Raw genomic sequence first — 51,415 nt, 5'->3', positions numbered from 1 at the left:
GCCGTATCGCGCGGGTCTCTCGGTGCACCGTCCCTGACACCTGGACCCGGCCACCGATTTCCTGACATGCTACGGTCCCCATCACCTTTCAGCTCTGGGTAAGTCATTTGACCCAGGAATACTCTCCGAATTCCTCCCGGCTCAACCGGGGATACATCAAGGCGCCTCCATGGCGCACTCACACCACACGTACTTGCCCCGGTGGCCGCCTCTGGTCAGCGGCTGCCACCCCCACAGGTCGGCACAGGCCCGAACGAGAGCGAGCCCGCGCCCCTCCTCCAGCTCGGTGAGCTGCTCCAACTTCCCCGGCGGTTCGGGCGGTTCGGGGTCGGCATCCCACGCCCCGATCCGCAGCACGCCGGCCGACCAGGAAACACGTAGCGCAGCAGGCCCCTTGGTGTGCCGTACGGAGTTGGTAATCAGCTCCGTTGCGAGCAACTCGGCGGTGTCGACGAGGCGGATCAGGCCGTGCATCGTGAGGATCAGACGGAGAGTGCGGCGGCTGACGGTGACGGCTCGGGGGTCGTTCGGGATGTACAAGGTGTACTCCCAGGGTTCGTTTTCGGGCATGGCTGAACTCCTGTCAGAGAAAGGGAAGGCTGGCGGGATCTGTGGCGGTGACGGGCGGTGGCAGTGCCGCAGCCGTCGTGGCAGGACGGGGCGGTGCGCTTCCGGGGGTCCCGGCGTTCCGCAGCGTGTGCGTCGCGTCACTGACGGTAGGACCTCAATTTAGGACTTTGCAAGCCGCTGCCGTAATCTTGCCCTCGAACGAGTCGCTGCCTCCAGGCAGTTGATGGCGAGGAGGAAACCATGCCGCGTCGGCCGCAGCCGACCGCACGACAGGCACGTCTTGGTGCTGAACTGCGCAAACTGCGGGAGGCCGCAGGGCTCAAGGCACGTGAAGCCGCCGCGCTGCTCGGAGCCGACTCCGTCCAGATGAGCCAGATCGAGTCCGGCATCGCGGGAGTGAGCGCGACCCGCGTTCGCAGTCTCGCTGCTCACTACGCCTGCACTAACGAGGAGTTGATCGCGGCACTGGTCACGATGGCCACCAACCGGACGCGCGGCTGGTGGGAGGAGTACCGGGGGCTGCTACCGACGTCTTTTCTGGACCTGTCCGAGCTGGAGCATCACGCCACCTACCGCTGGGACGTGGACTTTCTGCACGTCCCCGGCCTGCTCCAGACAGAGGACTACGCCCGCGGGATCCTCGGATACAGAGTGCCGGAACTCCCGGAGAACGAGCTCGACTTGCGCGTCCGACACCGGTTGGATCGCCGCGTTATCCTCGAAGGCCCCCAGCCGACCCCCTACGAGGCCGTGATACACGAGTCGGCACTACGCATCCGGGTCGGTGACCGCGTCGCATCTCGGGTTCAGCTCGTACACATCCTGGAGTTCTCGGAAGCAGATCACATCACCGTGCGCGTTATTCCGTTCGACCTGGATGGTTTCGCCGGCGCCGACAGCGCGATGGTGTACGCGGGTGGCACCGTGCCCAAGCTGGACACGGTCGTACGCGACGGCCCTCAGGGCGCGGGCTTCATCGACTCCGAAGCCCAACTCGGCACGTTTCGAACACTTTTCCGTAGGATGGAGGCCGCATCGCTCGACCCCCAACGGTCGCGCGACTTCATCCACAGGCTGGCGAAGGAACTGTGAGGCGAACCGTGACCACCCCCGTCAACTGGCAGAAATCCTCCTTCTCCGGCAGCGGGGACGGCAACGCCTGCGTCGAGATAGCAAACCTGCACACCCGAGTCGCGATACGGGACTCGAAGGACCCGACCCAAGGCACTGTCTCCTTCCCCCCCGGAGCCTTCTCTGCGTTCATCAAGGCCCTGAAGACAGAGAGTTGACGCTCAGCGGCCTGAATGCGACGGCGATCACGACTCCCAGAACGGAGCGCCGACCCGGATACGGATCTGCCTGTCGCGGTCGACGTGTATCGCGACGATTCCCTCGACGATCTCCCCGACCTCGGGCAACGGAACGGCAGGGGCTGCGAGGTCATTGATGGTGCCGTCCGGGTTGTACGACAAGAGATCGATGAATCCGTTGCACCCGGGAGCGGCGTCGAGTTCCACAAAGACACCGAAGGGGAACCGTGCCTTGACTCTGCCGTGGGCGTCGGACCCCACTGGGTATCTACGCTTCGCCGCTTCCCAGGTTTCTTCTGCCGTCACTTGTACCGCGCTCTCGGATAGTGAGTCTTTTTTCAACCTGCCGAGGAACACTCCCGTTAGAGCCTCGGGGCCAGCTCACCATTGAGCCGCACCTACGGTACCCGCCGCGGTGAACGCAAACTCCCGCCGCACGGCGTCCAACACCCGCATCGACCGCACGATCTCCGGCGATGCCACTTCCGACGGGCACATGAAGGCCAGCCCGGTCACCGCCGTGCCGAGATGCTGCTCGCCGCTGCTCGAACGCGGCGTCCACGGCCGCGAGATCCTCGATACCCGAAAGACCTTGCCGCTTCCAGTCGAATTCGGACGTCCCGCCCGGCCTACGTCCGTCACCCGTCGCACTCCGAATGCCATACCGGACTTTCCTGGTCACACCCCTCGCCAGGTTCCACTGGTCACTCCGAAGGACGCTACGAAATCGTCCACGATTCCTCCGGAGAATGGATCGACGGCGGGATCCTCGGGTGTGAGCAGGCTGACGGCGTAGTACGCGGACAACAGGAGCCTCGTGCCTTCGAGGTTCTCCTCGGATTCCGGGGAGCCCAGGCGGACTCCGGACACGGTCGTCGCGTACAGCGACTGCGCGTGGAGTCGATAGAAGACGGCATACGGTCCTTGCCGTGTGGCGTCGAGCGAGTAGCCGTTGTCTTCCCAGAAGTCCTCCACGCCAGTCTTCCGCTGCGCCGGGCGGAAGCGGCTCCCCGTACAGGAACAGTCCTGGCCACCGCCGCTGTGCCTGATGGGCGAAGCCCCGCATTGCCTCCGGAAATGACGCGTCCACGATGTAATCAGTCGAATGACCGGTGAGATCCATGAGAGTTCCTCGCAAGGAGCAAGACGAGCGGGTTGACCACATAGCGGTGATGGCTGTAGTGGAGCCCTGTCTCGGCGTCGAAGTACAGAGTGTGCCGGGAACGCCAGGCTGCATTCCCCATCTCGTCGGTCACGCCTCGTCGTCCCACCGCTCCCCCGAACGGGTGCGCTGCACGAGGGGACGGTCACTACCCGGCTCCAGTCCCAGGTCGTGGTGCAGATCTCGCCCATCCCGGGGGCGCTCGATCGGCTCTCCTCCGCCAGCGGGGTACCGTCCCAGGCGAAATCGGCGCGCTCGACCACCCTTTCGCCATCCGCGGAGAGGAGTTCCTTGGCGATGCGCCTACCCAGCGGGTCGTAACGGTAGCGCCAGCGGCTTCCGTCCGGGGTGGTAACCGTCCGCAGACGGTCCTCCGCGTCCCAGGTGAACAGCCAGGTGCGCGACCCACCGGACAGCAGAACGCGCGTATGCCGCACCACCCGACCCGGTGCGTCGTGCTCGTACCTGGACCGTCCGGCGCACTGTGACCACCCCTGACAACTGGCAGAAGTCGTCCTTCTCCGGCGGGACGGCAACAACTGCGTAGAGATCGCGCACTTCCGGAACGGCACGAACCTGAGCGTGTCCCTGATGGCGTCCTCGGCGAAGCCGCCGGTGCCCTCGGCGCGCAGCGCCGCGTACAGCTCCGGGGTCGTTCGCCGTCGAGCTGGGCCGCGACGCCCGCCGAGCTCGAACGAGGCGTCCACCTCGGTGGGGCCGTCGAGTCCGTGGGCAGCGCATGAGCCCCCGGCTCACTCCTTGAGCGTCCAGACATGCGAGTCGGCGGGGGGAGCCGGCCGCACTGCCCACTCGGAAAGATTCTCTCCGGGAGCGCCGTACGGCAACTGACCCTCTCTCGGCTCGAAGTAGAGACCATAGGCCCAGTACTTCGCCGGTTCGTGGCACATGAGGTCGGGATAGGGTTCGATCTCCTCCCCCTCGTACGTCGCGTTGATCCTGGCCACCGCTTCGGCTCGGGAGATTCCGAACCGGCCGACCATCTCCTCGGCGATCTGCCGGAAGTAGTCGAGCATTCCCTCATCAAGTTCGATGAGGAATTCCTCAGTCCTCACGATGGACCCACTCTCCGTACGAATGAATTGTCAAACAATTGGGCTGCGCGATCGGTGAAGATCGCCATTTGATGCCCGTTGAACACGCCGGGTTTCCCGTCGAGGAACGCGGGGACGTTTCTCAGCATCGGACCTTCGACCATGTCATAGCCGTGCATGTCCCCGCCGCTTCGATGATGCCGGATGAAGTCGGCAAGTTCATCACTGGGGCCGTCGAAGATCTTGCTGTTCAGCTTGTCCAACTCGCTCTTGGGTACCCGGAAGTGCAGAACCGCGGGAACATCGTCGTACCTCTTCCCCAGCCTCTTCGCCCAGTCGATGGCCTGCTGCGGACTGTTGGTCACGTAGAAACCGTACGCGCCGAAGTCCATCTCCCGGGGCTTGAACTGGGGATCGATCCCGCGGGCGAGGATGTTGTCCGCACCGGCCCCGGTCGTCCCGTGGAAGAGGTCCACCATGCAGGGCGCTTTGAGCCCCAACGGGTCCTTCCACTGCAGCGGATTCTTCACATACGCATAGTGGTTGGGCCCCGGCGTCCGGCCCAGAGGATCGGGACTCAGATAGCGTGCCGTACCGGGCTCGTAATAACGGTGAACGTTGTAATGCAGCCCGGTTTCGTCATCGAAGTACTGGCCCGGGAAGCGCAGCGGGCAATCGACGCGCGGTGCGTCGGCCCGCTCCGTGGGAACGCCCCAGAGCGTGGACGACTGCGTCCAGACGACCTCTCCGCAGGGGTCGACGAGTTCCGTCGGCGTCCCGATGAGGTCGGTGACAATGGCGTAGAAGCGTTCGTCGATCTCGTGCTGCGCGGTGTCCGGCCCGACCGGGCCGGTGTCGCGCACACGCTGGCCGATCGGGACCGGCCCGTCCCCCCAGTCCCACGACATGCTGAGGGTTCCGTCCGTCTGCTCGGCGAGATTGTCGCCGTCCCAGAAGAAGGAGATCTGCTCGACGACGGTCGCACCGTCGTCCCCCAGCAACTGCTTGGCGACGCGTCGCCCCACTGGGTCGTACACGTAGTGCCAGTGACGGCCGTCAGGGGTGAGGACGTCGGTGAGTTGGTCCTCGGTGTTCCAGGCGTAGCGCCAGACGCGCGTGCCGCCGGACAGCAGCTTCGTGGTCCGCTGCACGACGCGGCCCTGCCCGTCGTGGCGGTAGCGGGTCCGGCCCGCCCGCTCGATCAGGGTGCCCGAGTAGGTACGCTCGCCGGGGCCGGTCTCCTCGTCGTACACCGGTGCTGACGTGCTGAATTCGGTGAGGTTGCCGAGGGCGTCGAACCGGTAGCTCTCGTCCCGGCCGTCGCTGCCGCCTCGCGCGGCCGTCACCCTCCCGGCCGGGTCGAACGTGAAGGTCCGCTCACCGAGACGTGAGTCCGTCACCGACGAGAGCATGCCGTCGGGGCGGTGATCGAACGCGCGCCGGCGCACGTCGCCCGACCCCGTCTGGAGCCGCTGTGTGGTACGCAGCCGCTCGGCGTCCCACTCGTGGGTCAGGCGCGCGGCGTCCCCGAGCACCCGCTCGACCTCGCGGCCGGCGACGTCGTACTGAAACGTGACGTCATGCTGCCCGGACCGCTGCACGACGGAGCGCCGCTCGGCGTCGTAGATCCATCGGGTGAGCGCGCCGCTCGGTGTGCGCCGTGCGACGCGGCGACCGATGAGGTCGTACTCGGACCGCACCTCCCGCCCGTTCCACGACTCCGCCAGGACCCGGCCCATGGCGTCGTGCTCCGCGCGGAGTTCGACATCGGCGCCGCGCGCCCGTACGAGCCTGCCGAGCATGTCGTACTCATACGTCGTGGCGGTCCCGTCGGCCTCCATCGCGATGACGTTGCCGATGGCGTCGTACCGGAACCCGGTGACCTGACCCGCGCCGTTGGTCCGCTCGACCAGCTGCCCGGCGGCGTCATAACGGTACGTAAGGGTCCGGCCGTCGAAGTCCGTTTCGGATGTCACCCGTCCTACGCCGTCATAGGTGTAACTCCACTCCCGGCCCTGTGCGTTGGTGACGCTCCTCAGTCTCAGCTCGGTGTCGTACCGGAAGCGTTCCAGCGTCCCGTCCTCGCTCTGGCGCAAGGTGCAGAGATCGAAGTGGGTGTTCTCGAAGCGCGTGTGGCGGCCGTTCGACGAACGGTATTCCAGAGGGTTGCCCTCGGCGTCGTACGACCAGTGTTCCGTGGTCCCGTTCGGCAAGTGGCGCCAGGAGATCCGGCCCTCCGGGGTCCAGCCGATCCGGGTGACCGCCCCGAAGGGGTCGGCGAGTTCGACGATCCGACCGAACGCGTCACGTACAAGCGAGTTCCGCGCTCCCAATGCGTCGACGATGCCGACCACCAGCCCCGCGGCGTCGTTGGCCAGCGTCTGCCGGCGGTTGCCGAGGGCGTCGGTGATGCCGATGAGACCACCGTGCTCGTCGAATGTGAAGGCCGTCGTGGCGCCGAGGGGATCGGCGACCGCCACCCGGTTGCCGCGCTCGTCGTAATCCGACTTCCATGTGCTGCCGTCCGGCTGGGTGACCTTCGTGATCTGTCCGTACTCGTTGTACTCCTTGGCCACGACGCCGCCGTCCGGACGCACGACCTCCGTGATGTTGCCGGTGTCGTCGTGGTGGAAATGGGTGGTACGCCCCAGAGGGTCGGTCAGGGCCACCAGATGGCCGAACTCGTCCCAGTCGCGGGTGGTGGTGTGCCCCAGCGGATCGGTCTCGATGACAGGGAGGAAGTCCTCGTCGAAGGTGTAGGTGATCTGCTGCCCGAGGGAGTCCGTCGCGACAGTGGTGCGTGTCTCGTCGTCGTAGGCATAGCGGTACGCAAGAACGCCGCTGTCGCTGCCCGTACGGACACAGCGGCCGGCTTCGTCGTAGGCGTAGCGGTACCAGTCGCCGGTCCTGCTCTGCCATCCGGTGACCCGCTGCCGGTCGTCGTAGCTGTAGCGCTGAGGAACCGAGGAGGAGTCGACGACGCCGATCAGACGGCCCTGTGCGTCGTACTCGTATGTCATGAGGCAGGGCTGATCCGGAGCGCTGAGCAGCGTCAGGGACGCCACACGGCCGGACGAGGCGGTGACTCCGAGCCGGTAGCCGCCTTGATGGATCACCTCGCACGGGGAGCCGTCCTCCGCGTGACGGATGTCGATCGTGTTGCCGTTGCGGTCCTGGAGACCGACCAGCGGGAGTTCCGTGGTGCGGCCGCCCGGCACTCGGCGGAAAACGAGCGTCGTGCCGCTCTGGGGCTGGTGGACGGTGGCTTCTCCGTCTGGCGTGCCGTCCCAGCGCAGAGGCCAGTTGGGGCCGAAGACCGGCCGCATCGGCTCGCCCGCCTCCGGAACCGCGTAGTGCAGCACTGTGCCGTCGGTGCCGATGAACCGGACGCCGTCGTCATCGATCAGGAGCCGCTGGTCGAGGGTGGACGTCCAACCGGCACCGAACCAGCGTCCGGACTCCACCCCTGTGCGGTGACTGCGCTCGATGACGAGCGGCAGGACGCCCGGCAGGGTGAAGTCGGTGATCGACATCACCATCTGGCCGGTGGCCATGTCAATTGGGTCGCCGCAGGTGAAGAGGTTCTTCATCTGGCGGCCCAGGTTCTTCATGCCCGGGCCGAGCCCCTTGAGCCCCATGGCCATGCCCTTGAGGCCGGTCTTGCCGAAAGCCTTCAGCCCCTTGGCCAGACCGCCGAGCGTGGTCAGCCCCTTCATGCCCGGGATGCAGTCCAGCGCCGCGAACCCCACATCCCATAGCGACGCCTGGCCCTTGGAATATTTGTAGAGCGTGTCGGCGAGCACGACGAGCGCGGCCACCAGCACGATCGCCCCGAGGATCGGCCCCCCGACAATCATCGCGACAATCCCGAGGACGGCCACGACCACCTTGCAGACGGTGACGATCGTGTCCCAGTTGTCCTCAAACCAGTCCCCGACATCCTCCCACCACGACCGGTTCTGAATGCCCGCATCCGAGGCCTCATCGATCTTCGACTTCGCCTCCCGCGCCGCCTCCTCACGCATCGTCCGCGCATCCGCCGCCATCTTCTTCGCCGCGTCCAACGCATCCTGCGCACCCGTGACGTCCGACTGCGCCTTGGTATGGGCGCTTTGGGCGTGCTGGACATCCCGGGTGGCGGCCCGCACCTTCGCCTCATCCGGCTTCTCTGTGCTGCTCTTACTGCCAGTCGGATCGTCCTTGTACTTGTCGGCTTCCTTGCCAGCCCGCGTCACCCACGAGTCCGCCGACGACAACCGCGACTGGGCGGAGGAAAGGTCATCCCGTGCTTCCCTGCCCTTGGCGAGTGCCTTGTCCGCGAGCGCCTGGGCGCGTTCCAGCTTCGGCCAGTACGCCGCCAGCGCATCACCGCACAACTCGTACGACTTCTTCAGCTTCTTCAGATTCTTCGGAACCCCGGAGAACTGCTCCTTGAACACCGCCGCCGACTTGCCCGCCCACTCCAGCCCCACATCGTCCTCGGCCATGCCCTTCACCAGACGCAACGCCTCAGACACGTCATCCGCGAAATCGTGCAACACCCGCGCCAGATACCGCACCCGGACCGGATCACCCGGCGTCGGATCCTTCTCCAGATCCAGCACATGCCAATCCCGCGGCCGGTAGCCCGCCATCCTTCGTCCCCGTCCCCCGTCACCCACGGATCACAAACAACCGTATGCACACGTGAACTTACAAGGCACAACCGTTCGGGGGAAACATCAACCAGCGAACCGGAACGTCGGCGTCGAGCAGCCCGTCTGCATCGGCGTCTGCATCGGCCTCAGCCGATGCAGACGGTTCCGATGTGAGTCTGCCGAAGGACCTGGACACGAAGCGGTACTCGGACGTCACATGGGAGGTGGATACGGTGCCCTACGGCATTCGGGTCCAGGCGCCGTACTGCAACGCCCCCAGAGCCTGACCGCCCTGTTCCGTCAGGGCCTTCGCCAAGAAGTCCGACAGGGTGTCGTCGGCGACGAGGCCCGCGGGCAGGGACAGGCCCGCCATCGCCAGCGCCGGTTCGAGGCTGCGCAGCGTGTACGCCAGCCACGGGACCATCGGCGAGTCCCCGCCCACCACGACCGAGGCATGGCACTCGACCATCGGGCCGGGCAGTCCGGCATCGAGGAAGGTGCGGTTCAGCTGGCGCCCGAAGTCCGGCGGTGTTCCGTTGGCCCGGAACGCCTTGGCGAGCAGCGCGTAGCTGTCGTCCCACAGAGGACTCGGCGGCCAACTGGGGTTCTGCACAGTGAAGTCGATCTCGTGGAACACCAGAATCCCGCCCGGCCGCAGGAGCCGGGCGAACCGTCGGAGCGTGGCGGCAGGGTCCTTCTGGTACAGCAGGACGAAGCGGCCCACCACGGCGTCGAAACGCTCTGTGGAGTCGAAGTCGTCGAGCTCGGTGACCGCGAAGTCGATGTTCCCGTCGAAGCCTTCGTTCCGCACCCTGCGGCGGGCCTTCTCCGTGACCACCGGATCGCGGTCGACGCCCAGGACCCGGCCACGCGGCCCCACGATCGCGGCGGCCAGCATCGAGACATCACCCACGCCTGAACCAAGGTCCAGGACGGACATGCCGGGCTTCAGACCGCCCAAGCGCAGGAACTGCTCGGTCGAAGGGCGCAGAATCCGTGCCTGCAACACAAGGCGCCGGTGCTCCAAGTCGGAGCTTCCGAGTACGTAATCGGGATTCGCGCCGAGCGCGGCCCCTGTTTCCGGCGTGGCGATTTGGTTCATCGTCTTTCCGCTCTCTGTCAGATCTCCGGACTTCATCTCCCGGAAGTAGGCCAAGCTTTACGCTGAGTTATGAACTTTGATCACCGCGTTTTGTGGAAAGTCCGTGGAGCCGGGGCAATTTCGAAGTCATCTTCGCCAAGACGGTTGGGGGCGAGGAGGAAGCCATGCCACGCGGGCCTGAGTGAAGCGCGCCTACGCCGGATCGCAGCTCACTACCACGGCACGTACCGGAACGACGTGGAGTTCCTGCATATCCCTGGCCTCATGCAGACAGAGGACTATGCCCGCGCTGCCCGACGAGGACCTGGAGTTGCGTGTCCGCCACCGGAGCCGGCCCCGAAGTCCTAGCCCAGACACCAGGGAACAAGTAACCCGCCGGTAGCTTTGGCTGCTCGGGCATGCGCGGCCGTGGCGACTTGTTCATCATGTTCGCGCAGCATGCGCAGGACGGTGGCGGGCGAGGGGTGCTGACCCTTCTTCGCACCCTTGGAGATGACGAGCCGGGCCGCGAAGTCGCGCAGGCTCAACCCCTCGTCACATAGGCGCAGGGCGGTGAACAGCATGTCGTCGTCGGTGACGCCCGCGCCGCCAATGGTCTTGCCGCGCTTGCGGGCGGACTCGTGGCCTTCGAGGGTGCGGTCCCGGATCATGCGGGTCGTCCGCGGTGAGCCCGAGCGCGGCGACGATCGCGGCGCGCTCGTCCGGGGGCGGGGGCTGCGAGCTGGTCCGGCGTGCGGCGGGTGAGAGGCGGATCGCGACGGTGTCGAACGTGCGCCCGCCGGTGTGTTGGCGGTCGTTCAGCTCGCCCAGCGCGGTGCGGGTCAACCGGACGGCCTGCGCGGCAACGGTGCCGTGGCCGCAGCCGGACAGTTCGGCGGTGGCGGTGGCGGTGAAGAACCGGACCGGCCAGCCACCGTCCGGCGTCCGCCCCGGGCCGAGGAACGCCGCGTGCGAGGTGCCGGCCGCAGCAGCGACAGCACGCCGGTCCGCGTCCGTCGCCGCCGGGTCGTCGTCGGTGACGGACGTGGGGCTACCGCCCCGGCCGTCGCGCCGCACGCACGCATCAACCACCGTGACATCCCGCCAGGACATCGGCCCACCTTTGACGCTCAACGAACAGGCAACCGCCAACGGCGTCCGCCGCTAGCCGGACCTGGCCTTAAGCGGCCGACCGAACGCGTCCCGGAGCGTACCGGCCTGCCTCAGCCGGTGCCGTCCTGCACCGGATAGTGGATGACGACCAAACCGCCGGTGGCGTAGTTGACGACATCGGCGGCCACCCGCTGGCCTTCCGGCGACGCCCGCGCCGCGGCCATGGCGGCGGCGTCAGCGAAGTCGGCTTCGAAGACCGCGAAATACGGCGCTTCTCCCTCGGTCGCCGCCACGTCGAAGCTGTAGCGCCACGCAAGCGGGCCGGGCCAATTCTTGACCAGCGGAAGGTGGTTGTTCACGTAGTAGTCGCGGAAGTGGTCAGGGTCGACGGGCTTGGAATACAGGACCAACGACCTATGCATGACGACCTCCGTCCAGGTCGCGCCAGAATCCATGGTCGAGCACACCGGGCTCGGTGGCCGCGGCCTTCGCGAGAACCGTGAGGGCGGACTCGAAATCGGCGGTGTGCGTGAGTGCGATGGGTAGTACTGCGGTCAGTTGAATCGTCATATGCGCAGGTTAAAGCTTGATGTGCGGTCGAGGGAAAGACCGGTACGGGATAGACTCAGAACGGATCGTTATCAATCGGCAGGAGGGGCACGTGGCGCCGGATACGGTGAGCCTGCGCTACTTCCTGGTGCTGGCGCAGGAGTTGAACTTCACCCGCGCGGCCGCACGGATCGGTATCGCACAGCCCGCACTCAGCGCCCGGATGCGCCGACTGGAGGCGGAACTCGGTACGGCCCTGCTGGTCCGCAACACGCGTAGCGTCGTATTGACCACGGCCGGTGCGGCTTTGGCGGAGTCCGCGCCGCCCGCACTGGCGGCGCTGGACCGGGCATGGGACACCGCCCGGAGCGCGGCCGCCGGTGAACTGGGCACGCTGCGCATCGGATACAGCCTCAGCACCGGGGCCGAGACGGCACCAGCCCTGGTGGACAGGCTGATTCGCGGCAACAGCGGACTCGAGGTCGGCGCGGTCCCGATGGCGACACCGGAGATCTCCCCCGCGGTCGCCGACGGCCGCATCGATGCCGGGATCACCCGCGGTGAACAGCCGGGCCGTGGCGTGCGCCGGCTCCTGCTGCGGCGTCAGCGCATCGGGGTCCAGCTGGCGCAGCACCATCCGCTGGCCGAACACCCGGAGATCGAGATCGCCGACGCGGCCGCGTATCCGCTGCGACTCCCGGACCGTGCGGCCAACCCCGTGATCCACGATCAGCTGTCCGCACTGTTCCGAGACACCCGACCACACCCCCGATTCCACACGCCCGCGGTCTCTTTCGACATGTCTCAGCGCGACCTGCGCGACGGGGTCACCCTCGCCCCGGCCGGAGAAGCCGCGGTCACGGCATCACTGGCCGGTCTCACCTGGCGACCACTGCGGGGCGCGCCCAGCCTGACGATCCACCTGGTCCTCCCACGCGAGCAGTCGCCACTACACCGCCGCATCCGGGCCGTCGCCAAAACCCTGGCGCACGAGCTGCACTGGCTGCCGGACTGACGCGCAAGAAGCGACGCAGGCGCGCGTCAGGTCGAAGGCGCGCCACGCGGCCTCGTTCATCCGGGGGTCGGTGCGGTCGGCGAAGTCCTTCAACGTGGCTCCGTGGTCGATCGAGCGGAGGGGGTAGTGCGGGGGTGGGCACGGCAGTGGGCAGCCCCAGGTCGAGGCGCTTGTCCATGTCGAGGCGGAACGTTCCGTACGGGTTGACGTTGGACCAGAACAGGGCGGTCAGGCCTCGCCGGCGAGCGTCGGCGGCCGAAACCCCAGGGCCTCGCGGATCTGCTTGCGGTGCCGCTTCGCGCCCGCCAGGTCGTACTCCGCCGGCGAGGACAGATCGTCCCGCGCCTCCCTGCCCTTGACCAGCGCCTGTCAAGCGCCGCGTCATCCTCCGACGTGCCCTTGACCAGACGCAACGCCTCGGACACGTCATCCGCGAAATCGTGCAACACCCGCGCCAGATGCCGCACCCGGTCCGGATCCCCCGGCGTTGGATCCTTCTCCAGATCCAGCACACATGCCAATCCCGCAGCCGTCGCCCTCCGGCCCTCCGGCTATCCGGCTATCCGGCTATCCGGCTATCCGGTGAAGGCCGGCCCGGCCCGACTACCCAGTGAACCGAAACGTCGAAGTAATCGCATCGAAGATGTCGAAGAACGAGTCGGCCAGATCCAGCACCTGACTGCTCCCCGCCACCAGCGCCACCTTCCCCGCCTGCCCGGGCACCGGAATGAACGTCTGCATCAGCACAGCCCGCACGGTCCGGTTCAGGCTGTCGTCCGGTACGGCGATGTCCTCGATGCCGTACGTCCGCGCCGCCTGGCCCACGCCGGGGATGTCGACGGTCGTCACCTTGCGCCAGGCGTCGCCCTCCTTCTTCGCCTCCTTCGCCGCGAGGGTGCCTGCCATCGCCGCCGGGTCGGTCGACAGGGGTTCGCCGTCGCGGGTGCGGCCGCCGACCAGGGAGACCGTCACCGAGCCGGTGATCGGTGTGTCGCCGCCGAAGCTCTCCGCCATGCAACCGCAGTACAGCGCACCGGACTTCCACGCGTCCGCCGCCGCCTTGCGCAGGAAGGCGATGTACGTGTCCCGGTACTGGGCCAACTCCGGGCGCTGACGTACCCGTTCGGTGACCATCCGCCGGATGGAGTCGTCCCGCGACTCGGGGCGGACGTCGAACTCCCACCACGATTCCGGCACCTTGATCAGAAAGCCGCCGCGCTCGACCGTGAGCGCCTCCATGTAGCGGGCCATGACACCGCCTCCCCCGTTTGTTTCATTCGACCACTCGTTGCGCAGTCGTCTCGTTGTACGGTTCCGCAAAGACTACGAGGCCGACTGGGGGACAGACACATGGGCAAGGGCAAGAGCGACCTCGCACTGCCGCTGAGCGAGCTGGAGACCTACGGGAGCCGGCTGCGCTCCCTCAAGACTCGCCTGAACCACACCAAGAAGCTCTTCGAGTCCTACAAGGACGACATCGGCGACGGCGGCGTCAACGACGCCCTCGGCGACTTCGAGGCCAACTGGGAGGACGGCCGCGAGGACATCACCCAGCAGCTGGACGCGCTGGCCGGCATGTCCGACGCGGTCGTCCGCGAGTTCAAGAAGCTGGAACTCGATCTGGAGAAGAAGGTCAAGGACGGGGTGAAGACCGAGGAGCAGGGCGGCAAGTAGTCCCGCCCCGCGTCACTCCGCACGGTGGAGGCGGCCTCACCCCACCTCGTTCTCCGCCACCGCTTCCCCATGCACGACCACATCGCCCCCGTAGAACATCCCGACGAACACCGGCGCGTACGTCAGCTGGACCTCGACCTCCACCTGGTCGGCGTTCGCCGCCACGCAGTGGGTCGCCGCGATGTCCGCGCCGGTCATGTCCATCTCGCGGGCGAAGGCCTTCACCCGGGCGTTGCAGTTCTCGTAGTTGATCGGTGCGGGGCCGCCCTCGTTGTCGTAGAGGGAGTCGAGGTTGATGTCCTGGGCGGCGTAGCGGGCCGCCTGTTCGGCGATGTCGGCGGCGCGCTCCCGCTTGGAGATGGACATGCCGCCGTCGATGACGAAGGCCGACAGCGACAGGAACACGACCGCGAAGATGATGACCGCGCCGGCGCCCGAGCCCCGGTCGTCCATCTCCGCGTGGCGGGCGGCCCACCAGGACCGTACGAGATCCTTCACGCCGTCCTCCGGAACGGGTCCAGGGGCGAACTGAAGCTCGCCGTCAGCCGCGTCGGGACGTCCAGGCCGAGCATCGCCAGGCCCCGCACCTGGCAGCTGACCTCGACCGTGAAGATGGTGTCGGGCGCGAAGCCGGGGCTGGTCTGCGTCACCGAGACCGGGCCCGAGCAGATGTCCGTGAGGTCCGCCTCCGCTGCCTTGCGTGCCTCGGCCATCGCCGTCGCGTGGTCCTTCTGGATGGAGCCCGCGCGCGCCGCGTCCCGCGCCGCGCCGTCGAGCGCGCCGCGTCCGTCGACCAGCTGCCCGAACGCCACCAGGACCAGGATGAACAGGATCATCACCGGGGCGAGGATCACCACCTCGATGGTGGACAGGCCCCGGTCGTCGTCTCTCGGTTTCCGGCCGTCCGAAAACCCCTTCAGGCAGGAGTACGGCATCTAGTTCTCGTCCTCCCGCACAAACCGCTCCACCGGCCCCGACGACTGCGCGTGCACCGTGAAGTCCAGCCCGGGGAACACCGTCGGCACCCGTGCCGTGATCTCCACGCCCACCGTGTTCTGCTCCGGTTGCAGCATCTTCACTTCGGGCTTCAGCACCAGCTGCGGGCCCAACTGGCTGATGTAGCTGTCCACCACGTCCTGTGCCTCGCCCCGCCACGCCCCCGGCTGTGCGTCGGCCGTGGCGCGGGCCTTGCGGGCGCCCGCCTGGGCCGCCGCCTGGGCCACGTGGTCCGCGAAGAAGTACAGCGCGAACTGCACCGTCGCGAAGATCATGAAGAACAGGACCGGGGTGAGGAAGACGAACTCGATCGCGGTCATGCCGGAGTCGCCGCGGGCGGAAGCGGCATCCGCCCGACGGCGTATCCAGCGACCTACGCGTGCCGACATCCCCGTCATCCCCGTTGAACCAGTTCCGGTACGAGTGCAAATACGAGTACGAGTACGAGTGCAAGTACGAGTACGAGTGCTCAGCAGGTGCCGCTCTGGTTGGCACCCTCGATGCACTTGCCCACCTTCTTCGCGCCCGTGTCCAGCGCCTGGTTGATGATCGCGGCCACCACGCCGACGATCGCCACGACGACCGCCGAGATGATGACCCACTCGACCGCGGACGCGCCGCGGTCCAGTTCGCCGGAGCGGGCGCGCTGGACGCGGCCCTGGAGGAAGGTGATCACGAAGTCCACGCCGGGGTTCCCGGTGCTGACGTTCCATCCGGTCATTGTGAGTTGTCCTCTCGAATCAGTTCTGGAAGCGATTCAGTTGTCGATCAATCAGCAATCAATTGGCTCGGTCTCCACGCTGAGTCACACCTGGAACACCCGCATCGCCGCCGGAAAGATCAGGAACACCAGGAAGCCGGCGCACAGCAGCAACTGCGCCACGAGCATCGACTGGGACTTCTCGCCCGCGCTGCCCTCGATCTCGGCCAGCTCGCGGTGCCGCATGGTCTCGGCGCGGGAGGCGAGCGACTCGCGCACCTTCGCGCCGTCGTCCGCGACCAGCGCGAGGGAGGCGGAGAGGTCCTTCAGCTCCTCCACGCCGAGCTCCTCGCCCAGCGAGCCGAGCGCCTGCCACTGGCTGATGCCGGTGATACGGGCGTCCGCGAGGGCGTTGCGGATGCGCTGCGTCGCCCAGCCGTCGGAGATCTCCGCCGCGGCCATCAGCGCCTCGGGCAGACCCCGGCCGCCGGCCAGGCTCATCGACACCAGGTCCAGGTAGGCCCCGATGACCCGCCTGAGGTCGCGCCGCTTGGCGGCCGCGTCCCGCCGTACCTCCAAGTCGGGGAGGAAGAAGAAGAGGGCCGCGAACGCCAGCGCCAGCCACACCGGGACGATCGGGCTGCTGTCGAAGCCCAGCGTCCACACGATCGCGAACAGGAGCGGGCCGAAGAACAGTCCGGCGGTCGCCAGCAGCACCTTCGTCGCCAGGAACTTCTCCCAGCTGCGCTCCAGCACCGCGAGGTCCGCGCGCAGCGAGCGCTGCTCCCAGCCCTGCTGGAGGTAGAACTCGGAGACGCGCAGGCCGACTTGGGCGCGCAGCGAGCCGATGCGGCCCTTGTCCGCGGCCGTTCGCGCCGACTCGTACGCCGCTCCGCGCGCCCGCATGGCGTCGATCCGCGCGACCTGCGCGACCGCGCTGCGCTTCGACGGCATCAGGGCCCGTACGAGGGCGAAGATGCCGAGGCCGATCACCGCCCCGACGACGACCGGCATGGTCAGGTCGTTCATCGCCGGACCCCCTCTTCATGGTGAGGTCCCTGCTGAGGCCCCTGGTGAGATCCCTGTTGCTGCGACGGGGACGGCGTGCGGGGACGTACGAACTGCACCGACGACTCGTCGTGCACCAGGAAGCGTTCGGGCGTCTCGATCGTGGACAGCTTGCGCAGCCACCAGAAGCCGAGCGCGAACAGGCCGCAGACGATCGCGAGGACGACCTGGCCGACCGCGGTGCCGTACGGCGCCACGAAGTCCCGGTTGAAGATCGACAGGCCCAGGACGAAGGCGACCGAGACCGCTACGACGATCTGGACCGAGCGGCGCGTCGAGGCGCGCTGGGCCATCACGCGCTGCCGCATGTCGACCTCCTCGCGCGCCGACTTGGCCAACGCGCCCAGGACTTGGCGCAGACCCGGACCGCGCAGGCGGGCGTTGAGGATCAGCGCCGCGACGATGATGTCGGCGGAGGCGTCGTCGATCTCGTCGGCGAGCTGCTGGAGCGCGTCGGGCAGCGGGGTGCGGGAGCGCAGGCGGTCGACCAGCGCGTCCAGGTGCGGGCGCAGCACGGGGGCGGCGGCGCGCGCCGACGCCGGGATCGCCTGCTCCAGGCCCACCGCGCCGGCGATGGTGTCGCGCAGCGACTCCGTCCAGGAGGCGAGGGCCTCCACGCGTCGCATGGCGGCTCGTTCCTCGCCCGCGCCGCCGAAGAGGCGGTCCCAGAAGAAGACGAGGATGCCGGCGGCGATGCCGGCGACCGCCCAGCGCGTCAGCAGCAGGACGGCGAGGCCGATGATGGCCGCGAGCGAACCGCGCCGGCCGACGAACCGCATCAGCTCGTTCCAGCGCTCGTTGGCCTTCTGCTTCTCGTGCTCCGGCTTGACGGGCAGTCCGCGTACGGCGACCAGGAACAGCGCGAGGCCGCCGCCGACGGCGATACCGCACCCGAGCGAGTACAGGACGGTGGTCGAGAAGAGACCGCCCATCGAACCGAGCGAGCCGAGTGCCGCGAGTCTCATGGTCATCACCCCCAGGTTCCGGTGGGCCGGTAGCCGTGCGCCATCAGGTCCTCCACGCACGCGAGCGGCGCGTGCGGGACGATCCGGCCGTCGGGGGCCTCGGCGAACACCTCACTGGACAGGACACGTCCGTCGACGCCGTTCACCTCGCGGACGGAGGTGACCATGCGCTGGAGGCGGCCGCCGGTCTGGTAGTTGTTGCGCCGCTGGATGAAGACGACGAAGTTCACGGCGCCCGCGATGAGCATCTGGCTGGCCTCGATGGGCAGCCGCTCGTTCGCCTGCAACGCGTACGTGGAAATACGGTTGAAGACCTCGCTGGAGCTGTTGGCGTGGATCGTGGAGAGCGAGCCGTCGTTGCCCTGCGACATCGCGTTGAGCATGGTGACGATCTCGTCGCCGAGCACCTCACCGACGATGACGCGGGAGGGGTTCATACGCAGGGAACGGCGGACCAGTTCGGCCATGGTGATGGAGCCCTGCCCCTCGGAGTTGGGCAGCCGCTCCTCGAACGCGACGACGTTCGGGTGGAGGTCGGGAAAGGTGTCGAGCCCGAGCTCCAGCGCCCGCTCGACGGTGATGAGACGCTCGTGCGGCGGGATCTCATTGGCGAGGGCCCGCAGCAGCGTCGTCTTACCGGCGTTGGTAGCCCCCGCGATCATGATGTTCTTGCGGGCGCGGACCGCGCAGGCCATGAAGTGCGCGACCTCTGGGGCCACCGTGCCGTTCCCGACGAGGTCGGAGATGAACACCTTGCCCATGCGGGCGCGACGGATGGAGAGAGAGGGCCGCCGGGCCACGTCCATGACGGCCGACAGTCGCGAGCCGTCCGGCAGTCGCAGGTCGAGCTGAGGGTTGGCGGAGTCGAAGGGGCGCGAGGACAGACCCGAGTAGGCGCCGAGGATCTGGATGAGCTCGATGAGCTCCTCGTCGGTCTCGGCGACGGGGTCGCCCTTCTCCTCCCGGCCGTCGGCGTACCCGACGAACACCTGGTCGCAGCCGTTGATGTCGATGTTCTCGACCTCGGGGTTGTCCAGGAGCGGTTGCAGCCTGCCGACCCCGAACAGCGCGGCGTGCACGGCGGCGGCGTACTGCTCCTCGGTCTCCGCGTCGAGGGGCGTACGGCCGGCGTTGATCTCTGTCCTGGCGTATTCCTCCAGGATCTGGGCTATGACCGCGCGGGCGTACTGCCGCTCGTCCTCGCTGGACATCGGCGTGACGCCGTTGACCTGGTCGAGGCGGCGCTGCTCGGCGATACGGTCACCGGCGTCCTGCCGGAACCGCTTGACCAACGAGTGGTCGACAGCGGTCATCGGCCGGCCCCCGCATGGCCGTCCATCTGGCCGTGCTGGGCCTGCGTCGGTACGGTCCAGGCGGCGCCGAACTGCTGGTAGAGGTCCGCGGTGACCTTGCGGGCGGAGCGGATCAGCAGCGACTTGTCGAGCCGCCCGCGCTTGCGGCCGGCCAACTGGTCGGCCCCGGCGGGGTCTTCGGCGATCGTGCCGACGACCCGGGCACCGGTCTGCGCGTGCACGAGCATGTCGTTGACCTGGCCGGCGAGCTTGGCGGCGTTGTTCGTGTCGGCGATCAGGACGACACCGATCAGCGGGGTGCCGAGGCTCGCGGCGCCGCGCGAGCCGCCGTGCAGCTTGTTGGACAGGGCGGTGGCCCGGTCACGGACGCGGGCGATGGCCTCCGGCTCGGTGCGGCTGATCAGGAGCACGAGGGCGGCGTGCGGGAAGAGTTCCGCCGCCGGGGTGTCCCCCGCGATACGGCCGCAGTCGGCGATGACGTCGGCGGCGGCGTGCGGGGAGTCGGCGAGCGTGGAGAAGGCGTGCCCGAGGGTGGGCCAGAGCCCGGCGAGCCCGGCGGCCTGCTCGGCGTTGCCGAGCCCGACGAGCACTTCGAGCCCGCCGCTCAACGGCTGGACATGGTCCCAGAGTTGGTCGGGAACCAGCCCGCGCCGAGCGGTGGCCGCGATGGACAGCATGCCGGTGTTCGGGTTCAGCGGCCCGCCGTGCGCGGCGGCGCTGCGGTAGACGAGGTCACCGCCGGCCGGGTCGGTCTCGGCCAGCAGCACACGCCGCGGCCAGACCGCCGCGAGGGCGACGGCCGCGGTGGTGACGCCGGGGGAACCCTTGTCGGCGGCGAGGGCGATGAGGGCCATGGGGTGGGTGCCGCCTTCTAGTTGCCGGAACCGGAGACGTGCACGACGGCGACCGCACCGGCGGCCGCGGCCTTGGCGACGGCAGCGGCGTCGGCCTGGTCGACGAGCAGCGTGATCGAGAGGTTGCCGGTGCTGACGGTGGCGTCGCTGTCCGCGGCCACCGTGTTGACCTTGGCATTCCCGACGAGGAGACCGTCGGACGACGTGGACGTCGAGTCGGAGCCGCTGGAGCTGTCCGAGTTCGAACCGGTGGTGCTGGTGTCGACGTTGTAGACGGCCACGGTGTCACCGGGCTTGATGTCCGACGGGTACTGGCCCTCCTTGAGGGCGGCACCGACGGAGGCCTTGCCGGCGGGCAGGCTGGCACCCTCGGCGAACATCTGGCCCATCACGACCGTGTCCGGGTAGATCGTGGACTTGGCCTTGAGGGACTTGAGGGTGGACAGCTGCGACCACTCGACGTAGTTGATGCTGTCGTCCTTGGCGACCATGACAGAGGTCACGTCACTGTCCTTGACGGACTCCCCGGCGGGGATCTCCTTGGTCACCTGGACGACCTCGATCCGATCCCCGGCCTGAAGCACGAGCATCGTCGCGCCCAGCGCACCCACCAGGATCAGCAGCACCGCGAGAGCGGCGAGTGCCGGTTTGCGCTCGCGAGGCGGTGCGGGAAGCCGGTCACCGACCGTGGGCTGAACCGGAGCCGCGGAACGGTGGTTGCCCGCCCCCGTACGCTCTTGGATCTTCACGCAACCGCTCCCCGTACACCCAAGAAGGTCTGTCGAATTCTCTAACAAATTCTCTAACAAATAAGGACACTTCACCCGCGCCCACCCGAGTACTGACGAGCGGGACGTACCCGCCCGACCTGGGCAAATATCCAGCGCTGAGGTGAGTGTCAAGCCATGGCACCGTATCAGCCGCACATAAGGCCCTCAAGGCGCGTCCGACCCCCTGAGGCTCACCGCGCCCACCGTTACCCACCTGCAACTAAGGGCGCGCTCACCCCTGTTGCAGGCGGCTTCGAGAAGGGCATCGCGCTGTGCGGGAGCGAATCCGTTGCCAGCCTGACATCTTGCCGCCTCCGCGACGGGCCTTCGTTACTTCTCGGCCATCAGGCCTGCACGAATCGCTCACGCCCCCATGGAACCGCCGTGCCATGATCTTTGCTCGCCGCGAGGAGAACCGCGGCCGACCTTTGGATACGGGCACATACACGGGGGCGGGTTTCCGCGGTGACGAGCACACGGGTGGAGCTTCTTCCGGTGGGTGGGGCGACGTTGGCGTCCGATGCCCGGGTCCTGGAGACCGTCCGGGCGATCGGGGCGCGCACCGGGGTCGACTACACGGACGACGCGGCGGTGAGCGCGCTGCTCGTGGAGCGGCGGCGGGCAGTAGATGCGGTGCAACGCGAACCACTGACGTGGCTGGGCGCACTGTTCTTCACCGTCGGTGTGATCTGGCCCTTCGTGGGCCCGGAGGTGCCCGCGCTGGCCGGACGACGCGAACTGGCGCTGGGCCCCGCGGTACCGCTGATCGCCCTCGGCGTAGCCCTCATCGTCCGTATGCGCATCCGCTGGAAGCGTCGGCTGATGCACAGGGAACTTGTCGGCTACCGCGAGGTGCTGGGCGTGGCCCGCGCGCACGGCCTCCCGCTGACGCACGTACCGGTGTGGCTCGAGGGCCGGGCGTCGGGCGGGGGCGGGAAGGGGGCGGCGCCGATTCCGTCGTATCCGCTGGTGGATCCACCGGCATCGGGCCGCCAAGTCCGCGAGACCCCTGATGCAGCGGTGGCCGTACCGCCGAAGCCCGCCGCCGTCACCGCATACGAGGAGACCATCCACGACGGCGGCTGGCACACCGAGACCGGCTGTCTGCTGCTGTTGGCCGGCGTGATCGGCCCGGCCTGGGCGGTGACGGAGGACGTCCCCCTCGCCGGCCTCCTCGTCGCCCTCCGCGATCATCGTCTGGCGGGCGGGCAGCCGTCAGGGCAGCGAGAAGGAAGCGCTGCGCGCCGAGGCGATGGCGTACGTCAGGGCCGTCGCTCAGGCGCAGGCGGCGGGGGCGCGGGTGCCGGAACTGTCGCCCGTACTACGGAACTTGCTGGACGAGCAGGACAGCTCGCTGCACCACAAATAAGCGTCACCTCGGAACCACCCAAGGAGAGACCCCCATGAAGCGTGCCGCACTGGCCACCGCCTCCGCGCTGTCCCTGACCGCCGTACTGACCGCCGTACTGACCGCCTGCTCCGCTGGCGACTCGGATGCGGGCGCCAAGGCCGCGAACTCGCCTTCGTCGCCCCGGGCGAAGCAGGCGAGCCCTGAGGAACGGTTGGCCAAGCTCCTGGTCACGAAGGCCGACGCCAACTACACGGTCACGAAGCCCGTGAAGGGCGACGCCCTGGCCGCGAGCCAGGAGGAGATGCGGGTCGACAAGGCCGCCTGCACGCCGTTGGCGTACGCGACGAACGAACTCCCCATCGGCGAACCGGAGGCCTCGCTGACGCGCGTGGCCAAGAACTCCTCCTCCATGAGTACCTACATCACGCTCGCCACGTACGCGGACGGCAAGGCGGCGACGGCGATGAAGGAACTCTCCCAGGCGACAGCCGCCTGTACCGGAGGCTTCACCGCGAAGTCGGACAGCGGCTCCAACAAGTACGACTCGGTGACCGTCGAGACCGCCCCCTCGGGCGGCGACGAGTCGGTCGCCGCCGCCTCCACCTTCCAGTTCCGGTACCCCCAGACCATCCGCACCCAGACCTTCCGTTTCGGCGACACGATCGCCAACTACTTCACGCTGGACGTCAGCGCGTTCGTGCAGTCCCCCCGCCCGGGCAACGCCAAGATCCCGGCCGACCTGGTCAAGGCGCAGAACGCGAAGCTGGGATGAGCGAGACCGAGCGGGCTGATGTGAGCGAGACCGAACAGGCCGCCTGGCCCGAGCGAACCCCCCTTGGCGCCGCCTGGCGAGGCGCGGTCGTCCTCGTCTTCACCGTCACCGGCATCCCGGCCGCCGCCTGGCTGGCCACGAAGCTCACGCCGTACGAACCCCGGTTCGGGAGCGGTCCGCCCATCGTCCTGGGAATGATCGTGGTGGCGCTGTTCCTCAACTTGCTGCGCGCGAGGGACTGGTTGGTGCTGGCGCCGCTGTGGAGCATCCTGACGGCGGGCTTCGCGGGCAGCTACGTACTGGACAAGGGGTACGTCTCCCTGCACCGCCCGTATCTCACGGCCTCGGCTTGGCCGACGGTCAGTATGTCGCTGGTGGGCGTCGGGTTCGCGGCCGCTGTCGTGTCGGTCGTATGGGGCACGGTCAGTGGTTACCGACGTCCTCGGCCGTTCAAGCCCAAGAAGGAGGCGTGAGCAGCCAGGGAGTCATGCCCTGAGGTAGAGCTGCTCGGCTTCCAGGATCAGGCCGCCCAGCGCGTTGTCATAGGGCCAGGAATCGGCGATAACACGGCCGACTCCTCGTAGGCGCTGCTCCTTCGGGGGAAGGTGCGGGGCGGAGAGTTGCTGCGCCATCTGCGTCAACTGCTCCCGAATCGAGGCGAGTTGCCCGGGGCTGCTCATGCGCCCCTGCCCTGCGGCGTGCCGTTCCAGCTCTTCGTCGATTCCGGACAGGGCCCGCTCGATTACGGCACGGGCCTTTTGCGCGGTTGATTCGGACACTATGGCTCCAGCGAATCCCGGTCAGGGTTCAATACCTATGTCTGAGGCCTCGCCACGCCTCAGAACTTCCCTAACGGTTCACGGCCTGGATCTCCTTGACCGTCACGTCCTGTTCGAACGTCGACAGCCCGTCCGGCAGCGCCGGCTGCCGCGCCGGTCCGTCCGGGTCGGCCGAGTCGGTCCAGGTCACCTTCCAGGTGATCGACGCCTTGAAGGGGTACGTGCCGCCGCCGGACGAGCGACGGTAGGTGACGTTGCAGCCCGCGTCCTTGCTGTCGACCGTGTAGCCGTCGCCGCCCTTTACCAGGTCGTATGTGCAGGTCTGCGGGTCGGCGTCCGCTGTGCCGGCGTCGACCTTGAGCGCGACGGGGGTGGCGACGGTGGTCGCGGCCATCTGGACGCCCTTGTAGTTGATGTCGGCGGTCGTCCACACCCGGTCGAACTCGCCCTCGAACTTCACCCGCGTACCGAGGTTCACGATGAGCCGGTCCGCGCTCGGGCTCAGCACCACGGGCGGCGTGGGCAACTTGGTGGAGTTGTAGGCCAGTTCGGAGAGGATCTCCGGGGTCAGCTTGTTCGGGTCGGGCTGCGGATCGGCCGGCGGGACCCAGATCTCCCAGTTGCCCGTGGTGACGGGGCAGGCGGTGCTGTAGTCGTCGTTACGGAACTTCACCTGCCACCACAGGCCCTTGTCACCCTCGTGGTACTTCTCCTTGTCCCGCTTCCTGGCGTAACTCGCGGCGGGCTCACCTGCCCCGCCGTACGCGTCCTTGATGAACTTCTCGTACTCCTCGGCCGTGTACATGGGCTCGTACCAGCAGACCGGGGGCTTCCAGTTCGCGTTCGAGGACGTGGCGGTGGCGGTGGAGCCGCCGGTGCCGGGGCTGCTCTGGTTGATGCGGATGTGGGCGCCGATGGTGCCGTTGGTGGAGTTGGCGCCGGAGTTGGTGGGTGGCTGGTCGGGTTGGGTGGTGGTCCCCTCGTCGCCACCAACCGTGGGATCCCCGGCGTACGCCGGGGATGCCGACCCGAGCGCCACCACAAGGCCCGCAGCCGCGACCGTACGAACGACGAGAGGAACGGCACTTCCCCCTAGCCCTGCACGCACGAGGCGTCCCCCTTCTTCCAATTCTGCTGCGTGACCTGCCAGTCACCGCGAGAGTCCTTCGCCGCCTGAAGCGTGTAGGGCCGCCGCCGTCTTGCCGTTGGCGACGTCCGTGACCTCGAAGCCGAAGAACCGGTAGTCGCCGGTGATGGTGAGCCCGTCCTTCTTGATGGTCGCGACCCGGTCGGTCCAGTAGGTCAGGGCGGACGACGCGAAGTAGCGACTCATGTTGGCGGTCTGTCCTTCTCCCTCGGCAAAGGCCTCGAGCCCGCGCCTGGGCGGAGTACGCCACGTCCCGCAGGATCACGTCCTTCGTCGCGTCCCCGGTCGACTCGTTCTCCACCGTCGCCTTGACGTCCGAGGGAAAGGCGAAGCTCGGCGCGTCCTTCTCGGCCGCCGCGGAGGCGGACGGCGTGGCGGAACCGGAATCCCCCGAATCCGCTCCGGCAATCTTGTCGCTGCCCGAGTCGTCGCTCGAATCACTGCTGCAACCGGTCACGGAAAAGGCGACAGCAGCAATAAGCCCGGCCGCGGCCGCCTTCCGTCGCATGGTCAGCATGAGCGTCCGTCCTCAGAGGTAGATGATCGGCGTGCCCACGGATGGTCCTATGAGGGCCAGGTGTTGGACCAAGAGCCCCAAGAGACTGGTGCAGCCCTGTGAAGTTCGTGAAGTCGACTTCACACGTGCGACCAACGCCGCGCCAACTGGAGACCTCAGCCCCCGGACGTCACCGTGACCGTACGAGCGAGGCCGTCCGTCAGCGCGCACAGCGCGTCCGTGTGCGCGAGCGCACGCCATGAGGTGAGCAGCACCAGCCCCCACTTCTCATCCGGGCAGATCCCGTACGCACAGGTCTCCATGACGGTGCCGGTGCCGTCCCGGCCGGCCTCCTGGACGTAGGCGTGCCGTACGCGGACCGCCGGCCCGACGGGAAGCGTGTGGAGCTCGGCCTCGGGCGGGCGGAAGGAGATGTCCGTCGGGGTGGCCAGGTAGCGGTGGAGCAGGTCGACGGTCACCGTGGGGTACGACTCGTCGGCGACCAGCGCCGAGAGCTCGATGCGGGCCAGCTCGCCGAGCCGCGGCTCGGGGACGTACGACAGCGCGGTGACCGGTCCGCGCCCGCGTGAGTCCGCGGCGGCGTCGCGCAGTTCGGCGGCGAGGGCCTGGACCAGCCGCTCGTCCCGCTCTTCGGCACCCACGCGGCGCCGGGCCGCGTCCGCCGCCCAGGAGTCCAGGTCGACCAGTTCGCGCACGGGCAGGGATATGGCGTCGTCCGGCGCCTGGATGTGAACCGTGGACGCGGAGAACTCGGGCATCGGCTTCAGGCCATCCATTGCAGCGTGCGGGCGATCGAATCGAAGAGGCTCACCAGCGCGTCCGCCAGCGGCTCCACGGGCGTCATCGGAGTGGAGAACGACAGCAGCAGCCGCTGCTCGCTGTGCGGTACGGCCAGGTAGACGTCGAGATGGGTGACGGTGAGGCTGTTGCCGTCCGGGTCACCGGGTGCGGGTCTGCGGCGGTGGAGGTGGCGTACGGCCGGACCCGCGGGCAGGTCGACCAAGGTCACGTCGGCCCCCCGAGCGCCCAGGGACAGGGCGATGTCGGACAGGTCCCCGGCCGCGGTTCCCGGCGGGGGCTGGAGCACGGTGACGACCAGCCCGGCGGACACCGGCACCTGCCCGATGACCTGGTTGACGAGATACATCTCGACGCCGCCGTTGGCGTGGGCGGCCGCCGCCTGCTCCCGCAGCCGATCGGCGAGCGCGGCCTTCAACTGCGGGGTGGCCTGCGTCCGGCGCAGCCCGCGGTTGACCAGCTTGTCGATGCGGTGGGTCCAGCGGTCGGGGTCGAGGACTATGCGTTCCCAGCCCTCCGGTACCGCTATCCGGTAGTCGGAGGGGGGTGCGCGGTGTGCTTCCGTGGCGTCGGTGGCGGGGCCGGTGTGAGAGGAAGCGCCGGAAGGGGTGTTGTCGGGGGTGTTGAGGGGCGCGTGGGAGGGGGTACTCATGCCGCCGTTCCGCTTGCTCGGCCCATCCGGTTCCGCCGCGGGCGCACCCTGCCGATGACGGCGGCGGTCACTGGGGCCAGGACCAGGACAGCGCCGGCCCCCAGGCAGACGTATCCGTCAATCGTGCCGCCGATGTCCGACTTGTGCCCGAGAACGGGTTGGTAGTGGCCTGCCGGGTCGACCACCGCGGTGGCTTCGTCACCGATCAGGTCCGCACACCACTTGTCGTTCTTGAAGACCGTCCGGACAGATCCGTCAGGGAGCTTGACGCGGCACTCCGTGACGCGTTTTCCGTGCGACTCCGTATAACTGGGCTCCGCGTAGGTCACCTGGGTTTCCTGCCCGCGAAGGTGCAGGTACCACTCGTTGGCGGCGTAGGTACCGTCCCAGATCAGCACCATGTAGGCGGCGCCGACGAGGCAGCGCGCGGCAAGCCCCCCGCGGGACAGACGGGTCTTGAACATCGCCCAGGCCACGGGCAGTGCGCAGGCCCACCCCACGAACAGCGCGGAACGACCGATGAGGTACGTGGACAGGAGGCAGACCACGACAGCGGCGACGGAGACCAGAAGCAGACGCATCCACGGCCACACGGCCGCGCGGGCTGCCGGCCCGTCGTCGCCACCGAAGTCCCGCCATCCCGATGAAGGAACAAACTCGGAGATGATGTGCCGCACCCGCCGCTCACCGCCGTCCTCGGCGGCGATCCGGCGCAGCTCCGGCAGCCCCATCCCGACCTCCTCCAGCGCGCGTTGCGCGCTCTTCGGCAGCTGGGTGAACTGCTCATCGACGGTCCGACCGTCTCTAGGTGCCACGTGCTTCCATCTCTCCTCACCCTTGCGGGTCTCGCGGTGGCCCGTCCCTGGCCGGACGTCAAGCCCCGGCGGGAGTCCAATGCCAGTTGTAGAAGGGGATTCCATTGGCGCCGACGCCGGGAATGTCCTTGAGGCCGCCGAGCAGATCGGGGCCTGTCACTCTCGATTCCCATTCCTCGACGGGGGCCAGGTTCGAGATGCCCGCAGCCAGCGGCAGCGTCTGGCTCGCCCAGTAGAGCCGATTGGCCGATGTCGCCATCCCCTTGAACGCGGAGTCCGAAATGGTCTTCATAATGGGCAGATCACCGGCTTTGGCGAGGAGATCGTCCTCACCGGGCAACTTCCCCGCGGCGACGCGAATGTCGTCGAGATACGCCTTGGCGTTGAAGGACTCCTTGACGATCGACCGCATCTTCGGCAGGAGGCTGCTCGGGCCCTTCGCCAGCGCTTCGCCGATCTTGCCTGCCCTGACACCCGAGAGGTCTTCCGCAAGTCCGCCGGCCAATTCTCTGCTCAGCCCGATCTCCCGGGCGGCCTGGAAGTCCTTCAGAGCCGACGACCCCCTTGCGGCGATGGCCGCCTCCTTGGCAGTCGTCCCAAGGAGGCGCCCAGCGCCGAAGGACAGCACACCAATCGCGTCGATGGCGACGTCCAGCCAGGTGCCCTTGCCGTCCAGGGCGGAGACGGTGTCACAGACCAGAGCGACCACGGAGGCCACCAGGGCCAGCGCGGCGAGCACCTCGCCAAGGACAGGCACCCAGCTGAGTACGAGAGCCAGCACACCCAGGACACCGGCGGCCACCCCTGCCCAGTGCCCGACGTCGGCAACCCAGTCCTTCCAGTGGTCCCACCAGTGGTGCTCGGGATCCTTCAACCCGTCGTGTTCTACGGCATCGTGAATGGCCGACGCGACGTTCTTGGCCTGCGTGTCCCGATAGGACAGCGCATGCCGGAGATCCTTCTTCGCGGCCTCCAGGTCCGTGTCGGCACCCTCCTTCTGCCGCCGCAGCTTCTGCTTGTCGGGGTGACTGTCGTCCCCGGGATGCCGGTCGATCTGGTTCTGGTAGCGGGTACCTTCCGCGTCGGCGTCCTTGGCTTTGGTCAGCGCGGCCCGCACGAGGTTCTGCGCGTGCTCCAGAGCGGTGGCCCAGTCGACCCGGATCTGATCGTCGGCGGGCGCGGCACCCACCTTCGTACCCAGGGCACCGGCAGCAGCCGCATACCGCTGATGAGTCTTCCCGAGCAGCCCGACCGTCTCCTCGGTCTTCGTCCTGAACTCCCGCCCGGCATCGGAGTCCCATCCCCTCCCGTCGACCAGGTTGTCCAGCTTGGTGGCCTGCTCCTGGATCATGGCGGCGGTGTCGGCGATGCGCTTGCCGAGCCGGGCCACCTCGTACGGGTCGCCCGGGGTGAACTCTTTGTCGTCGTAGCGGGCGGTCTGCCAGTCGACACCGGAGAAGTCGTCGCTCACTTGCCCTCGCCCTTGCCCTTGCTCTCGGGTTGGGACTTCAGCAGGGCCTGGGCGAGATGCTGATCGAGCCCGTCGTACGCCTTCGCCGCCGCACCTGCGGTCTTCCCGAGGAACTCCAGCCCGTCGCAGAGCTCCTTGCGCTTCTTCTTCCAGTCGTCCGCGAAGTCGTCCAGCGCACCGGCGACATCGCCGGACCCCATGTCAGCGTCGTAGGAGTCGACCAGATCCTTCGCATGATCGAACTGCGACTTCAACTTCCCCACGGACCGGCTGATCTCCCGCAGCTCCGTCGTGGACACGGCGATGTGATCCGCCACTACGACCCCCGTACGCGTACGCATTGCTTTCCGGCCGACCGGTCGTCTACCCGACCGTCCGACCGGCGGCCACGGCTACTGTCCTGCGGGGGTTCGGTCCGGGCAACCATCGGACTGCAAAGGCAGGGTCCAGAAAGGGTCTGCCGATTAAGGGGCTTGTCCGGTTGAGCTCTGAGGAACCGACCTCACGATCGCAAACCCGCTCCGGGGACTGGGTGACTGGCAGAGGGTGGGACTTCGCCGCTTGGCACGCCATTACGGGTGAATTTCTCAGAAAACCACACGGAAGCGGACGACCAGCCGTTTGGGTAGGCGCCGTAAGCCTCACACGAACGGATCCGCTGTGGCCGAACCACCCGACCTGTACACGATCGAAATCGAGCCTGAGGTACGCGCCTGGCTGGAAAAGCTGGCGCGAGCCGACTACAGAGCAGTCGAGCGCTCCGCCGACCGGCTCGCCACCGACGGCCCCGCACTACCCTTTCCGTTGGCAAGCCATCTCGGCGACGGGGTGAGGGAACTGCGTATCGGAGCCTTCCGTGTCACTTATTGGCTGGCCCCGGGACGACGTGCGGTTCTGCTCACCGTGTTCCGCAAGACCAGGATGCGGGAGGCAGACGAAGTCCTGCGAGCCCAGCGGGCCAAGAAGCTGTGCGAGGCCGAGCACCCTCCAGCCGGTGAGTACGACGTTTACAGTAGGAACGAGGAGGTCCAATGAGCAGCGGCTACCACACGAGTTGGAAGATCCCACCCGAGCACCGTGAGGATCCCGCGTACCACGCCGCCGGGCGCCGCATGGACTTCGCCCAGGCGGTCTACGACCGACGTTCCGCCCTCGGCTGGAGCACCGCCGAGCTGGCGCGCCGCGCCAAGCTGTCCGAAGAGGACATCGAGGCCATCGAGGAAAGCGGAGTCGACCCCACGCTTGAGCTGATCGAGCAGTTGGCAACTGCTCTGGAAGCCGGCGCCCACATCGACCCGCGCACCAGCCCGGAGTTCCGCTTCGAGGACCACGCTGCCTGAGCCGGCCACCGCTCCACCGCCCGGCATTCACATAGGAGCGACACCGGGCTACCTCGGAGTCGAACAGTGAGGGCACGGGTGCGCGATCGACTCTTCCTTGAGCTGCGCGGGAGCCAGGTTCTGGCCAGTGGCCTCATCCGCCCTCAGCCCGCGGTCGGTCACCCTTCACTTGCCTCACGGGTGGGAAAGGTACTGGTGTCGATCTTCACGCGCTCCCCGGTGGCCAGAGTGAACCCGACCGCGTGGCCGTAAGGGATCTCGACGACCCTGCCGTAGCCGGAAGCATGCAGCTCGGACATCAGCGTGACCGTCTTCTTCAACGGGTCGGCGATCATGTAGAAGTCGATCCCGTAACGCCCGTACTTCCGAACGTTCCGGACGTAGTCCTTCTCGTCCTCCGGCTCGGACGGGACCTCGACCACAGCCAGTACGTCGATGCAGGAATAGCTGTTCTTCCGGCGCTCGGCGTCGAAGCCGACGATCGTCAGGTCCGGCGCCGCGTCATTCTCGCCCGGGAACGTGATGACCACGTCACCGTAGACAGGCTCGCGGGCGATCCCCGCGGCCCTCACCGCGTCCTTGGCGTCGGAGACAGTCCAGTCCTGTTCAGGACTCGACGGCGTCATGATCACCCTGCCGTCGAAGACCTCGACCTTGTAACCCTCAGGGACAGCGCCCCGCTCGATCAGGTCACCCATGACGGACACGGAAGCTCACCTCCTACGGGCATTATGGCTCGCCGGAGATAAGCGGGAGAGGCCTTCCCGCGTGGGCTACTCCTCGCCATCGCCTTCCGAGGACTCGTCGCCCTCAGCGGGGTAGGCCACGAAGGTCCCCTTCGCCGGCAGCGTGAGCACGAGCCCGCGTTCGCGGAGTTCGCGGACGGCTCGGCGGGCGGTCAGGTGTGCGACACCGTACTCCGCAGCAAGGTCCCGCTCCCCAAGCAACCGGGCACCCGGCCGCAGTTCGCCCGACTTGATACGCGCAGCGATGTGGTTCGCCACCTGCATATATACGTAAGCGATCTCGTTCGGGTCGATTGGCGACCCCTTCGACTGCTCTGCCATATCGAACAACGTACGACAGCCATGACCTGCATGGATTGATGGAGCACAGCAGACCGCTATACGTCACCCATAACTACCCTGTACCGTGCTCCGAAGAGACCCCGGCGACGGAGGGAAGCCGTCCCGGGGCGCGGCCAACGCTACGAAGGAGCGTCGACATGCTGGACCTTACAGTCAGCATCCTCGCCTGGATGCTGTCCCTCTGCACCCCGCCCCCGAGGGGCCGCCACCGCCTCGGCGCCCTACCGCCCCTGCGGATCACCCCCGTCCCGCCCCCACTCCCTTTCACGGAACTCCTGGACGGCAACACATCCCGCCTCGTACGCCCCTACGTCCTGGACCCCGCCGAATACCGCCGCCAACGAGACCGCCGCCGTGCCGCTTACCTGGCAACCCTCGGCATCGACGTAGGCCCGAAGCACATCCACGGCGTACGAGTACCGACGGCCGCCCGATGACCCGCCCCGCCCTGCGGATGTGCGCCCGCTGCCAGCGCACCACGGAGGAACCGGTACTGATCCACGAGGTCCACGCCGCGTCGGGCCCCGGCTTCAACGTCTACGCGTGCGCGGAGTGCGCCATCCATTACCCGCCCTCGCCCGACGCACTCGAACTCCTGGAGACCACGGAAGAATCCACCTACCGCCGCTCCCGCCTCACCCTCCACGTCTACAAGATCAACGCCGAGGGAGCCGTGACCGAGGACAGGGGCGAGGTCGAGATCCTGGTCGGCGGGCGCGCTGAGCCAGTGCCGTGGACGTCGGCGTATCCACCGTGCGCGTGCACAAGGTGCAGCGCAACGCGATAGCGAAACGGAATCCCTCCGCAACGACGGCCCCGGATGCGGCACGCCTGCGTCCGGGGCCGTCACCCGCCTCGGGCACGATCCGGACACAACCTCCATCACAGGGACCCATACGCCCAGAATTGCCCCCGTGTAGAGGGAAGTTCGCTCTGGCGAAACACAGAACCCCACCGATACCGTCAGTAGCCTCGACTACACATCTGTCTCACGGGGAGTCCACTGTGAAGCGCCGCTCTTTGCCCGTTGCTGCCGCGCTCGCCGCAACCGCAGCCCTGCTCTTGACGGCTTGCGGGAGCGGGGATGACAGCTCAGGGGACAACGACAAGATCGCGGGAGCCGACACAGGCAGCCCAGCGACCTCGGCTTCACCAAGCGCCAGCGCTTCAGACAGCGCTGGTCGTCCGGACATCAGACTGCCAGAGGACGTAGAGAACGTCTTTGAGGGCTGGAAGACCGGCGACGCAACAAAGGACGCCGCTCTGTCCGATGCCGAGCAGGCCCTCAACTCCGTTGATGACGCGATCGCTCGGGGCGACACCGACTCCAAGGCACTCGCCTTCTACTACCAAGGGGACGCTCTCGTCAGTGAAGTCAAGTGGGTCCAAGCATGGCTTGATGAAAACATCGCCTGGACTGGAACCACTCGCTACTTCAACCCACAGGTAACGCTGCGCGACAAGAAAACAGCTGTCGTCATCTACTGTGCCAACGACAGCAAGGCGTACAACAAGGACCGAAAGACCGGGAAGGTGGACAAGACTCCGACGGCCGACAGTCCTTACGTGCTGTACAACACTCGAATGGAAAAGAACGCCGATGGTGTTTGGCAGACCACTGGCCTCATTACCAAGAGGGGGAACGCGCAGTGCGGCGGCTGACCACACGGTCCCGGGTCGGAGTAATCACTCTCGTTGCCCTGGTCTCGGCCGGCGCCCCCGGCATTGCCCGGGCCACAGGGGGCCCTGCCCCCTCTGTCACTGAAGTCGATTCCAGCGCTGACAAGCAGGATCAGTCGATCTCCTCTCAGGTCAGGTTCGACCTGTCGAAGAACGGGAACGGGAAAACAACTGGATCGGTGACTGCCGTAGGAAATTGGACGCCCCCAGCATGCTGGTACGAGCCGAGGTACACGCCCGAGGGGAAGGAACAGCAGTACAAGGAGCTGGTCAACACCCCTCTCTACACGGGTAAGTCTTTGGCTCAGCCAGCCTTCGAGAATCGATACATCAAAGGACACCCCTACACCGACTTCAACAAGAAGAAGAGCGGTAAGGGAATGTTCTGGACTTCGGAACGTGACGACAGCCGCCTCGCGGACGACGCTATTTGGGCCTGCGATAAGCCCGACTTCTGGGTCGACAACGGTGACACCCCAGATGTCGAGAACAGCATCGATCCGGAGACCCTGGCCGAACTCGCCTACGGAAAAATCCAGGTGCCCGACACAGAGGTGACTCTCGCCCCGGAGGAGACCACGAAGGTCAACCTCCCCACCTGGGCCTGGCTCGACAAGGCCGCCTTCCACACGGTGTCCGTGACCGCCTCCCTCAACGTCGGCGGCTGGAACGTCTCTGCCACGACCACAGCCAAGCCCGTATCCCTCAAGCTGGAGCCCGGCACTGCCGACGCGACCACCTACCCGGCGAACGGCCAGTGCACCATCAACGCCGACGGCTCCATCGGCGAGCCTTACGCAAAGGGCAAGGCCGACGAGACCCCACCCTGCGGTGTCACCTACCTCCGCTCGTCCGATGGCGGTACATACAAGCTCAAGGCCACCATCACCTGGGAAATCACCTGGGCAGGATCCAACGGCGAGGCAGGCAAGCTCCCCGACGGCACCTTCGGAACGACCCAGGACATCGCCGTCCAGGAAATCCAAGCCATCAACAGGTGACCGACGCAGCCGCACAGTCCGCGTACCCGCCTCTGACCTCGCTCCAACAGACCGGAACAGCACATGAGTGACCTGCGCCTCGACGACACCATATTCGCGCACCTGAGGAAGACCTTCTCCTCCATCAGCGACCGCATGGAGACCACCCGCCGTAGCCTCCGCAGCGCGGACGCCTCAGCCGTCGGCGAGAGCAAGCTCATCGAAGAGGTCCAGGATTTCGCCGACGACTGGGGCTACGGCGTCAAGCAGCTCGGCAAGCACACCCAGGGCGCCGTCAAGATGATCAACAAGATCGGCGAGTCCTTCGACAAACTCGACCTGGACCTGGCCGAATCGCTCAAGACCAAGAAGAAGGAGAAGTGAGGTGGGGCGACCTACCTTCCCGAACATAGGCTGGGACCCCACACCGGGAAACGTGGAGGACACCCGCGAGCTCGCCAAAAATCTCGGCGGACTCGCGGGCGAGCTGGGCACATCGCTCCGGGAGTTGGAGCGAATCGAGTCCGGTGCGTGGAAGGGCAAGACCGCCACGGCCTTCGTCGAATACGTCGGCCAGGACGTCACACCGCTGATCCGCAAGAGCCACGACTCGTTCGACAAGGCCTCGCGTGCACTGCACCGGTGGGCGAACGAGCTCCAGGACTTCCAGGACGAGGCCGACCGGTTGGAGAAAGCCGCCGGCGAGAAACTCGACGCCAAGGCGGACGCCGAGCAGAAGGCCGAGGGCAAAGGCAGCGACGATCTCGCGAAGACCTCCAGCGCGGTGAACAAGGCCATCAACGACGTCCACAACCTTGAGGAGCGGTTCCGCCAGGCGGCGGAGAAGATCAGCAAGGAGCTGGACAAGGCCGGCGACATCGCCCCGGACGAGCCCGGCTTCTGGGACAAGCTGGGGAATGGGATCGCGGATGCCTGGGACGCCACAGGCAAGTGGCTCGAGGAGCATGCCGATGACATCAAGTTGGTCGGCGATCTACTCAGCGACCTGAGCGGCGTTCTCGGCATGCTGGCCATCCTCACTGCACCGTTCGAGCCGATCGGTGCCATATTCGCCGCGGCGGCGGTGGTCAGCAGCGGCCTCGCCCTGGTGACTCACCTTGTGGCCAAGGCCGCCGGTGCCGATGTGAGCTGGATGAACATCGGCTTCGATGCGCTGGGCTCCATTCCAGGGATCACTGCATTCGCCAAGGGTGTCAAGGTTGCGGACGGCGCCGTCGCCGCCGCACGTGCGGCGGAACTGGGCCCAGGCTTCAAGGGGGTGAGCACCATCGGGCGGAACATCGTCGGCTTCGGCGACAATGTCGCGGGAGCCGTGAACTTCACTGTCCGGGGCAAGAACATCGGCCTCTTCGGTCTCAAGGCCGGCGGACACATCTCCACCGAAGGCGGCATCATGAGCCGCATCAGCCTCCTCGCGGAGAAGAACATTCGCAACGGCCAGTTGCTCGGTACCGGCGGCATCCCCGGCCTGAAGAACATCGACTCCATGAGCAAACTCGGACGGGGAATCGATGCGGGCATCAAGATCTTGCCCAAAGCGTTTTCGATCCCGTCGCACGTCGGAGAGATGATGAATCCGGGGGATCGTTTCCAGGACTCCGCGACAGCACACTGAGAGGACACGAGGCTGTGGACTGGTATCCGCCTCCGGGCGAGAGCCTGCTCATGCGGGCCAACGTCGCCTTCGCCACCGGATTGGCGCCGCCCGTGGCCGGCCTCCGCTCATTCCGCGACACCGAACGGCGCGACATTGAAGCCGAGCTGAACGGATGGCCTCCCGGTCCCGGTTTCACTCCGCGCGGCAAGGCTGACCGAGTAGGCGTACGGGCCCTGGACATCGCGTTGCTCGGCATCCCCCGCCTGATCAACATGATCGGGAACGTCGCCGCCCCCAGCGGCCGGCTCGTCGATGAGCCAGGCAGCCCCGGGAAACCTCAGGAACCCGAGAACGAGGTCGATGACTTTCCGGTTGTGTGGGCGGCCGAAGGCACCCTTGCCCGAACGCTCCCCTGGCAGTTGGACCCAGCCCGTCGACCGAAGAGGTACCGCACCGAGCTCGTGCTGACCGATCAGCGGCTGCTCATCCTGGGAGTGGACGCGTCAGCCGGGCTGGCCCCCGCCACTGAACTGTGGCAAGCCCCCCGGGGTTCCGTCGCTGGCATCGATCGGTTGGCGTATCCAGCGAGCGGATCCGATGTCAGGGTCCGGTTCACCGACGGATCGTGGACTCGTTGGAAGGTCGGCGACGCCGCCAAGCTGGCAAGCCGGTTTCGCGGGGAGCGGAAACCCGTCATGGAAGACGCCCTCACCGCGCAACAGCGCGAACGCATCACAGAACTCGTGGCGGACCCTCCCCTGACTGTCGCTCGCTCGGTCGGTACAGTCCTGCCGGTCACCGAACCGCCGTCGTTGGAGCGCCTTCCCGACGGCACCGTGGCGGTCGAGTTGCGGGTTCCGCTCTCCGACGGCACCACCCAGACCCTCACCCGCTACCTGTCCCCGTCCGGTACGGACGTGATGCCGAAGGAAGACACGCAGTGACGGAAGCGGTCCAACTGGACGCCACACGGGACGCACAGATCATCCCGCCGATGACGTTCGTTGTCCCGGAGGGCATCCATGCCCTGCCGGTCGATGCATCCGCGGAAGAGCGACCCACGGCCGCCACGGAGTTCGTACGCGACCTCTACCCTGGCGGCGACGACACGCTCTGGCAGTCGGCGGCGACCTTCTATGAACTCCTCACGGAGGCCATGGCCACGGCGGGACTCGCATTCTCGGCCTTCGGCCTCTTCGCCCTGGACACCGGCGGAGTCGCCCACTGCTCCTTCACCGTAGCCGCCTATGCCTCCGACCACACCGACCCGGACATCGCCGCACAGGGCATCCTGGCGGTGCTGTCCTCCGACCCGATGAACGACGCCCGCTGGCTCGACCTGCCCTGCGGCCCCGCAGTCTCTCGCATCACGCTGCGGGAGCTCACTCTCAGCCCGGACATCACGGCGAATGGTGAGCAGACCAAGCTCCTGACTGGTCAGATCCAGGTCCACATACCGTTCCCAACGGGGCCCTTCACCGCGGCTTTCACCATCGACACGGCAGCGATGGAGTACTGGGGCGAGTTCTGCGACATGACAACAGCCATCCTGCAGACGGTCTCGTTCGACGATCCCGACGTCGAAGCCACCACTGACGAGAACCAGTCAACGGCAACTGACCACGCATGGACTGGTATCCCGAATGCGATGAATCGGCAGCCCACAACGTGATCCAAGCCAAGGGTCGGTGGAGGCCGCCTCCCGGAGAACGGGAAATCGCCCGCGCTCCCGTCTCCTTCGCGACCGGCGCCGCCAGCCGCGTCGTCGACCGGCGGTGGTTCCGTGACACCGAGCGGCGCGATATTCAGGACGAGCTGGACGGTTGGCCGGCCGGGCCGACGTACCGGCGGCGTTCGCGGGTCACCGTCACTGTGCTCGCCACCTTGAAGGTCGTTTTCGTCCTAGCATTCCTTGCTGTCGTCGCCGTGCTCGGCGGCACAGGGGTAGGTCCCAGCGGATCGGACAGTCTCGGCACATCTGAGGACCCGGAGAACGAGGTCGAGGACTTCCCCGTGGTGTGGGCGGCCCCCGGCGCCCTCGCCCGCACACTCCCGTGGGAACTCGACCCGGCCCGCCGCCCTGAGACGGACCGCACCCACCTCGTCCTGACCGATCGCCGCCTGCTCGTCACCGGCTCCATCGACGACCCGCGGGAGCCCTGGGAAGAGGTGCTCTGGGAAACCGAGTTGAGCGCCATAGCTGCCGTGGACCGCAAGGAGTTCAGCATCGGCAAGCGCGACTTCCGGATTGTGTTCACGGATGGCTCCTGGTGCCGACTGACTTCACTCGACGGCAAGCGGCTGATCGAGCATCTGACGGTGCCGGATCTGTCAGGTGCGTAAGGCGCCCTTTCGAGGTAGCTATTCAGCAGGGCGCGGGCTGTTCGCCAGCCGGGGCGGCGTGATCGCCAGGCTGGTGGTGAGGGGCCGGCTCGTACACGGAGGACCGTCTCGCCGAGTTGGCCGCGGTACGCGGCGAGTTGGCGGCTGCGCGGGAACGGAGACTGCCAAGGTGCCGCCTGGTCTTCCACACGCAGCAACCTCATATAGCCCAATTTGCCCCCGTGCGTACAGGGAAGTTCACTTTGGTCAAACAGACAACCTCACCGATACCGTCAGTGCCCTCGACTGCATTTCTGTCTCACGGGGAGTCCATTGTGAAGCACCGCTCCGTGCCTGTTGCTGCCGCGTTGGTCACCATCACCGCCTTGTTGCTGACGGCGTGCGGTGGTGGGGGCGACAGCCTCAAGGCCAACGACAAGATTCTCGGAGCGGATACGGGAGAGACCACGGCCTCAGCCTCGCCGACCCCGAGTGACGCGGTCGACCGCCCGAAGATCGCCCTGCCGGACGACCTAACCGACGAGTTCGAGGACTGGAAGGCCGGTGACGCGGCTAAGGACATCGTCCTTGCGGATGTCAGGCAGCGGATCGACGCAACCAATTACGCCATCACGGCGGACAATGCCGAACTGCCCGTTCTCAGCTTCTACTACAGCGGTGCCGCATTGGCCGACGCGAAGGACTGGGTGCGGTCCATCGTGAAGGACGGCTACTCCATCACTGGCACGAACCGCTACTACAACACCAAGGTCGAAGTCTTCAACTCATCGTCGGCGGGCGTCGTGTACTGCGAGGACCAGGGCAAGGCCTACGCGAAGGACCGCGAGACGAACAAGGTCTACAAGACCCCAGTGACCAGCAAGTCGTACGTGCTCTACACGACGCGAGTGGAGAAGAACAAGCAGGGCGTATGGCAGACGACAAAGCTCGCTTCGCAGAGGGGCCGCAAGTCGTGCACGCCGTGATGCAGCAGCCGGTTCATCGCGTCGGTCTTTTCGCAAGCATGTCCGCACGCCGGCTCAGTCGTACGGAACTTCCTCGATCACCGTCTCCTTGAAACGCCACGAACCCCGGTTGCCGAACGCCTCGGCACGCAGGCCCAACTCCCAGGCGATCCGAGCGGCTCGGTGCTGGGACACGTCGGGGTACCCCTCGGGGTGGACCTTGATATAGCCGCGACGGTCGGCCGGGTACATGCGTAGGGCCTCTCGCAGCTTCTCCTCCTGCTCTTCTTGCGTGGTGGCGTTGCGAGTGACGGCCTTGTACAGCTTCCGCATCCCGGCCGACGGTTCACGGTCTGCCCGCCACCTGGCAGCGTCCGATCCACGCCATGCCATCCAGCCCACGGCACCGAGTGCGGCGAGAGCGAACGCCCCTGAACCGAGCGTCTCGCCTGTCGCGTCCGCCTCGCCCGGCGTCTGCGGACGGAGTTCGCCCTCGGGGTCCGCGATCACCGTCACCGCCCGGCCGACGTTGTAGCGGTCGGTCGGCGTTTTCATGGCGGGTCCTGGGACCTTGAAGCCGTCCTGCGCCTGCCGTTCGTAGTTGTAGTCACGGGCCTTGCGTCCCTGGGCCGGGTCTCGCCACTCCTTCACGACCGTGGCTGTAACTTTCTCACCCCGTTGCTGCAGCGTGAGGTCGTCGCGAGCCATGTCGGCGACGTACACGGACATCAGGGAGGGCCCCACGATGAACAGCGCCGCGTACGTGCTGGACTCCTTGGCTCCCAGCTTTCGGATCAGCAGGATGAGTAGTACTCCGTGCACGATCCACAGGGGTATCAGGAGGCCGGGTCCGAAGTCGTCAGCTAGGAGGAACAGCCCGGCGATCGCGACGAGCACGTAGCAGCCGATGCCGATCGACAGCGGGAGAGAGTACCGCGTGCGCCTCTTCCGCGCCTCGTCCTCCGCAACGCCGCTCACTGCTTCCTCCGCTGCTCTGTCATCCGTTCTGCTGGCCTCCGAGACGTTCTCCCATACGGTTCATGGGTTGCCGGATCGGCGGCCCACCTGCGGCGATGGCAGACGGCGCTGCCCGCCTCCTCGTCCATGCACGCCTCCCTCAACCTGGCAGCAGAGAGAAATAGGCTGGAACTCAAATCGGCAGGCGTGATCAACCACAAATAGGGCCTGCTGCCCGTCAAATGATCCACCGCAAGGACTCCGCAATCGACGTGCAGAGCCGATGCATGGGTCCCGACATGCCACTGATCGGCACCGCGAACGCAAGCACCAAATAGCCGACGGCTCCAGGCATGTGGACGTAGAGGTCCATGGTGGTCGGAGTGAGGATCCGTACTGCTTCGCCAGCGGGGAGGCTGACAGTCGACAATTCTGCGGCGTGGCCGTTCCGCTGCTCCTTGTCCTCGAACGACGACAAGAGATCCTGCGGTGCCAAGGCCCCGCTCCGGGGGAACAGCGAGACGATGAGCGAAGCTGGCATGATGCTGCCGTCCTCCAGCTCCGGCCTCAGGAAGAACTCAAGTGCGCCGCCCCTGACCCCGGCCTCGGCGGTGTTGCGCAGGCTGGCCCAGGCCTCCTGTTTCGCTTCGGCCGGGACACTCTTTCCTTCCGCCTGGTGGTCCACGAACGTTTTTAGCTGGGCACGCCACCGGTCCTGGGTGAGATCGATGCGGAACCAGTCCCTCGGGACCAGCAGCCGGTAGTCCTTTGGCGGTGCCTTCGCGTCGGGTCCCGTGGTCATCCCGGCATCACAATCGGCTTACCCGCGTCATTGAACAGGCGGACACTCTTTACGACGCCGGCGAACATGGACGAGAAGACGTCCCAACCCTCGGGCGTCGGGGTACCCATCTCCATCACCAGAACAGTCCCGTTTTTCAGCGGTATCTGGACCTGGATGAAGGATGTCAGCACCGGTTCATCGCTCCCGGAGGCCGTAAGGCTTCCGTCCAGACTGCCCTTCCTGGTCCCGATGCAGGAGACGGCGGGGCCACAAGGCAGCTGGATCTCGCTGATCTGCCCGATGCCGAGGTGCCGCATCGTCGAGCTCAGGAATCCCACGGGGTTGGCTCCGGCCCGCTCATCGAGGTCAATCATGCTGACAGTCACCGTCGCCGTGCAGCGCGCCCCGTCCACCTCGGTCAGGACGAAGCCCGAGTACTGGATCCCGGCCTCGATGAAGGAGTCGTAGTGGGCAGCGACCATGACGGCCCACTCAAGTTGCACCTCGAAGGTCGCTTCCGGCATCACAGCGCGGGCCAGCTCGATCAATTGCTCGGCAGTCTCGTCCAAGTCTTCCGCGTCCATGGGAATCTCGAAGAACCCCTCGGGCATGATCCAGCGGACGTCGATGCCCTGGCCTCCGACCGAGCCGCGGAGGTTCTCTTCAGCTGCTACCGCGCTCACGACTGGCTTTCTCCATCGGTGTTATCTGCCACGTCCGCATCAGGGTGGAAATTGGCCGCGAAGGGATACGGCCCGTAGTGCGGATAGTGGGCTGGGATGTCCGCCCCTTCCCTGCGCGCCAGATGTGCCAGCTCACGGTACTTCCGAGCACGGGCCCGGAGGTTCTGGCGAACCGGGTCCCCCCAGTGCGCCATAGCAGTACGGACGTACACAGCGAGCAGGGCCAGTACAACGATGCCGGCCGCCACGGCATAAGCGATGCGGGCCGTGCTCGACTCCCAGAACTGGACCACGCCTCCCCAGTACACGGCCGCGCCGAAGCCGATGATCGCCAGAGGGACTCCAATCTTGAGCCCAGCGTTGAACATCGCTTCCTCGTCGCGATGTCGGAGCCGGAGCATGCGCAGAACTACCTGGTCGTCCAAGAAGTCGAAGCGGAGTTCCTTTCCCGCCTGCTCAGCCTGCGTCTTCGCGGCGGGAATGGCAGCGATCACTTCCCCGGGCACCAGCCGTGCAGGCTCACCACCCCTGCGTCCGACGAATTCCCATTCTCCGAGGTCGGTCGAATCGCTCATGCGGATCGACCTCCTTTCATGCGTTTTCCACCCTTTTTCACGACAGTGCGCCTACGCGGCCAAGGCGGCGTGGAACGGCTGCGGGGAAGGGCCGGGAGAGGGGCTCGGGGTGGGCTGAGGACTTGGCTGGGCCGGTTCCTGGTATCCGGTACTCCCACCGTTCTCTCCACTGAACATCCGGTGAAGCGCGCTCGCGAGTCCGGTGCCTTTGATGGCCGCGGTGATTTCCTTCCCGCCAAGGGGCACGAACTTCTCCGGGAGGTTGCCGATGTTGAGCTTCTGCCCGAGTTTGAGTCCTCCCGCCAGCACTTTGTTGGTCAGGCCCACGCTGATCCCGTTGAGGAAGTTGTGCCCGATTCCATCGATCGCAGCGACTCCCCTGAACGAGCCCCAGGTGCCAACCTTGCCGAACGCCTTCAGCTTCGCAAGGCCTTTGAGCCCGACGAGCCCCCTGAACCCCTTGAGTGCCCCGAGACCGGGAAGGATGCCGAGCGCGTCAGTTCCCAGCTTCAGCCAGTTGACCTTCCCGCCCCGCACGCTCATGTCGTACGCGTGACCGGCCAGTGCCGCCGCGCTGGAGAGAACAGCGAGCGTGGCGAATATGGGTACGAGGAACTGCAACGGCGGGACGAACGCGCAAATAACGGCAAGAACAGACAAGATTGCGGAGATGTTGGAGAACGCGTCCGCCCAGTCGGCCAGCCAGTTCATGAATCCGCCCGGATCGCGCACCGCATCGTGGTGCACCACGTTCTTGATCTGCCTGGCGGCACGGTCTCCAGCATCTTCGAAGATTTCCCTGGCGTCCTTGACGTCCTTGCGTGCCTGCCCGATCCGGAGCAGCGCGTCGTCGCGCTTCTTCTTCCACCGCTCGTACTCGGGCTTGTCCGCCTCGGGAATCTCGCTCACGAGGTACTTGTCCGTGAACTTCTTTACTTCCCGATCGGCGAGATCGTGATCGGCCTCGGCCTCACGGTAGTCCGTCAGGGCCTTGTCGGCCTTCTTCTGAGCGCGGTGCAACTCACCGGCAAATTCTTTCGACTCCCCGTCGGCAACTTTGGTGCCGAGCGCGTTGGCCGCTTCGTCGTACCTGTCGAATGCTTTCTTGAGTCGGTCGCCAGCCCCGTCGGCCAGCTCGTTGAAGGCTCGCCCGGCATCGCTGTCCCAGCCTTCCACAGACGACAACGCCTTGATGACCCGCGCCTGCTCGTCGATCATCTCGGCCATTTTGCGCAACTTGCGGCCGAGTGCCGCTACTTCATCGGGGTTTCCCGGCGTAGGGTCCTCGTCCCACAGGGGCGGCCAGTCGTTGGATCGCCTGCTCACTTCTTGCCCTTCCCCATAGCACCGGCAATGGCCTTCGCCAACTCATGGTCGACCTCTTCGTACTTCTGGGCTGCGGCCCCGGTGTACTCGGCCAGCTTCTTGAGTTCCTTCGTCAGCTTCTTCCGCGTCTTCTTCCACGTACTGCCGAAGTCGTCAAACGCGTCTTTCAGACCGTCGTGTCCGAGATCGTCCTCGTAACCGTCCGCAGGATTTCCATGATCTTCGAACTCGTGCTGGATCTTGCCCAGGGTTCTCGAACAACCCTTGATCATGTCGAGGTCGTACGCGATTCTGTCAGCCATTGAAGAATTCCCCCCATCGTGAACATGAGACACTGCGGCGAGGCTTCGCCCCGCAAGTGAAGCGAGGAAGGTGAGACGGGTTGTCCAGGAGCACCGACCGCACCATACGCAACCGCCTCGGCGTTACCCCAGACGCCGGCGCCTGGTGCACGATCAGCAAGATCCCCGAGCCTCCCAGGGACGTGCACCAAGCTGCTGGATCAGGACCGTTGCGGCCCGCATTCCTGAGACCGCTCGGCATGCTCGGCGCCGTGCTGGTAGCGCCCCTGATGCCAATCGCCATGTTGTTCAGCCTCCTTGCATCGGGCGAGGAAGTCCTGAAACGGCTTCTGTCAACCAAGGAAGAGCGCGAGCGTGCCCGCGCCGCAGACCTCGACATCAAGCGCCGCGACGAAGCCATCATCGAGCTCGGCCTCGACAAGACCTTCGACGGCGACTGGCACGGGGCGGCCGCCCAATTCCTGCTGCGCTGGTACAGCCACTCGTCCCACCACCAACGGTTCGTCGTGCTCGCCCAGGGCCGCATCCTGCTGGCCGCCCCGCCCAAGCGGGTGAGCATCCGCAGGGAGGACCGCATGCTGGTTGTCGCCGAGATCCCCGCCGGAGAGGCCGTTCTTGAGGACCCGCTCCCCGCGCATGAGAGCAACAAGCTGCGCATCCGCTTCACGGACGGATCCTGGCTGGTCCTGACGACCGAGGAGATGCGCAGCGACCTGCACAAATACCTGATGCGCCACCCGCGCGCCGACGAGGACCGCAGCATCGAAGCCTGAGGCACGGGTGCGGCGGGGCATGAGACACACCGTGAATCACACCCCACCGCACCCAACAGCCCAATACCGCAGGCCAATCAGCCCTTACTGCTCCGAGCCAACTGCTCATCCAAGTCCTCGTAAGCCTGCTTGGCCTTCTTAAGGAACTCGGACAGCCCGTGCAGCCCCTGGATCGTCTTCGACGCGCCCTTGGTGAAGTCGCGTACGGAGTCCTCGTAGGCGCCGGAGGCCTTGGCCGTGGTGAAGCCCTGCTCTACGAGCGCCTTGACTCGCTTCTCGACGCCATTGATCTGGTCTTCGAGTGTGTGCATGTCCGTGATGAGGTCGCCAGCGACCTTCTCCATCTCGGCATAAGTAAGATCCGCGTCTTTACTGGCCATGACGGCTCCCTCCCGTTCTGATCGCCGCAGGGCCTTCCCCCGTGGCTCTGTTGCGCGGTTCCCGGCCGTCCTGCGGTCGTTCGGGCATCCGCACGAGCAAAGATCCTACGGGTGTGGCTGTTGGGATCACAGCCCCGTTGTGTGACGGAACCGTGAGCCAGTGCACATCCCAGTGCCCCAGGGCAAGGTGGGGCGGCTAATGTCACTCCCATTGAGGACCCTTGAGACCCCTTGAGGCCCCTGCGAGGAGGACGATCGTGCGCCTGAGTCTGACCGTCGTCGATCCCATCGGCGGTGTCAGCGCCGATGTGGTGCTCGATGCCGATCCGGAGTCGTCGGTCGGCGACATCACTCGGGAGTTGGCTCGGCACGTCGGTCTGGAGGTCGGTCCGGCTGCCGGTTCGGCGGCCGGTTCGGACGACGGTGCGCAGATCATCCCCATTGGTGCCCATCGGGGTGGCGGTGGCGGCAACTCCCAGGTCTTCGCCCCGGCCTTCGCCCAGCCCTCCGTCCAGGCCTACGTCGACGGTTACGGCCTCGACCCCGACGCCAATGTCGTCGGATCGCCGCTTCGCGACGGCGTCGTCGTCAGCCTGCACGATCCGGCCGGCTGTCTCCTCGGGGAGCCCACCGGCGTCGTGGAGTTCCGGGTGGCCGGCGGTCCGGCCGCCGGTGCCGTGCACCGGCTCGGGGTCGGGCGGTACGACATCGGCAGCGGGCCTGCCGCGCACATCCGCCTCGACGACCCCGAACTGGCCGACCGTGCCGCCACCTTGTCCATCGCCATCGACGGCACCTGCCAACTCGTCCTCCACGGCAGAGACATAACAGGCGCTAAGAGCAGAGACACAAAGAACAGGGACGGCGGCGGCAAGAACAAAAAGAAGGGGGACGACACCAGCACCGAGCCCCGCCCCCGCAACCCCGCCCGCACCACCACCGACCCCGCCCCCGACCCCCACTCCCCCCGCCTCGACGGCGACGAGTTCGACGGCGGTGTCTGGCCCCTCGGGGCCCAACTCGCCCTCGCCAACAGCCTCCTGGAGATCACCGGGTACACCCCGCCCAACGCGGCGCTGAAGTGGTCCGAGGACGGTGCCGGGCTCGACTACAACAGACCCCCGCGGCTGCGGCCCGCCGAGCGCAAGACGCACTTCGCGCTGCCCAATCCGCCCGGCGACTACGAGGCGCGGCCGTTGCCGTGGCTCATGGCGTTGATGCCGCTGGTCGGGGCCGTCGTCTCGGCCATGATCTTCCAGCGCTGGTACTACCTGATCCTGGCCGGGATGAGCCCGCTCATGCTCTTCGGCAACTACTTCATGGACAAGAAGCACGGCCGGAAGTCGCACGCCAAGCTGGCCAAGGAGTACAAGGAGCACAAGGAGCGGATCGAGGAGGAGGCCCAGGAGGCTCTCGCCGTCGAGCGGTCGGACCGGCGGCAGGCGATTCCCGACCCCGCCGCCGTCCTGACCTTCGGCACCGGGCCGCGTACCCGTCTGTGGGAGCGCCGGCGTACCGACGCCGATCACCTGCTGCTGCGCGTCGGCACCGGCCGCGTCCCCTCCGAGGTCCTGCTCAACGACCCGGAGCAGGACGAGCACAAGCGTCAGGTCACCTGGGTCATCGAGGACGCACCGGTCGCCCTGCCGCTGAAGGACCTCGGGGTCGTCGGCATCGCCGGGCCCGGTGACTCGGCGCACGCGCTGGGGCGGTGGGCGGTCGCGCAGACCGCGGTGCTGCACAGCCCCATGGACGTGCAGTTCTACGTCCTCACCGAGAACGAGGCCCACCCGCGGTGGGACTGGGTGCGCTGGCTGCCGCACGCCAAGCCCTCCGGCGGGCAGGACGTCAACGTCCTGATCGGGACCGACTCCGAGACCGTGGGCGCGCGGGTCGGCGAGCTCACCCAGGTGCTGGACGCCCGCCAGAAAGCGATGAAGGAGGGCGGGCGCAAGGACGGTCCGGCCTTCACCGACCCCGACATCATCGTCGTATGGGACGGCTCGCGGCGGCTGCGGTCGATGCCGGGTGTCGTACGGCTGCTGCGGGAGGGTCCGGGCGTCGCCATGTACGCGATCTGCCTGGACGAGGAGGAGCGGTTCCTGCCCGGCGAGTGCCAGGCGGTGGTCGTCGCCGAGCCGCAGCGGAGCGATGAGGACTCCTCCACAGCGGCCACGACACCACGACAGGCCGCCGGCGGCTTCCCCTCCTTCCAGGCCTGGCACCAGACCGACCAGCAGGGGGACGAGACCCCTACGCAGGATCTCGAACTGCGGCTACGGGTCGAACAGAGCGGTACCCGGCGCAAGTTGGACGTACGGCCCGACTTCGTGTCGGCCGCCTGGTGTGCGCGGCTGGCACGGTCGCTGTCCCCCTTGCGGGACATCAGCGGCGAGACCGAGGACTCGGCGCTGCCCTCCGCCAGCCGGCTGCTGGACGTGCTCCAGCTGGAGCCGCCGACGCGGGACGCGATCGCCGCGCGCTGGCGGATGGGCGGGCAGTCGACGATGGCAGTCATCGGCGAGTCGTACGACGGCGCGTTCGGGATCGACCTGCGGCGCGACGGGCCGCACGGTCTCATCGCCGGTACGACCGGTTCCGGTAAGTCGGAGCTGTTGCAGACGATCGTGGCGGCGCTGGCGGTGGCCAACACCCCGGAGAACATGACGTTCGTCCTCGTCGACTACAAGGGCGGCTCCGCGTTCAAGGACTGTGTGAAGCTGCCGCACACCGTCGGCATGGTCACCGACCTCGACGCGCACCTCGTCGAGCGGGCGCTGGAATCGCTGGGCGCGGAGCTGAAGCGGCGCGAGCACATCCTCGCCGCCGCCGACGCCAAGGACATCGAGGACTACCAGGACCTGGTGCGCAGGAATCCCTCGCAGCCGCCGGTGCCCCGGCTCCTCATCGTCATCGACGAGTTCGCCTCGATGGTGCGTGACCTGCCGGACTTCGTCGCGGGTCTGGTCAACATCGCCCAGCGTGGCCGTTCCCTCGGCATTCACCTCCTCCTCGCCACCCAGCGGCCCAGCGGTGTCGTCTCCCCCGAGATCCGCGCCAACACCAACCTGCGGATCGCGCTGCGCGTGACCGACGCCGGTGAGTCGACCGACGTCATCGACGCGCCCGAGGCCGGTCACATCTCCAAGAGCACGCCCGGTCGCGCGTACGTCCGGCTCGGGCACGCCTCCCTCATTCCCTTCCAGTCCGGACGCGTCGGCGGTCGCCGCCCCGGTGCCGCCGACCCCGCCGCGCTCGCGCCCTGGGCCGGGCCGCTCACCTGGCAGGACCTGGGCCGGGGCGCGCTGGCCAAGCCCAAGTCCGAGGCGCGCGAGGACGACGAGATCACCGACCTCAAGGTGCTGGTCGACGCGGTGCGCGAGGCCAACCAGGCGCTGCGCATCCCGGAACAGCACTCCCCGTGGCTGCCCGCCCTGGACGAGACCCTGCTCCTGGACGAGGTCGGGCCGGTGCGCAGCCAGGGCGCGCTGCCCGCCGCCCCGTACGGCGTCGAGGACCTGCCCTCCGACCAGGCCCGCCGTCCGGTCGTCGTGGACTTCGCGACCTTCGGTCACCTGCTCGTCGCCGGCGCCCCGCGCTCCGGCCGTTCGCAGGTGCTGCGCACCATCGCCGGTTCCCTCGCCCGTACGCTCTCCTGCGCCGACGTCCACATCTACGGCATCGACTGCGGCAACGGCGCCCTCAACGCGCTGACCCGGCTGCCGCACTGCGGCGCGGTCGTCGGCCGCAACCAGGTGGAGCGGGTCGTACGGCTCATGGGCCGGCTGTCCGGCGAGATGAGCCGCCGCCAGGACCTGCTCGCCGACAAGGGCTTCGCCGACATCGGGGAGCAGCGGGCCGCGGCCGGCTCCGAGGACGAGCGGCTGCCGCACATCGTGCTGCTGCTCGACCGCTGGGAGGGCTGGGTGCCCACGCTCGGGGAGCACGACCACGGGGACCTGTCCGACAAGATCATGGCGATGATGCGCGAGGGCGCGAGCGTCGGTCTGCACGTCGTGATCACCGGGGACCGGCAGCTCCTGACCGGCCGGATCGCCTCCCTCACCGAGGACAAGTACGGCCTGCGGCTGGCCGACCGCGGCGACTTCTCGATGCTGGACATCAACGCCCGCAAGATCCCCGAGGAGATCCCCCCGGGCCGCGGTTTCCGCAACGAGACGGCCACGGAGACGCAGTTCGCGCTCCTCGCCGAGGACACCACCGGCCAGGGGCAGAACGCGGCGCTGGTCGCGATCGGCGAGACCGCGGCGGCCCGGGACGCGGACGTGCCGCGCTCCCGCCGCCCCTTCCGGGTCGACGTCCTGCCGGGCCGGATCTCCTTCGCCGACGCCTGGGCGCTGCGCGACCCGGCGACGACCTCCTCGCCGCTGTGGGCCCTCGCGGGCGTCGGCGGCGACGAACTCACCGCCTTCGGCCCCGACCTCTCCCAGGGCGTCCCGGCCTTCGTGATCGGCGGCCCCGCCAAGTCCGGCCGCAGCACGGTGCTGTTGAACTTCGCGCGCTCGTATCTCACCCAGGGCGTACGTCTGGTCGTGGCGGCGCCGCGTCAGTCGCCGCTGCGTGAACTGGAGGGCCAGGACGGGGTGTTGAAGGTCTTCACGGGCCGCGACATCGAGGAGGACGAGCTGGAGGCGCTCGTCGGCACGGCCAAGACCGAGGAGCCGATCGTGGTCCTGGTCGACGACGCCGAGGTGCTGGACGACTGCGACGCCGAGGGCGTCTTCAAGCGGATCGTCGAGCGCGGCGCCGAGGAGGGCCTGGGCGTCGTCATCGCCGGGGACGAGGAGGAGATCTGCGACGGCTTCTCCGGCTGGCAGGTCGACGCGAAGAAGGCCCGCCGCGGCATCCTGCTCTCCCCGCAGGACTCCTCCGCGGGCGAGCTGATCGGCATCCGTACGACGCGCAGCATGGTCGGCGGGCCCATCACGCCGGGCAAGGGGATGCTGCATCTGGGCAGCGGGGAGCACATCACGGTGACGACGGCGATGTAGCGGGCCACGCGGACCACGTGATGGGCGGCGGGATCCCGCCGCCCGTTGGTCTCACACCGCGGGCAGCGCGTATATCTCCTGCCCGTGCGTCACCATCAGCCGGTTTCCGCCGAGGGCGAGCTGCCAGGGCTCGCCCAGGCCCTTGCTGTCGGTGTAGGTCCAGCGCGGTTTGCCGGCCTTGGTTCCCAGGGCGACGATGCCGCCGTCCAGGGAGCCGGTGGCGCCGTACAGCGTCGTCCCGACCCTCTTGAACGTCTCCGGGCCCTCGACGTCGAGTTCGTCGCAGAGCCAGATCCGCCGGCCGGTCCCCACGTTCACGGCCCATACGCCGTCGTCGTAGTCGCTGGCGTAGAGCACGCCGTCGATGACGGTGGGGTTGTTGAAGCCGCGGCGGCCGTTGGGGGGCAGGGTCCAGACGGTCCCGCCGGTGTCCGCGTCGACGGCCGTGAGCTTCGCGCCGGGCAGGAAGACCATGCCGTTGGCGACGGTGGGCCGCCAGGTCCAGTCGTCGCCGATCTTCTGGGTCCACAGCTGGTCGCCGTTGACGGTGTTGCGGACGGTGAGGTTGTAGTTCGAGTCGGCGTAGGCCAGGTAGTTGCCGGCGACCGAGCCCTGGACGTCGTAGTCCTTGGTGCCCCAGTCGCGCTTCTGCACCCACACCGACCTGCCGGTGGTGTGGCTGATGGCGGCGACTCCCGTGCGGTACTTGGTGGCGGACTTCGAGTCGCCGTAGTCGGTCAGCGTGACGTAGACGTTCCTCGCGTCGATGGCGATGGTGTCCTCGACGGTGAGGTCCTTGCCGAGGCGGCTGCGCCAGACCTCGTCGCCGGTCTTCGCGTCGTAGGCGACGAGTACGCCGTCGTAGTCGCCGTCGGCCAGGAACACCTTGCCGCCGTTGAACAGGAGCCGGGCCCCGGGGCGGCAGACGCCCGGCTTGGACCACCGCACCTCGCCGGTCTTCACGTCGCGGGCGACGAGCGGGTCGCCGCTGATCAGAAGCAGACCGTCGTGGGTCAGGAGCGGTACGTCGGTGGTGGTGCTGTCCTCCGCGACCGACTTGTGCCAGAGGGGCTGGGGGGCGACGCCGGGGGGCGGGGTCGTGAAGTTGTCGCTCTCGACGGGTGCAGCGCCGCCTCCTGGTTCGTCGGACGACCCCGAGGTGCCGTCCGACGCCCCGAGCCACCAGGCGACCCCACCCCCGGCCACCGCCAGGGCCGCGGCACCGCCGAGCGCGAGGCGGAGGGCCTGGCGGCGGGAGGGGCTGGGGATGGGGGTGGTGCCGCTCTGTGCGCCGAGGTGGACCGCGCCGGGGAGGGGGGTGGAGGGGGTGCTTGGGACGGGGGGCTGGGTTCCGCCGGGCGGGTAGCCGTATCCCGGCGCGGGTGTGGCGTACCCGGAGCCAGGTGCCGGCGTGCCGCCCGCCGGAGTCCCGTACCCGGAGCCAGGAGCCGGCGTGCCGCCCGCCGGAGTCCCGTACCCGGAGCCAGGAGCCGACGTAC

At 67.4% G+C, this 51,415-nt stretch carries 59 protein-coding genes and 1 pseudogene; 21 read left to right on the top strand and 39 right to left on the bottom strand.

Annotated elements, in window-relative coordinates; genetic code table 11:
- Positions 1-156: 156 nt before the first annotated feature.
- On the bottom strand, positions 157-570 hold the full coding sequence (locus tag AB0I77_RS33050; protein ID WP_363286404.1) for an ATP-binding protein: 414 nt from the start codon (positions 568-570) through the stop codon (positions 157-159).
- A gap of 240 nt (positions 571-810) precedes the next feature.
- Between AB0I77_RS33050 and AB0I77_RS33045 the strand changes: the two genes are divergently transcribed.
- Positions 811-1,662 (top strand): helix-turn-helix transcriptional regulator, encoded by an 852-nt coding sequence (locus AB0I77_RS33045; RefSeq protein WP_363286403.1) that lies wholly within the window; start codon positions 811-813, stop codon positions 1,660-1,662.
- The gene (locus tag AB0I77_RS33040; RefSeq protein ID WP_363286402.1) at positions 1,659-1,859 is read left to right on the top strand and encodes a DUF397 domain-containing protein; all 201 of its coding nucleotides are present in this window, start codon (positions 1,659-1,661) and stop codon (positions 1,857-1,859) included. Before AB0I77_RS33045 ends, AB0I77_RS33040 begins: the two co-directional genes overlap by 4 nt.
- Before the next feature lie 27 nt (positions 1,860-1,886).
- Here the strand turns inward: AB0I77_RS33040 and AB0I77_RS33035 are convergent, their stop codons facing one another.
- The 10 genes and pseudogenes from AB0I77_RS33035 to AB0I77_RS32990 form a co-directional block, all read right to left on the bottom strand.
- Complete coding sequence (locus AB0I77_RS33035; RefSeq protein ID WP_363286401.1) at positions 1,887-2,186, bottom strand: hypothetical protein; 300 nt, start codon at positions 2,184-2,186, stop codon at positions 1,887-1,889.
- Between the two features lie 372 nt (positions 2,187-2,558).
- The gene (locus AB0I77_RS33030; protein WP_363286420.1) at positions 2,559-2,855 is read right to left on the bottom strand and encodes a hypothetical protein; all 297 of its coding nucleotides are present in this window, start codon (positions 2,853-2,855) and stop codon (positions 2,559-2,561) included.
- Positions 2,856-3,323: 468 nt separating this feature from the next.
- Positions 3,324-3,479 (bottom strand): annotated as a pseudogene (locus tag AB0I77_RS33025) (RHS repeat domain-containing protein); the annotation flags it as partial.
- A gap of 315 nt (positions 3,480-3,794) precedes the next feature.
- On the bottom strand, positions 3,795-4,115 hold the full coding sequence (locus AB0I77_RS33020) for a hypothetical protein (RefSeq protein WP_363286399.1): 321 nt from the start codon (positions 4,113-4,115) through the stop codon (positions 3,795-3,797).
- The gene (locus tag AB0I77_RS33015) at positions 4,112-8,698 is read right to left on the bottom strand and encodes an RHS repeat-associated core domain-containing protein (RefSeq protein ID WP_363286398.1); all 4,587 of its coding nucleotides are present in this window, start codon (positions 8,696-8,698) and stop codon (positions 4,112-4,114) included. Before AB0I77_RS33015 ends, AB0I77_RS33020 begins: the two co-directional genes overlap by 4 nt.
- 271 nt (positions 8,699-8,969) lie before the next feature.
- Entirely contained in the window at positions 8,970-9,833 is an 864-nt protein-coding gene (locus tag AB0I77_RS33010; RefSeq protein ID WP_363286396.1) for a class I SAM-dependent methyltransferase, read from the bottom strand.
- Positions 9,834-10,177: 344 nt separating this feature from the next.
- Complete coding sequence (locus AB0I77_RS33005; protein WP_363286419.1) at positions 10,178-10,483, bottom strand: hypothetical protein; 306 nt, start codon at positions 10,481-10,483, stop codon at positions 10,178-10,180.
- Positions 10,368-10,925, bottom strand: coding sequence for a PhzF family phenazine biosynthesis protein (locus tag AB0I77_RS33000; protein WP_363286395.1), 558 nt, complete (start codon positions 10,923-10,925; stop codon positions 10,368-10,370). The genes AB0I77_RS33005 and AB0I77_RS33000 overlap by 116 nt, the downstream gene beginning before the upstream one ends.
- 110 nt (positions 10,926-11,035) lie before the next feature.
- Positions 11,036-11,347 carry an EthD family reductase gene (locus tag AB0I77_RS32995; protein ID WP_363286394.1) on the bottom strand — a complete coding sequence of 104 codons (312 nt, stop codon included), beginning with the start codon at positions 11,345-11,347 and terminating at the stop codon, positions 11,036-11,038.
- The gene (locus AB0I77_RS32990) at positions 11,340-11,495 is read right to left on the bottom strand and encodes a hypothetical protein (RefSeq protein ID WP_363286393.1); all 156 of its coding nucleotides are present in this window, start codon (positions 11,493-11,495) and stop codon (positions 11,340-11,342) included. Before AB0I77_RS32990 ends, AB0I77_RS32995 begins: the two co-directional genes overlap by 8 nt.
- Positions 11,496-11,586: 91 nt before the next feature.
- Between AB0I77_RS32990 and AB0I77_RS32985 the strand changes: the two genes are divergently transcribed.
- Positions 11,587-12,489 carry a LysR family transcriptional regulator gene (locus AB0I77_RS32985; protein WP_363286392.1) on the top strand — a complete coding sequence of 301 codons (903 nt, stop codon included), beginning with the start codon at positions 11,587-11,589 and terminating at the stop codon, positions 12,487-12,489.
- Between the two features lie 603 nt (positions 12,490-13,092).
- Here the strand turns inward: AB0I77_RS32985 and AB0I77_RS32980 are convergent.
- The gene (locus tag AB0I77_RS32980) at positions 13,093-13,740 is read right to left on the bottom strand and encodes a hypothetical protein (protein WP_363286391.1); all 648 of its coding nucleotides are present in this window, start codon (positions 13,738-13,740) and stop codon (positions 13,093-13,095) included.
- A gap of 99 nt (positions 13,741-13,839) precedes the next feature.
- Between AB0I77_RS32980 and AB0I77_RS32975 the strand changes: the two genes are divergently transcribed.
- Positions 13,840-14,163 carry a hypothetical protein gene (locus AB0I77_RS32975; protein ID WP_363286390.1) on the top strand — a complete coding sequence of 108 codons (324 nt, stop codon included), beginning with the start codon at positions 13,840-13,842 and terminating at the stop codon, positions 14,161-14,163.
- A 36-nt stretch (positions 14,164-14,199) separates the two neighbouring features.
- Here the strand turns inward: AB0I77_RS32975 and AB0I77_RS32970 are convergent, their stop codons facing one another.
- The 9 genes from AB0I77_RS32970 to AB0I77_RS32930 form a co-directional block, all read right to left on the bottom strand.
- Positions 14,200-14,616, bottom strand: coding sequence for a pilus assembly protein TadG-related protein (locus AB0I77_RS32970; RefSeq protein ID WP_363286417.1), 417 nt, complete (start codon positions 14,614-14,616; stop codon positions 14,200-14,202).
- A 41-nt stretch (positions 14,617-14,657) separates the two neighbouring features.
- The gene (locus tag AB0I77_RS32965; protein ID WP_363286389.1) at positions 14,658-15,098 is read right to left on the bottom strand and encodes a TadE/TadG family type IV pilus assembly protein; all 441 of its coding nucleotides are present in this window, start codon (positions 15,096-15,098) and stop codon (positions 14,658-14,660) included.
- Entirely contained in the window at positions 15,099-15,548 is a 450-nt protein-coding gene (locus AB0I77_RS32960; protein ID WP_363286388.1) for a TadE family protein, read from the bottom strand. It lies immediately after the preceding gene.
- Positions 15,549-15,628: 80 nt separating this feature from the next.
- Positions 15,629-15,880: a hypothetical protein gene (locus tag AB0I77_RS32955; RefSeq protein ID WP_363286387.1), complete on the bottom strand. Its 252-nt coding sequence runs from the start codon at positions 15,878-15,880 to the stop codon at positions 15,629-15,631.
- 84 nt (positions 15,881-15,964) lie between these two features.
- Positions 15,965-16,888 (bottom strand): type II secretion system F family protein, encoded by a 924-nt coding sequence (locus tag AB0I77_RS32950; RefSeq protein ID WP_363286386.1) that lies wholly within the window; start codon positions 16,886-16,888, stop codon positions 15,965-15,967.
- Positions 16,885-17,892, bottom strand: coding sequence for a type II secretion system F family protein (locus tag AB0I77_RS32945; RefSeq protein ID WP_363286416.1), 1,008 nt, complete (start codon positions 17,890-17,892; stop codon positions 16,885-16,887). Before AB0I77_RS32945 ends, AB0I77_RS32950 begins: the two co-directional genes overlap by 4 nt.
- Before the next feature lie 5 nt (positions 17,893-17,897).
- Complete coding sequence (locus AB0I77_RS32940) at positions 17,898-19,205, bottom strand: ATPase, T2SS/T4P/T4SS family (protein ID WP_363286385.1); 1,308 nt, start codon at positions 19,203-19,205, stop codon at positions 17,898-17,900.
- Positions 19,202-20,059 carry a hypothetical protein gene (locus AB0I77_RS32935; RefSeq protein ID WP_363286384.1) on the bottom strand — a complete coding sequence of 286 codons (858 nt, stop codon included), beginning with the start codon at positions 20,057-20,059 and terminating at the stop codon, positions 19,202-19,204. The genes AB0I77_RS32940 and AB0I77_RS32935 overlap by 4 nt, the downstream gene beginning before the upstream one ends.
- Before the next feature lie 17 nt (positions 20,060-20,076).
- Positions 20,077-20,808: a hypothetical protein gene (locus AB0I77_RS32930; RefSeq protein ID WP_363286383.1), complete on the bottom strand. Its 732-nt coding sequence runs from the start codon at positions 20,806-20,808 to the stop codon at positions 20,077-20,079.
- A gap of 486 nt (positions 20,809-21,294) precedes the next feature.
- Between AB0I77_RS32930 and AB0I77_RS32925 the strand changes: the two genes are divergently transcribed.
- The 3 genes from AB0I77_RS32925 to AB0I77_RS32915 are packed head-to-tail and all read left to right on the top strand — an operon-like array spanning position 21,295 to position 23,425.
- Positions 21,295-22,236, top strand: a complete 942-nt coding sequence (locus tag AB0I77_RS32925) for a hypothetical protein (RefSeq protein WP_363286382.1) — start codon at positions 21,295-21,297, stop codon at positions 22,234-22,236.
- Positions 22,233-22,952, top strand: a complete 720-nt coding sequence (locus AB0I77_RS32920; protein ID WP_363286381.1) for a hypothetical protein — start codon at positions 22,233-22,235, stop codon at positions 22,950-22,952. The genes AB0I77_RS32925 and AB0I77_RS32920 overlap by 4 nt, the downstream gene beginning before the upstream one ends.
- The gene (locus AB0I77_RS32915; RefSeq protein WP_363286380.1) at positions 22,949-23,425 is read left to right on the top strand and encodes a hypothetical protein; all 477 of its coding nucleotides are present in this window, start codon (positions 22,949-22,951) and stop codon (positions 23,423-23,425) included. The genes AB0I77_RS32920 and AB0I77_RS32915 overlap by 4 nt, the downstream gene beginning before the upstream one ends.
- A gap of 12 nt (positions 23,426-23,437) precedes the next feature.
- On the opposite strand, the gene AB0I77_RS32910 is transcribed toward AB0I77_RS32915, so the two are convergent.
- From AB0I77_RS32910 to AB0I77_RS32875, 8 genes are all read right to left on the bottom strand, one after another.
- Entirely contained in the window at positions 23,438-23,731 is a 294-nt protein-coding gene (locus AB0I77_RS32910) for a hypothetical protein (protein WP_363286379.1), read from the bottom strand.
- Positions 23,732-23,801: 70 nt separating this feature from the next.
- A complete protein-coding gene (locus tag AB0I77_RS32905) occupies positions 23,802-24,839 on the bottom strand; it encodes a hypothetical protein (protein WP_363286378.1) in 1,038 nt (345 codons plus the stop codon).
- Positions 24,840-24,881: 42 nt separating this feature from the next.
- Positions 24,882-25,064 (bottom strand): hypothetical protein, encoded by a 183-nt coding sequence (locus AB0I77_RS32900; RefSeq protein ID WP_363286377.1) that lies wholly within the window; start codon positions 25,062-25,064, stop codon positions 24,882-24,884.
- A gap of 486 nt (positions 25,065-25,550) precedes the next feature.
- A complete protein-coding gene (locus AB0I77_RS32895) occupies positions 25,551-26,153 on the bottom strand; it encodes a hypothetical protein (protein ID WP_363286376.1) in 603 nt (200 codons plus the stop codon).
- 5 nt (positions 26,154-26,158) lie between these two features.
- Complete coding sequence (locus AB0I77_RS32890; protein ID WP_363286375.1) at positions 26,159-26,845, bottom strand: hypothetical protein; 687 nt, start codon at positions 26,843-26,845, stop codon at positions 26,159-26,161.
- Positions 26,842-27,660, bottom strand: a complete 819-nt coding sequence (locus tag AB0I77_RS32885; RefSeq protein WP_363286374.1) for a hypothetical protein — start codon at positions 27,658-27,660, stop codon at positions 26,842-26,844. Before AB0I77_RS32885 ends, AB0I77_RS32890 begins: the two co-directional genes overlap by 4 nt.
- 58 nt (positions 27,661-27,718) lie before the next feature.
- A complete protein-coding gene (locus AB0I77_RS32880; protein ID WP_363286373.1) occupies positions 27,719-29,131 on the bottom strand; it encodes a hypothetical protein in 1,413 nt (470 codons plus the stop codon).
- Positions 29,128-29,430, bottom strand: coding sequence for a hypothetical protein (locus AB0I77_RS32875; RefSeq protein WP_363286372.1), 303 nt, complete (start codon positions 29,428-29,430; stop codon positions 29,128-29,130). The genes AB0I77_RS32880 and AB0I77_RS32875 overlap by 4 nt, the downstream gene beginning before the upstream one ends.
- Before the next feature lie 361 nt (positions 29,431-29,791).
- Here AB0I77_RS32875 and AB0I77_RS32870 point away from each other — a divergent pair, with 361 nt between their 5' ends.
- Both AB0I77_RS32870 and AB0I77_RS32865 read left to right on the top strand, forming a co-directional pair.
- Entirely contained in the window at positions 29,792-30,166 is a 375-nt protein-coding gene (locus AB0I77_RS32870; protein ID WP_363286371.1) for a type II toxin-antitoxin system RelE/ParE family toxin, read from the top strand.
- Positions 30,163-30,471, top strand: a complete 309-nt coding sequence (locus tag AB0I77_RS32865) for a helix-turn-helix domain-containing protein (RefSeq protein WP_363286370.1) — start codon at positions 30,163-30,165, stop codon at positions 30,469-30,471. The genes AB0I77_RS32870 and AB0I77_RS32865 overlap by 4 nt, the downstream gene beginning before the upstream one ends.
- A 158-nt stretch (positions 30,472-30,629) precedes the next feature.
- On the opposite strand, the gene AB0I77_RS32860 is transcribed toward AB0I77_RS32865, so the two are convergent.
- Together AB0I77_RS32860 and AB0I77_RS32855 are read right to left on the bottom strand one after the other, a co-directional pair.
- Positions 30,630-31,169, bottom strand: a complete 540-nt coding sequence (locus AB0I77_RS32860; protein ID WP_363286415.1) for a Uma2 family endonuclease — start codon at positions 31,167-31,169, stop codon at positions 30,630-30,632.
- A 75-nt stretch (positions 31,170-31,244) separates the two neighbouring features.
- Positions 31,245-31,538 (bottom strand): winged helix-turn-helix domain-containing protein, encoded by a 294-nt coding sequence (locus AB0I77_RS32855; RefSeq protein ID WP_363286369.1) that lies wholly within the window; start codon positions 31,536-31,538, stop codon positions 31,245-31,247.
- Between the two features lie 158 nt (positions 31,539-31,696).
- Between AB0I77_RS32855 and AB0I77_RS32850 the strand changes: the two genes are divergently transcribed.
- The 10 genes from AB0I77_RS32850 (at position 31,697) to AB0I77_RS32805 (ending at position 39,145) form a co-directional block, all read left to right on the top strand.
- Positions 31,697-31,996 carry a hypothetical protein gene (locus AB0I77_RS32850; protein WP_363286368.1) on the top strand — a complete coding sequence of 100 codons (300 nt, stop codon included), beginning with the start codon at positions 31,697-31,699 and terminating at the stop codon, positions 31,994-31,996.
- Entirely contained in the window at positions 31,993-32,346 is a 354-nt protein-coding gene (locus AB0I77_RS32845) for a hypothetical protein (protein ID WP_363286367.1), read from the top strand. Before AB0I77_RS32850 ends, AB0I77_RS32845 begins: the two co-directional genes overlap by 4 nt.
- 218 nt (positions 32,347-32,564) lie before the next feature.
- On the top strand, positions 32,565-33,221 hold the full coding sequence (locus AB0I77_RS32840) for a hypothetical protein (protein WP_363286366.1): 657 nt from the start codon (positions 32,565-32,567) through the stop codon (positions 33,219-33,221).
- On the top strand, positions 33,209-34,240 hold the full coding sequence (locus tag AB0I77_RS32835; RefSeq protein WP_363286365.1) for a hypothetical protein: 1,032 nt from the start codon (positions 33,209-33,211) through the stop codon (positions 34,238-34,240). Before AB0I77_RS32840 ends, AB0I77_RS32835 begins: the two co-directional genes overlap by 13 nt.
- Before the next feature lie 63 nt (positions 34,241-34,303).
- Positions 34,304-34,603, top strand: coding sequence for a hypothetical protein (locus AB0I77_RS32830; RefSeq protein WP_363286364.1), 300 nt, complete (start codon positions 34,304-34,306; stop codon positions 34,601-34,603).
- Positions 34,604-34,655: 52 nt separating this feature from the next.
- Positions 34,656-35,855 carry an enoyl-CoA hydratase/isomerase family protein gene (locus tag AB0I77_RS32825; RefSeq protein ID WP_363286363.1) on the top strand — a complete coding sequence of 400 codons (1,200 nt, stop codon included), beginning with the start codon at positions 34,656-34,658 and terminating at the stop codon, positions 35,853-35,855.
- Positions 35,856-35,905: 50 nt separating this feature from the next.
- Complete coding sequence (locus AB0I77_RS32820; RefSeq protein ID WP_363286362.1) at positions 35,906-36,781, top strand: hypothetical protein; 876 nt, start codon at positions 35,906-35,908, stop codon at positions 36,779-36,781.
- The gene (locus AB0I77_RS32815; protein ID WP_363286361.1) at positions 36,778-37,509 is read left to right on the top strand and encodes a hypothetical protein; all 732 of its coding nucleotides are present in this window, start codon (positions 36,778-36,780) and stop codon (positions 37,507-37,509) included. Before AB0I77_RS32820 ends, AB0I77_RS32815 begins: the two co-directional genes overlap by 4 nt.
- Positions 37,506-38,180: a hypothetical protein gene (locus AB0I77_RS32810; protein ID WP_363286360.1), complete on the top strand. Its 675-nt coding sequence runs from the start codon at positions 37,506-37,508 to the stop codon at positions 38,178-38,180. The genes AB0I77_RS32815 and AB0I77_RS32810 overlap by 4 nt, the downstream gene beginning before the upstream one ends.
- 314 nt (positions 38,181-38,494) lie before the next feature.
- Positions 38,495-39,145 (top strand): hypothetical protein, encoded by a 651-nt coding sequence (locus AB0I77_RS32805; RefSeq protein ID WP_363286359.1) that lies wholly within the window; start codon positions 38,495-38,497, stop codon positions 39,143-39,145.
- A 54-nt stretch (positions 39,146-39,199) separates the two neighbouring features.
- On the opposite strand, the gene AB0I77_RS32800 is transcribed toward AB0I77_RS32805, so the two are convergent.
- The 6 genes from AB0I77_RS32800 to AB0I77_RS32775 form a co-directional block, all read right to left on the bottom strand.
- Positions 39,200-40,102 carry a hypothetical protein gene (locus tag AB0I77_RS32800; protein WP_363286358.1) on the bottom strand — a complete coding sequence of 301 codons (903 nt, stop codon included), beginning with the start codon at positions 40,100-40,102 and terminating at the stop codon, positions 39,200-39,202.
- 217 nt (positions 40,103-40,319) lie between these two features.
- Positions 40,320-40,883 (bottom strand): hypothetical protein, encoded by a 564-nt coding sequence (locus AB0I77_RS32795; RefSeq protein WP_363286357.1) that lies wholly within the window; start codon positions 40,881-40,883, stop codon positions 40,320-40,322.
- Entirely contained in the window at positions 40,880-41,548 is a 669-nt protein-coding gene (locus tag AB0I77_RS32790; protein WP_363286356.1) for a hypothetical protein, read from the bottom strand. Before AB0I77_RS32790 ends, AB0I77_RS32795 begins: the two co-directional genes overlap by 4 nt.
- A complete protein-coding gene (locus tag AB0I77_RS32785) occupies positions 41,545-42,123 on the bottom strand; it encodes a hypothetical protein (RefSeq protein WP_363286355.1) in 579 nt (192 codons plus the stop codon). The genes AB0I77_RS32790 and AB0I77_RS32785 overlap by 4 nt, the downstream gene beginning before the upstream one ends.
- 51 nt (positions 42,124-42,174) lie before the next feature.
- Positions 42,175-43,449 (bottom strand): putative T7SS-secreted protein, encoded by a 1,275-nt coding sequence (locus tag AB0I77_RS32780; protein ID WP_363286354.1) that lies wholly within the window; start codon positions 43,447-43,449, stop codon positions 42,175-42,177.
- Positions 43,446-43,751, bottom strand: a complete 306-nt coding sequence (locus AB0I77_RS32775; protein WP_363286353.1) for a hypothetical protein — start codon at positions 43,749-43,751, stop codon at positions 43,446-43,448. Before AB0I77_RS32775 ends, AB0I77_RS32780 begins: the two co-directional genes overlap by 4 nt.
- Positions 43,752-43,990: 239 nt before the next feature.
- Here AB0I77_RS32775 and AB0I77_RS32770 point away from each other — a divergent pair, with 239 nt between their 5' ends.
- On the top strand, positions 43,991-44,524 hold the full coding sequence (locus AB0I77_RS32770) for a hypothetical protein (protein WP_363286352.1): 534 nt from the start codon (positions 43,991-43,993) through the stop codon (positions 44,522-44,524).
- Between the two features lie 77 nt (positions 44,525-44,601).
- Here the strand turns inward: AB0I77_RS32770 and AB0I77_RS32765 are convergent, their stop codons facing one another.
- Positions 44,602-44,904 (bottom strand): WXG100 family type VII secretion target, encoded by a 303-nt coding sequence (locus tag AB0I77_RS32765; protein ID WP_363286351.1) that lies wholly within the window; start codon positions 44,902-44,904, stop codon positions 44,602-44,604.
- A 257-nt stretch (positions 44,905-45,161) separates the two neighbouring features.
- Between AB0I77_RS32765 and AB0I77_RS32760 the strand changes: the two genes are divergently transcribed.
- On the top strand, positions 45,162-49,916 hold the full coding sequence (locus AB0I77_RS32760; protein WP_363286350.1) for an FtsK/SpoIIIE domain-containing protein: 4,755 nt from the start codon (positions 45,162-45,164) through the stop codon (positions 49,914-49,916).
- Positions 49,917-49,967: 51 nt separating this feature from the next.
- Here the strand turns inward: AB0I77_RS32760 and AB0I77_RS32755 are convergent.
- A partial coding sequence (locus AB0I77_RS32755; RefSeq protein ID WP_363286349.1) for a PQQ-binding-like beta-propeller repeat protein occupies positions 49,968-51,415 on the bottom strand: 1,448 nt, incomplete at its 5' end.

It is taken from the genome of Streptomyces sp. NPDC050619 (assembly GCF_040654815.1).
Taxonomy (GTDB): Bacteria; Actinomycetota; Actinomycetes; order Streptomycetales; family Streptomycetaceae; genus Streptomyces.
The sequence above is the reverse complement of the archived record's forward strand: the minus strand, read 5'-3'. Positions and strand labels throughout refer to the sequence as shown.

Excerpts from the sequence above, each read along its gene's own strand:
- AB0I77_RS33050 (WP_363286404.1), bottom strand. The coding sequence starts at position 570 with ATGCCCGAAAACGAACCCTGGGAGTACACCTTGTACATCCCGAACGAC.
- AB0I77_RS33045 (WP_363286403.1), top strand. The coding sequence starts at position 811 with ATGCCGCGTCGGCCGCAGCCGACCGCACGACAGGCACGTCTTGGTGCT.
- AB0I77_RS33010 (WP_363286396.1), bottom strand. The coding sequence starts at position 9,833 with ATGAACCAAATCGCCACGCCGGAAACAGGGGCCGCGCTCGGCGCGAAT.
- AB0I77_RS33005 (WP_363286419.1), bottom strand. The coding sequence starts at position 10,483 with ATGATCCGGGACCGCACCCTCGAAGGCCACGAGTCCGCCCGCAAGCGC.
- AB0I77_RS33000 (WP_363286395.1), bottom strand. The coding sequence starts at position 10,925 with ATGTCCTGGCGGGATGTCACGGTGGTTGATGCGTGCGTGCGGCGCGAC.
- AB0I77_RS32995 (WP_363286394.1), bottom strand. The coding sequence starts at position 11,347 with ATGCATAGGTCGTTGGTCCTGTATTCCAAGCCCGTCGACCCTGACCAC.
- AB0I77_RS32990 (WP_363286393.1), bottom strand. The coding sequence starts at position 11,495 with ATGACGATTCAACTGACCGCAGTACTACCCATCGCACTCACGCACACC.
- AB0I77_RS32980 (WP_363286391.1), bottom strand. The coding sequence starts at position 13,740 with ATGGCCCGCTACATGGAGGCGCTCACGGTCGAGCGCGGCGGCTTTCTG.
- AB0I77_RS32975 (WP_363286390.1), top strand. The coding sequence starts at position 13,840 with ATGGGCAAGGGCAAGAGCGACCTCGCACTGCCGCTGAGCGAGCTGGAG.
- AB0I77_RS32970 (WP_363286417.1), bottom strand. The coding sequence starts at position 14,616 with ATGGACGACCGGGGCTCGGGCGCCGGCGCGGTCATCATCTTCGCGGTC.
- AB0I77_RS32965 (WP_363286389.1), bottom strand. The coding sequence starts at position 15,098 with ATGCCGTACTCCTGCCTGAAGGGGTTTTCGGACGGCCGGAAACCGAGA.
- AB0I77_RS32960 (WP_363286388.1), bottom strand. The coding sequence starts at position 15,548 with ATGTCGGCACGCGTAGGTCGCTGGATACGCCGTCGGGCGGATGCCGCT.
- AB0I77_RS32955 (WP_363286387.1), bottom strand. The coding sequence starts at position 15,880 with ATGACCGGATGGAACGTCAGCACCGGGAACCCCGGCGTGGACTTCGTG.
- AB0I77_RS32950 (WP_363286386.1), bottom strand. The coding sequence starts at position 16,888 with ATGAACGACCTGACCATGCCGGTCGTCGTCGGGGCGGTGATCGGCCTC.
- AB0I77_RS32945 (WP_363286416.1), bottom strand. The coding sequence starts at position 17,892 with ATGAGACTCGCGGCACTCGGCTCGCTCGGTTCGATGGGCGGTCTCTTC.
- AB0I77_RS32940 (WP_363286385.1), bottom strand. The coding sequence starts at position 19,205 with ATGACCGCTGTCGACCACTCGTTGGTCAAGCGGTTCCGGCAGGACGCC.
- AB0I77_RS32935 (WP_363286384.1), bottom strand. The coding sequence starts at position 20,059 with ATGGCCCTCATCGCCCTCGCCGCCGACAAGGGTTCCCCCGGCGTCACC.
- AB0I77_RS32920 (WP_363286381.1), top strand. The coding sequence starts at position 22,233 with ATGAAGCGTGCCGCACTGGCCACCGCCTCCGCGCTGTCCCTGACCGCC.
- AB0I77_RS32915 (WP_363286380.1), top strand. The coding sequence starts at position 22,949 with ATGAGCGAGACCGAGCGGGCTGATGTGAGCGAGACCGAACAGGCCGCC.
- AB0I77_RS32900 (WP_363286377.1), bottom strand. The coding sequence starts at position 25,064 with ATGAGTCGCTACTTCGCGTCGTCCGCCCTGACCTACTGGACCGACCGG.
- AB0I77_RS32895 (WP_363286376.1), bottom strand. The coding sequence starts at position 26,153 with ATGCCCGAGTTCTCCGCGTCCACGGTTCACATCCAGGCGCCGGACGAC.
- AB0I77_RS32890 (WP_363286375.1), bottom strand. The coding sequence starts at position 26,845 with ATGAGTACCCCCTCCCACGCGCCCCTCAACACCCCCGACAACACCCCT.
- AB0I77_RS32865 (WP_363286370.1), top strand. The coding sequence starts at position 30,163 with ATGAGCAGCGGCTACCACACGAGTTGGAAGATCCCACCCGAGCACCGT.
- AB0I77_RS32860 (WP_363286415.1), bottom strand. The coding sequence starts at position 31,169 with ATGGGTGACCTGATCGAGCGGGGCGCTGTCCCTGAGGGTTACAAGGTC.
- AB0I77_RS32855 (WP_363286369.1), bottom strand. The coding sequence starts at position 31,538 with ATGGCAGAGCAGTCGAAGGGGTCGCCAATCGACCCGAACGAGATCGCT.
- AB0I77_RS32850 (WP_363286368.1), top strand. The coding sequence starts at position 31,697 with ATGCTGGACCTTACAGTCAGCATCCTCGCCTGGATGCTGTCCCTCTGC.
- AB0I77_RS32845 (WP_363286367.1), top strand. The coding sequence starts at position 31,993 with ATGACCCGCCCCGCCCTGCGGATGTGCGCCCGCTGCCAGCGCACCACG.
- AB0I77_RS32830 (WP_363286364.1), top strand. The coding sequence starts at position 34,304 with ATGAGTGACCTGCGCCTCGACGACACCATATTCGCGCACCTGAGGAAG.
- AB0I77_RS32820 (WP_363286362.1), top strand. The coding sequence starts at position 35,906 with ATGCGGGCCAACGTCGCCTTCGCCACCGGATTGGCGCCGCCCGTGGCC.
- AB0I77_RS32795 (WP_363286357.1), bottom strand. The coding sequence starts at position 40,883 with ATGACCACGGGACCCGACGCGAAGGCACCGCCAAAGGACTACCGGCTG.
- AB0I77_RS32785 (WP_363286355.1), bottom strand. The coding sequence starts at position 42,123 with ATGAGCGATTCGACCGACCTCGGAGAATGGGAATTCGTCGGACGCAGG.
- AB0I77_RS32775 (WP_363286353.1), bottom strand. The coding sequence starts at position 43,751 with ATGGCTGACAGAATCGCGTACGACCTCGACATGATCAAGGGTTGTTCG.
- AB0I77_RS32770 (WP_363286352.1), top strand. The coding sequence starts at position 43,991 with ATGCTCGGCGCCGTGCTGGTAGCGCCCCTGATGCCAATCGCCATGTTG.
- AB0I77_RS32765 (WP_363286351.1), bottom strand. The coding sequence starts at position 44,904 with ATGGCCAGTAAAGACGCGGATCTTACTTATGCCGAGATGGAGAAGGTC.